Consider the following 55,367-nt stretch of genomic DNA (forward strand, 5'->3'; position numbering starts at 1 on the left):
GGCGAGGGCGGAGGGTCCGCCGCCGCCCCAGGGGGTGAAACCGGCGCGGCGGGCGGTGCCGCCGCTCAGGGTCAGCAATACGCTGTTCTTGGCGTCGGTGGCGGTGAGTTGAAAACTCATGCTTGTTCTCCTTGCTCCGGCTGCGGAGTGTCGTCGTTCGCCGCGTCGGCGGTTTTCGCGGCGGGAGGGTTGCTGTCGCTGATGCCCACCGACTGGTTGCCGATTTTAAGCATCCGCACCTTGCGATTCTGTGCCGGGACGAGTTCGTTGACCTGGATGCCGTCGCGGTAGTACAGCTCGTGGCTATCGTTGCCGACCTGTTGCATGGCCAGGGCGTCGAAAGCATCGTAGCGGTAGGTCCCCGTCGGTACGCTGCCGCCGCTGCTCGTACTGAGCCGACCCAGCGCATCGTAGGCGAGAGTGCGGCCGGTCTCGTCCGTGGTCATGCGTCCGTTCGCGTCATAGCCGAGGTTGATCGATTTCGGGTAGGCCGAGTGCGTGTGCGAAACCGAACTCAACTGGCAGGGGTCGGACGGGTTGCTGTAATTGAATGTCGCCGTATCGGTCGCCTTGCCGGTGCCGCTGTCGAACTCGGTCACCAGCGTCTTGATATTGCTCAGCGCATCGTAGGTATAGCTTTGGCTTTGCAAAGTCTTGCCGTAAGGGTCCTGCGGGCGTTCCGTGCCGGTGCAGACGTACTTGACCAGGCGATTGCGATTGTCGAAGGTGAATTCTTCGTCGCGCAGGGTAGCCGAGCCCTTGGATGTGGTTTTGTGGTGGAGCTGCCCATTGGGCCGATAGCTGCTGACGATGGATAGTTGCGGGGTGTTGCTGCCGTCTTTTACCGTGCGCGTGGATTCCTGATTAAACTCGTTCCAGGCGATGGAGATGATGAGCTTGCTGCCGTCGACGATGTTGGTCGTCGTCTGTGTTATCGGGCGTCCCAGGGCATCGCGTGCCAGCGTCACCGTCGCTTCGGGGTCGTTCAGGCCGCTCGGATAGCCATAGCTGTCGTAAAGCGTGGTCGTCGTTTTGCCGGTCACGTCTGCGTAGGTCAGGGCCCGCCCGCCCGGCGACCAGGTGCGGCTCGCGCTTTTGCTGCTGCCGCTGAGCGGGGTGAAGGTCTCGCCGGTCAGCATGCCCATCGTGTCCCAGCTCATGCTGTCGCCTATGCTGCTGCTGATCCTGCCATTGGATACCGTGCTATCGCTGGCGCTGCCCATCAGGCCGGTGACCGCGTTATAGCTGAAGTCCTGCTGCAAGGCGCCGGCGCTCACTTGCAGGATCGCGTTGTCGAGCTGCGGGATGTAGCTGAAGTTCTGCTGGGTGCCGCTTGGTGCGGTGACTTGATTGGGGAACGGGCCCGCGCCGGTGTAGCTCGCGGTCGTGGTCCGCCCGCCACTTGCCGTGGTCAAGGTGCGGCCGAAGCTGTCGAAGGTCTGCGTGCCGAGAGGGATGGCTTTGGCATTGAGCGGCGTGACGGCGATGCTGGCGACCAGCGCGCGTAGCGAAGACGAGGCGTAGCCGCGTGCGACGCTCGTGCCGTCGGGCAGGGTCTGCGTCGTTACGCGTCCGAGCGTGTCGTAGGCATAGGCAGTGACGTTGCCGATTTCGTCGGTTGCGGTGAGCAGCCGTCCGAGGCTGTCATAGCTCTGGCTGGAGGTGCTGGCCACGGTACCGACGGCGTGGTAGGTGGTGACCGTGAGCGGCAATTTCTGGATGTTGAAGTGCGTGATTTGCCAGCCCTGGATGGGAGGGTTGACGGTGCCCGCTGCGGCTTGCAACTGGGTTTTTGTCGTCTGCGCAACCGGGTCGCTGGCGCTCAACTCGACATGGCCGTCGCTGTAGCTGACGCTTTGCGCCTGCCCCCAGTTGTCATAGACGGTCGTCGCCTGCAAGGCGAGTGTGGTCGTGGTTTTGCCCGGCAGGTAGTCGTACGAGGTCGCGGTCAGCGGCCGTCCGAAGCTGTCGTAGGTCTGCGTGGCGAGGATGGACTCGGTGCTGCTGCCGGCGGGCTGTATCGTCTGCTTGAGCGTGCGCCCGAGTCCGTCCTGGTAGGCAGTGGCTTTGTTGCCGTTGGCATCGGTGGTGATGATGGCATGATCGCTGTCCCGATAGCTCCAGCTCGTGGTGTTCGCGTATTGCGTGCCGGGGTTGAGCACGCGGCTCAGCGTGCGCCCGAGAACGTCATAGGTGTACTGGGTGACATTGCCCTGCGGGTCGGTGCTCGATAGCGTCCTGCCGGTAAAGCGCGACAACTGTCGCTGGGCGGAGGCAGTCAGTGCGTCGTGGCCGGTGACGGTGAGACCTTGCGTCAAGCTGTCGCCCGTGATCGAGAAGGAAAAGGCGAGGCTGGTCTGCCAGGATTGCGTCTGGTTATAGTAGGTATGCGTGAGGCTGGCCATGCGACCGAAGTTACTGCCGGTGGTAGTGGTATACGTGCACTGCTCATTCGCGATCACGCTGCCGCCGCTGGACAGATCGAGGTAGTTTTTGACGACTGCGAATCCGCCTGGAGTGATGATTCGCTGCCAGCGATAGGTCTTGGAGCGGACGGGTTCGCCCTGGCTCGTCGACTTCGGCGTGACGGTGACGGTCTTTACATAGCGGGTGAAGCCATAGGGGTCGGGCGGGCAGAGCGTGATTTTGTTCGCGCCGGCCCCCGACGTTTCGCCGTTGCTGCTGTAGTAAGTCCAACTGGTCACGGTGCCGTCCGGGTCGGTCTGACTGATTTGGTTGCCATTGCCGTCGTAGGCGGTCAGCGTGATCTCGGAGCGGTCCTGCTGGCCTTTCGGTTTGGAGGTGTCGGTCCAGGTAAGCGTTTGTTTTTTGGGAAACTGGAATTGTGGCACCTGAGAGTCGAAAGTTTGCCCGGGGGTAACGTAGTATTCGATGTCGGTGCGCTGGCGGCAGCTGCTGGTGCCCTGGTGCACCGCTTCGCTGATTTGCAGGTGCAGGCTGTTATAAGTCCGCTCTATCGTCATGTTGTTGCCGGAACTTTCGCTGTAGACGCGGGTTTCCGTGGAGCCATAGGTATAGGTGTCGACCAGAACCTGATAGAGGTTGTCGCTGTAACTGTTCCAGTTACTGGTAAAGGCGGCACCATTGCCTAGGTAATTGGAGGTTGTATAGGAATAGGTGCTCAATATCTGTGGCTGATTCCCGGCGGGGATTTGCGTATACGATGTCACGGCTGGCAAATAGGATATCGGTGCGCCAGTTGGAAATTTCAGTATATTTTTGCTGTACACGATGTTTTCGACGAGGCCGGTGGGTGAGACCACTGAATTCAAAGCGGGTGCGTTGTTAGGAAAGCCGGGCGATGTGTAGGAAAAGCGCCAGATGTAGCTGGACGTGCCAACGGTGGCGGTGAGCGTACTGAGGCAGTCATTGGCGAGGTCGACCCGGACGCTGTAGCTTTCCGTTTTACCTGGCCAGAACGTCAGGGTCACGAAGCTATCATAGGTATATACCAACTGGCACAGTACATCGGTTGCATCCGCGATCGACATCAGGCGTACGGGGGTCCCCGCCCAGTTCAGGTTTAGTGTCCATCCTAGTGGGGTTGTGATCCTGGTGGGCAGAAACAGGTCATTACCGAAAGAGCTCAGGTACTCGATATTTCCGTTTTTATACGTAATCACATAGCCGCCGCCCGAGTAGCGGGCGAAGGTGAAATTGTTGAGTTTTTTCTGATTTACGGTGGGATTGCCCGAGCTCGGTCCATTGTCTGTCGTCTTGTATTGTTCGCCGGTACTGAGCGTCAAAAACCGGTCTGGGTAAGAGTAGGAGGAAAGGCCCAAGCTGACTCCCTTGCCGAGTCCATAACTGTTGCCGCCTGCCAGAGGAGAATAACTGAGTGTAATCGGTAGTTCCGGCCCCAGCTTATTGTTGCCAACCAGTTGTGCCAGCGGAAGACTCAGATTGTACGTCCCGGTACGAGGGTCGACACCGCCTTGGACCGCGCTATTGAAATTTGGGGCTTGGGAAAAAAAACCGTTACTCATGGTACGATTCCTTTATCGAGGGCCGTCTTTCCTCGTCGAGACGGGGAAAGACGGTGTCAGACATAAAAAGCCGCTGGCTAATTTGATTTCATTGCTTGGGGTACCAGTCCAGGTACTCACCATCTGGCTTGATAACGAAGGTCCCACTGTTTCCGTACTGATCGTAGAACCTCGCTTCGACCGGTCCTCCCCAGACATACCAGCTTGATGAGACTTCAACATTTCCTGCTATTACCGAGTAACAAAGTCCGGGGTATGAGCCGACGTTATACATATAGCAGTATGTGCCTGAGCATTTTGATATATTGAGATTTACATAGACAGTGTATGGCGGGTTTACTGCGCCGCTCGGGTTGAAGTAATAGCTGAGGTCATATATACGTGATACCCACATTCCATCATTTTTCCCATAAAACTCTGTCTCGTAATTAGGGTATTTGCTTTTTTCTGCGCTCTTTATTTTTCCAACACCGTCATTTATATTGAGGTAGTAGTTTCTTTGATAACTACCAGTCCAGAAACAATCTGAAGAGCAACCCCAATGAGGGTTTCCGCAGTAATATTGTACTGAGTCAAAACTAGTGTTGGCCTTTGTGTACAATTTTGCGGCTTGAGCTATGATTTGAATAGAACTGGGGTTTCCTGTGTAGTTGGCTGAATTTTCAGCTGTGGTGTATGTTGAAGCAGCCTGAGCTACGCCATTGCTTGTATGTGCTGGTATATTAATGCCGGCCGCTAATTCTGCCTGTGTCTGTGAATTAGCATAGACGTAAAGGTTGACATAGTACGTTGGTAGTCCTGATCTTGCGGAATCGTTGCTTGGTTCTGTGGCGCCTTCTGAATGGTCTGAAGTAATTTCAAAATTTGATTTACCAAATGCAGAGTATGACTGTGCGCCGTAATAATCACCAGGAGCGTTCTGGTACGATACGGTAACATTAGCGGAGTGCGAGTTTTTTGGGACTGTATTTCCAGCTGGTGCGAAACATAGAAAGACAGCATCTGCTACGTCCTGTTCATGTAAATTGGGCAAAGGTCCGCCATTTTCTGTCGTGGGGCAGAAAGACACAGTGATACCAATGGTATTGAGACCGTTGCCATAGATCGTTCCAGACAGGGCGCTTGAGTTGCCATTGAAATATATATTCAGGGTTTTAACCTTTGCAAAATCCTGCCAAGCGAAGGCGGAATTGGTATCTTTCAAGTCCGGGTTGGGACTGGTCGAAGGGCTGTTTATCATGGTCATCTCCTGGTGTAACATTGCATGGCAGTATGTTCACTTGGTTGAGGTACGGCGTGGCTTAAGGAGCGAATCGATGGTGGCGGATGATACGTTTTGGCCTGTGTAGAAGATCCCCGCTGTAGGGGGTTTGGCAACTGAGTTGTCCTGCCGGATGGTGCAGGACGCATCCCCTGTCTAGATACATGGCGATACGGGATGGATGGTTGGGATCGTCACCGGTCACAATGTGCCCTGCATCATGGTAAATGGCGATATGGGTCGGATTATTTAGATCGTCGCCGGTCAGGATGCAGTCCCATTGTTGCGGCGGCCCTGAAACTTCCTGGAAGCCTTCCGCGTGCATGTATTTCAGAAATGAATTTTCCTTTGTTACTGGAGTGCGTGGGTAGTCATGCAGTGTAATGCCGAGTTCTTGTCTATATATATCGCGGACTAGTGAATAGGCATCATATACTCCAGGGATCGGTGGGCGTCCGACATAGGGAAAACGAGTAGGGATGATAGTAATAATACGCATACCTGGAATAGTTATGATCATGGTCGGGGCAAGCTCTCGGTCGCAAATTTTCTGCTCTTCGATTAAATCAGGTGGAGAGCTTTCAGGGAATGTTTTTCCTGCGTAAAGGATAGTGGCCACCCTGCGCTTTTTTTCATATTCTTCGGGGTCGATTACGCATTGATGCTCTGGAAACGCCGCAATGTTTGAGGCTGCCACATTGCAGTATTGCGATTCATGGAATAAAATAAAACCACATGACATATTCGGTAGTTGATTTTCTATATAATCCTGTATGATTGGTGGTAATCCAGAACGACTTGAGTGTGAGCTTGAAATTTCTTTTACCAAAGTCGATGACGATTGTTGTTCACTTCTGTTTGAGCAGTCGCATCCCATGATTTTTCTCCTGCGCTAAGAAAATATTAGTGATAAATTTTGCCTGAGTTTCAAGATGGTGTCGCTTCGCTTTCTTGCACGTTTTGTGCTGTGGTTCATTAAACTTGGCTTGCCTCCGAAGTGTGTGTTTCGTGGTGTAGACTGTTATTTCTGGCCTTATATTTTTATTGGTTATTTGAATTTTTCATGTCTGACGACGGCCAGCGTTTTTTGTTTCCACTCGTCGCTGTACGGTTCGCACAGACTGAGTTTGTTGGAGGGTTGATGAGCGAAGAGTCCGTCGCCGCAATAGATGGCGACGTGGTTGGCGACTTCGGAGTTGATCGCGATGATCAGTACGTCCTGCCGTCGCGGCTCCCCGCTGATCGCGTGAAAGCCGGCTTGTTGAAAATTGTCCATGATCAGATTCTGGCCATTGCGCCACCAGAACTCATGGCGCTCGTAGTCGGGGATCTCGATGCCGCACTCCATGCGGTAGTAGTCGCGCACGAAGCCGTAGCAGTCGTACTTTTCCGAGATATAGGGGCGGCCGAACAAGGGGATGTCGACCCGAGGTACAACGGTGTGAACCTGTTCCGATGGCAGCGAGATGATCAGGCGGGCGACCAGGTCGCGGTCGCAGGCCTCCCTGTCCGCCTCGGTCGGGCAGGGTTGGCCGTCGTGGCGGGTGACGACCACGTACAGGATGGTTCCCGTGGCCCTGGCGCGTTCATACTCGTGCGCTGCGATCAGACAGTCGGCCATAGGGTCGGCGGCGCCGTTGCGGACCGGAAGGAAACTCGTCGTGCCATCCTCGGCGATATGCAGCAGCCCGCAGGACAGGCTCGGCAGCGATGCTTCGATGTGCTGCCGGATCGCGGGCGGGAGCCGCGAGCGTACATAGGGCACAAGGCGCGGACGGACCGGGATGGCGGTGTCGTGGCGGTCGGTGCAAAGCGTTGGCGCGGTCATGGGCTTCTCCCTGCTCTGGCGTGCCGGTCCTGCCACTGACATGGCCATGACCGGCACGCCGGCGGGCGGTTCGGTCGTGGCGCCGGCCTGTCCGCCTCGGGCGGGGCCTGCTCTGTGGCGCTTTGTCTTCCTTGATTCCAGCCCGGGCGCCGTGTGCAGTTCGACGAGCGTTCTGCGCATGACGTACTGCGTGCCTGTGATCTATCTGAAAGACATGCTGAAAATATAAATCGTTATTTGTTTAAAGCGATGATCGAAAAGGCAGTTGCAGAAATGTGGGATATGGGCTAAGCGGGAGGGGAGACGGGGGCGCCGAAAGGGCGGCCCCCATGCCGTGCGGGGCTATTCCTTGCTGGTCAGCGGGCTGAGAAAGCGGTAGACGCCGCCGATCAGCAGACCACCGCCGACGATGTTGCCGAGCGTGGAGAACAGCAGGTTGAAGGCGGCATCGGCCAGCGTGATTTGACTCTGGCCCAATAGCGAGATGGAGAACGTCCCCATGTTCGCGATCGAGTGCTCGAAGCTCAGGTAGAGAAAGATGAATACGACCAGGATGATGGATAGCAGCTTGCTGACGTCGTCTTTCACGCACATGCCGACCCAGACCGCCAGGCAGACGACCCAGTTGGCCAGTATGCCCTTGACGAAAATCACGCCCGCCGTCTGGTGCGCCTTGTGCGCCGCACCCGCGTACAGCGCGTGGTTGGCCGGCAACTCGGCGATCACCCCGGCCGCGTAGAGCAGGCCGGCCACGGCCAGGGCTCCGATCAGATTGCCTATCCAGCACACGCACCACAGCTTGAGCGTGCGCGCGATGCCTACCGTTTCGCCGGCGACCACCATATACATGGTGTTGCTGGTGAACAGTTCGGCGTTGGTGAAGATGATGACGGACAGGCCGACGCCGAAGAAGGCCGAGGCGATGACTTTACCGAACGGGTTGCCCCCGAGGTTGTGCATCAGGGACCAGAATACGAAGCCGACCAGCGTCAGATACATCCCCGCCAGAACCGAGCGCACGATGTAGCGCAGCGGGTCGTCTTCCAGAGTGCGCGATTTCTTGATGCCGCTGGCGGCGGCTTTTTCAACCACGGGACTTTCTATCATCGCCTTGCTCCTCTTCAGGTATGGGCGGGGCTAGCCTGTGAGCCGCCACGGCCCGTCATCGTATTGATTGTAGCGTTCAAATCCTTTCGAATTCGTCCATATCGCCGCCGCTCGCCATGCGTGCGTACAGCTGTGTCACCGCGTCTTTGACCGGGGCCAGCATCGGGCAGTAGAACGCGACGATGCCGGGCTGGATTCCGATGAAGGTCACCGCGCAGCCTTCAGCCTGCAAATGCTCGATCACGAAGCTCAAGGGCAGGCTGTGCGTGGTCATGAACAGCATGTCGGCGATGCTGGATTCTTCGACGATGCGGATTTCGCCGGGGGCGAGTTCCATCTCGGCGGCATCGACCAGGTAGACCCGCCGCGGCTGCAGCGCCACCACCCGGTGGACATGGTTTTCCGGCGTCATGCCGCCGTCGATCACGTCCCAACCCGCTATCGGGTCGCGGCGCATCATTTCGGCCAGCAGCGGCCCGGCGCCATCGTCGCCCATCATGCTGTTGCCGACGGCGAACACGACGTTGTCAGGCATCAGCGTGTCCTCACCAGCAGATACATCATCGGCTCGGCTTCGATTGCGCGCAGCAACGCATACAGCTGTGCATTCCAGTCGCGCGCCTCGCCTTCGAGCCCGCTCTGAGCGAGTTCGAGCGCCGGCGCAAGCAAGCGGATATGTGAAACATCGATGGCGATCTCGCCCCACTTGAGCACGCCGTCCAGCTTGCGGCGCGCTTCGCCCGGCGCGATCCGGGCGATCCATTGCTTGAAGCCGTCGAGCGGGCATTCGAGCACGCTCTTCAGGCAGTCGATCACTCCGACGTGGTGACCGATCGCCAGCGAGTAATACATCACTTGCTGCGCCTGCGGCGGGATGTCCTCTTCGGTCTCGAGAAACTTGCGGCTCAGGGAGTAGAACACGACCGTGTCCGGGGTCATGGCGCCTCCTGTCCTGCCGGGCGTGCGCTGACATCGACCAGGCGTGCGATGACTTCGGCCAGGCGCGGGTCGTCTTCTGTTTGCAAATAGCGATGGACGCGATCGGCCAGCGGCTGATTGGCCGGCGCGGCCAGGATCTCCAGAAAATCGTCGGCGATGCGGCGTCCGTCGCGGTAGCCGACCATGCGCCGCGCCTCGCGTTCGATGCGTACGCACAGGTCGAGCGGCAGGCCGGGGTGGGCGACGAGCGCGCGCTCGGCATCGCCTTGCCGGTGGTGGCCGGCCTTCAGCTTCTGGTCGAGCAGGCCCAGCGCGACGGCGAAACCGTATAGGGTCGCCGCCGGGGTCGGCGGGCACCCCGGAATGTAGACATCGACCGGCACCACCTTGTCGGTGCCGCCCCAGACGCAGTACAGATCGTGAAAGATCCCGCCGCCGCAGCCGCAGGCGCCGTAGGCGATACAGATCTTGGGGTTGGGCGCGGCTTCGTACGCGCGTTGCGCGGGCGTCAGCATCGCGCGGGTGACCGCGCCGGTAAACAACAGGATATCGGCGTGACGCGGCGAGGCCACGACCTTGATGCCGAAGCGCTCGGCGTCGAAGATCGGCGTGATGGCGGCGAAGATCTCGATCTCGCAGCCATTGCAGCCGCCGCAATCGACCCGGTAGACATAGGCGGAACGCTGGATGTCCTTGAGCAGGGTCGATTTCAGTTGTCGCGTCTGCTCCGATTCGGAAATCGGGGTCGGTGCGCCGCCCGCGGGCAGGAAGCTGCCTCTGTCGATGCCGTTCATAGCGCGCCTCCTTTCGTCGTGGTCTGGCCGAGCGTCAGTTTGTCGGAATCGGGAATGCTCTGATGGCGTTTGCATTCCGGACAGGTTTCAAAGTGCGCACGTTGTTCGGCGACCGCATCGGCTTCGAGTCCGGAATGCACGAGCAAGGCCATCGCATAGTCGATTTCCTTGCTCGGCGCGAACGGACGCTGGCACGAGCGGCAGGCGGTCAGCGTGAAGGTCGCGCGCTGGTACAAGTCCGCCTTGTTGCCGACCGCGAGTTCGAATTCGGGCGACAGGGCGATCGCGCGCGTCGGGCACACTTCTTCGCAGCGCGCGCAGAAAATGCAGCGCCCGAGAAACAGCTCCCAGGTGCGCGTGCCCTGCTCCACGTCGGTCGCCATCGACAGCGCATTGGCCGGACAGGCGATGGTGCACGCGCCGCAAGCGATGCATTGCGTCGGGTCGTACTCGGGCTTGCCGCGGAAGCCGGGGCTGACGGGCAGGGGGGCGAACGGGTAGCGGACCGTCGCCTCTCCGGTCTTGATTACGGTTTTTAGCAGCTTGAACATCTGGCGTCTCCCCTATTTCAGCGGCGAATGCTTGCGTTCGCGACCATAGCGCTCGAACTCCGTATACGCGATCGTGCTGCTCTTCCTTTTCTTGACATCGACGAGGGTGACCCGGTCGGTGCACGAGTAGCAGGGGTCGAGGCTGGCCACGATCAGCGGCGCATCGGAAACGGTATTGCCGCGCAGCATATAGCGCAGAGCCGGCCAGTTGGCATAGGTCGGGGCGCGGCAGCGCCAGCGGAACAGCTTCTGATTGTCGCCGGTCATGCTCCAGTGGATGTCTTCGCCGCGCGGCGCTTCGGCGAAGCCGAGCGCGAAACGGTGCGGGGTATAGTCGAAGCCCTCGAGCAGGATAGGGCCTTCCGGCATGAGTTCCAGCGCGCGCTCGATCAGGTCGAGCGAGTCGAAGAACTCCTTGACCCGCACCAGTACCCGCGATTGCACGTCGCCGCCGTCGAGCACCTTGACGTCGAAGGGCAGTTGGGCGTAGCCGGCGTAATGGTGATCGGCGCGGATGTCGCGCTTGAAGCCGCTGCCGCGGATCAGCGGGCCGACCGGGCTGAAGTCGCGCGCGACTTTGCGATCGAGAATGCCGATGCCCTGCGTGCGTTGCGCGAGATTCGGTGTCTCGATCAGCATCTCGACCAACTGTGCGACTTCGGTGCGCAACTCGCGTACCACTTTCAGCGTCGCGATGCGTTGATCCTTGAGAATGTCGCGCCGCACGCCGCCGATCAGGTTCATGCCGTAGGTCTTGCGCGCGCCGGTCAGCAATTCGGCCAGCGTCATCGATTTTTCGCGTACGCGGAAAAACTGCATGAAGCCGGTGTCGAAGCCGACGAAGTGGCTGGCAAGGCCGATATTCAGCAAATGGCTGTGCAGGCGTTCGACTTCCAGAAACAGGCTGCGAATCATCTGCGCGCGCGGCGGGGCCTTGATGCCGAGGGCGTTCTCGACCGAGGAGGTATAGGCGACGCTGTGGGTGAAACCGCAAATGCCGCACACGCGGTCCGACAAGAAGGTGACTTCGTCGTAGCCCATGCGGGTTTCTGCCAGCTTTTCCATGCCGCGATGCACGTAGAACAGCCGATAATCGGCATCGACGATGGTTTCGCCATCGACGAACAGGCGGAAGTGACCGGGTTCGTCCGAGGTGATGTGCAAGGGGCCGAGGCCGACATCGCGTGTCTCGCCCCTCGCATCGTTGACGAAGGGGTAGGTCTCGACCGCCGTGGTCGGCGCCGGGCGCTCGCGATAGTCCATCGCGTCCTTGCGCAAGGGGTAGAGGCCGTCCGGCCAGTCGTCGGGCAGGACCAGCCTTCTCTCGTCGGGCAGGCCGACCGGGATCAGGCCGTACATGTCGCGAATTTCGCGTTCGCCCCAGACCGCGGCCGGCACGCGCGGCGTGACCGAGGGAAACTCGAGCGTGCCGGCATCGACTTGCGCGCGCACGACGACCCAGCTCTTGACCGTTTCTTCCATCGACAGCACGTAGTAGACCGCGTAGTTGCCGTGCAACTGTCGTTCGTCGTTGCCGAACAGGACCGACAACCAGCCGCCCTGCTGGTAGTAGAGCCATTCGACGACCTCGGGCAGGGCGTTGACCTTGACCGTGACCGTGACCTGGTCGTCGGTCTGCCATTCTTCCTCCAGCACGGTCGACGGGAATCGCTCGCGCAGTGCTTCGACGTAATGCCGGCCGATCCGGGTTTCAGTGGATAGCGTCATTGTGTGTCTTCTCCTTCTCGGGCCGGGTGCTACAGACCGGCGGCAGGCGCCGCGGTCGGTACGGGTTTGGCGGTGGTTTTGATCCAGGGGGCGGCCGCGCCGGCTGCCAGCGGGGCGTCTCCCTGGTCGAGTACGATGCGGGCGGCGCTGTCCAGCGCGGCGGCGACCGGGCGTGGCATGGATACGCCGAGCGTCAGCATCATCGCCAGCAACAGCACCATCGGCAGCAGGGTCAGCACGCCGAGCTCGCCGCGGGCGACGGCGTCCGGGCTCGGGCCGAGCAGGGTGCGCGCGACCATGCGCACCAGACCGGCCAGTACCAGCGTCAGCAGCAGCAGCGTGACCAGCATCAGCCACGGGTGGCCGCTGTGGATGCCGGCGGTGACGACCATGAATTCGCTGATGAAGATATTGAAGGGCGGCATGCCGCCCAGCGCCAGCGCACCGGCACCCATCAACAGCGCCGTCAGCGGGGCGACGCGGGCCACGCCTTTGATCGCATCCATGTCCCGGGTACCGTACTTGAGCAGGATATTGCCCGAGCCGCAGAACAGCAGCGCCTTGGCCAGGCTGTGGTTGATCACGTGCAGCAGCGCAGCGAGCACGCCCAGCGGACCGCCGAGGCCGATGGACAGCGCGATCAGCCCCATGTTTTCCACGCTGGAATAAGCGAGCAGGCGCTTCATGTCGCGTTGAACGATGATGAACAGCGCGGCCACCGCGATCGACATGATGCCGAAGGCGAGCAGCAGCATGCGCGGGAAGGCCGGTCCGAGCGTTTTGCTGACGATGATGTAGTAGCGAATGATCACCAGCAACGCACAGTTGAGCAGGGCGGCCGACAGCAGGGCGCTGACGGGGCTCGGCGCTTCGCTGTGGGCATCGGGCAGCCAGGCGTGCATGGGAAACAGGCCGGCCTTGGTGCCGAAGCCGATCAGGACGAAGACGAAGGCGATGCGCATCAGCGCCGGATCGAGCTGGCCCGCATGACCGAGCAGCACGGTCCAGAACACGGCCCCGCTGGGGTCGGCCAGCACGCTGGTGGCGTTGGAATAGACGAGCACCGTGCCGAACAGGCCGAAGGCGACGCCGACGGTGCAGATGATCACGTATTTCCAGGCCGCTTCCAGCGACGAGCGCTGGCCGTAGATCCCGACCAGGAAGGTCGAGCCCAGGGTGGTGGCTTCGATGGCGACCCACATCATGATGATGTTGTTGGCGGTGACTGCCAGCAGCATGGTGCACAGGAACAGGTTGAAGAACCCGTAGTAGGTGCACAGCGTGGGTACCGAAATCTCGCCGTTGTCGACCTCATGCCGCATATAGCCGATCGAGTACAGGCCGGTAAGGAAGCCGACCACCCCGATCAGGGCCAGGAAGATCGCCGCCAGGCCGTCGATGTAGAACCAGCCGCCGGCGGCGCTGATCGGGCCGTCCGCGAGCACGGCGAACGCCGTGCCCAGGGACAGCACCAGCATGAGCGTGATGCCGAGCAGGTGGAAGAGTGTTGCAGCGCGTCTTGCCGCCGCTCCGAGACCGCGTGAGAAAAAGGCCAGGAGCGCAGTGGCAAATGGCGTGAGCAGCAATGCGTAAACCCATTCCATGTGACTCATTTTTCAGCCCTTCAGCGCCGTGAGTTGTTTGACATCGAGCGTCTGCAGCGTGCGGAAGATCTGGCGCGCGACCAGCGTCATGATGACGACGGCGAAAATCGCGTCGGTGGCGATGCCGATCTCGACCAGTTCCGGCGCCCGATTGGCCATCAGGGCGAGCGTCAGGTGCGCACCGTTTTCCATCAGGCAGTAACCGAAAATCTGCTTGAGGATGTTGCGCTGCGAGACGATGCACAGCAGGCCGAGGAAGAAGTGGCCGAGCGAAACCGCGAGCGCCGGCTTCAGTTCCGCCACCACCGCCAGTTTCACGGTCGATACCGCGAGATAGGACAATACCGCGATGACGGCGGCGGCCAGGCACAGCCCGGTCGGACCGATCAGCGGCCTGGAGGCGGCCGGGTCCTGCAGCTTGCCGAGCGCGCGATACATGATCACCGGCACCAGAACCACCTTGGTGACGAAGGCGCTGGCGGCCCACAGATACAGCTCGCCGGCGCCGAGGGTGGCGGCCAGCGTGACGAAGATCAGTACCAGCACCAGCGACTGCAGGCTGTAGAACACGGCCGAGGCCGTGGGGCGGCTCACGCCCATCACCAGCAGCGAGGTGACGAACAGCAGGCCGGCGAGGTTGTTGACGATCAGAGTGGCTGTCATGTCTGTCTCCCTTAACCGAGCCAAGAAGCGGCGATGAAGCTCGATCCCAGCGACATGATCACCAGAACCACGAGCACGAATTGCATGGCCAAGGGCACTTTGGACGACGCGGCCACGACCTCGGACGTCTCGCCCGGCACCGTGGCGCCGAACCAGTGCAAGAACCAGGCGAAACTGGCGACCGATTCGAGCATGGCCAGGATCACCAGCGGCAGCAGCATCCAGTGCGTGCGCGCGACCTCGAAACCGCCGGCGAAGATGGCGAATTTACTGAAGAAGCCATTGAACGGAGGAACACCGGTCACCGCGAGTGCCGCGACGCAGAAGCCGATGCCGAGCAGCGGCGATTGCTTGAGCAGGCCTTTCAGCGCCGGCAGCGAGCGCGTGCCGCAGGTGTAGCTGATGGCGCCGGCGACCAGGAAGAACAGGCTCTTGGCGAAGGCGTGGTTGAAGATGTGGGCGATGCCGCCCTTGAGCGCCAGATTGGAGCCGAAAATCGACAGCGACAGGGCGAAAAAGATGTAAGCGAGCTGGGTGATGGTCGAATACGCGAGCAGGCGTTTCATATCCTTCTGCGGCAGGTAGAGGATGAAGCCGTAGATCAGCGTGGCCACCGCCATGATGGAACCGACCACGCCTATGATTTCGGGCACATGCCCGGCCGACAGAATCGCGCGCGCGAAGATGTAGACGCCAACCTTGACCATGGACGCCGCGTGCAGGTAGGCACTGACCGGGGTCGGTGCCTCCATGGCGTCGGGCAGCCAGATATGCAGCGGCAACTGCGCCGACTTGCCCCAGGCGGCGAACAGCACGCCGAAGAAAATGAGCGTCTTGGCGCTGTCGTCGAGACCGGCCAGACCGGAGAGCGCGAAGCTGCCGGTGTGCGCGAACAGCAGGGCGGCGGCGAAGTAGAGGCCGATGGCGCCGACATGGGTGACCAGCAAGGCCTTGAGGGCGGACGCCAGCGATTTCGGTTTCTGGTAGTAGCCGATCAGGGCCCAGGAACAGCCGCCGGTGATTTCGAAAAACAGCAGTTGTCCGACCAGCGTCGATGACAGCACCAGACCGGCCATGGCCCCGATGAACACGAGCAGGAAGGCGTAGTAGCGCGGTGTGCCTTCGTGCGGGTGCTCGCGGTTGCCTTCGCTCATATAGGCGGAGGAGTAAACCGCGACCAGAAAGCCGAGCACGACGACGGCAAAGCCGATCAGCACGCTCACGCTATCGACGGTCAGGCCGAACAGGGTGGTGTCGCCGACGGCGGCGACGAGGTAGGTGTGCGCGACTTTGCCTGCCGCGGCATAGGTGTAGGCCAGCTCGGCCATGCAGATCGAGGCGATGGCTGCGAACAGTTGGCAGAGCCACTTGGCGGCCTTCTGACCGGCGAGCAGGGTGAGTGCGGCGCCGGCGAAGGGGACCAGGATGGCCGCGAGAGCGATGTTCTCCATGGTGCTAGTTTCCTCAGAGGCCGGTGAGATAGAAAACAAAGGCCAGCGATGCGACACCGAAGCCTATCCAGGTCACTTTTGGGGTCAGCATGAAGCGGCCGCGGGCCACGCTGTTTTCGACCAGGGCCGACAACAGAAAGACGACGAGCAGTTTCACTGCGGCGACGGCGGCGGCGAAGGCCAGAGCGGCCGCCGTCATCTCGCTGGCCTGACCGAAGGGAATGAAGACGCCGAGGAACATCTGCGCCACCACCAGCTTCTTCAGAGCGAGCCCCCATTTGAGCAGGGCCAGCGCGCTACCCGAGTACTCGGTCAGCGGGCCTTCCTGCAGTTCCTGTTCGGCCTCGGCCAGATCGAACGGCATCTTGCCCATTTCGATGAAGGCGGCGAAACCGAAAGCGGCGCCGGCCAGCGCGATCGCGGTCGGCGACACGTAGTGGCCGGTGGCGATGCCCAGTCCGATGCCGCCGAGGTTGGTCGTGCCTTCGATCAGGGCGGCGACGAACAGCGCGAGCATCATGATCGGCTCAACCAGCACGCCCAGCGTCAGTTCCCGGCTCGCCCCTATCGCGCCGAAGGTGCTGCCGGTGTCGAGGCCGGACAGGGAGAAGAAGAAGCGGGAGAGGGCGAACAGATAGACGACGGTGATCAGATCGCCGGCGGCGCCCAGTGGCGAACGGGTGGTGACCAGCGGCAATACCGTGGCGATGGCCAGCATGCTGCCGAACAACACATAGGGCATGACGCGGAAAATCGGTCCCGAATCCGCTGTCGCCACATCCTGCCTTTTCAGCAGCTTGACCAGGTCGCGGTAGTCCTGCAGCACGCCTGGGCCGCGGCGCGAGTGCATCTTCGCGCGCAGTACCCGCGACAGGCCGGAGAACAGCGGGGCGACGGCCAGCAGGACCAGGGCCTGGAGGATCGCAAGAAATATCATGGTTTGCATGGCAGGTCTCCTCAGGCGGCCGTCAACACGATAAGAATCACCAGTGCGGCGACGATGTAGAGGCAATAGATGCGGAAGTCGCCATGCTGAAGACGTTGCACCTGTCTGCCCAGCCAGTGGATGCCGCGCAGCATCGGCGCGACGATGTTGTCGTCGAAACGCGGTTCCATCCAACTGGCTGCGCCCGTCAGCCAGGACAGCGAGTGGCGCATCGCAGGCGACGGGTCGGCCTGCTGGCGTAGCCGGTAGAGCGGGGCAAACATCTCGCGCAGCGGTTTGGCGAAATTGCCGGCCGATACCACCATGCGTGGATCGTGGGCATAGCCGCAGGCCCAGGCATCGCCGCCGTGGCGGCGTTTCTGCCGTTGCTCGCGGTACAGTCCGCCGAGGACGACGGTGACCAGCAGGCCGCCGGCCAGCAGGATCGCGACCAGGGGGGTCGAGAGCGCGGTCCGGGTGGCGGAACCCGGGTACACGAGTGTCTGGCTGGCGACGTCGATGGCGCCGGTGGCGGCCAGCTGCGACGCGATATGAGCGATGACAGGGGCGACCAGGGCGGCGCCGAGTCCGAGTGCGATGCAGGCCAGGGCCAGCAGCGCCATGCCGGCGATCATCGGCGCCGGCACTTCGCGGGCTTCGGCCGCATGCGGGCTGCGCGGTGCGCCGGAGAAGCTGACGCCATACACCTTGACGAAGCACATCACGGCCAGCGCGCCGGTGATGGCCAGCATGACCACGACGATGGGGCCGGCCAGGCGGATCAGGAAGGAACCCTGCAGGCTCATCGTGAACAGCGACTGATAGGTAAACCATTCGCTGACGAAGCCGTTGAGCGGGGGCAGGGCCGAAATCGCCATCGCGCCGATCAGAAAGGTCAGCGCGGTCAGCGGCATGCGCCGACCGAGCCCGCCCATCTTTTCCATGTCCTTGGTATGCAGACGAAATACGACCGAGCCTGCTCCGAGGAATAACAGCCCCTTGAACACGGCGTGATTGAGCAGATGGTAGAGACCGGCGAGCAGGCCGAGCACCGCCAGCAGCGGCTGATGCGTGGCCATGCCGACCATGCCGGCGCCGACCCCCATCAGAATGATGCCGATGTTTTCCACGCTATGGTAGGCGAGCAGACGCTTGATATCGTGCTCGGCCAGCGCATAGAGCACGCCGAGCACGGCCGAAATGCCGCCTATGGCCAACACCAGCAGCCCCCACCAGGTCGTGGTGGCGCCCAGGATGTCGACGCCGACGCGGATGATGCCGAAGATGCCGATCTTGACCATGACGCCCGACATCATCGCCGAAGCGTGCGAGGGGGCGGCCGGGTGGGCGCGCGGCAGCCAGCCGTGCAGCGGGACCATGCCGGCCTTGGCGCCGAAACCGAAGAAGGCGAGCAAGAATACGGCGGAGGCTAGCGGCGTGCTCAGATGCAGATGGCGGAAGCTGGCGAAGTCCAGACTGCCGCTGTGCTGGTAGAGCAGGAAGAAGGCCAGCATGATCAGCACCGAACCGGCGTGGGCGATCAGGAAGTAGAGGAAGCCGGCCTTGACCGCTTCATTGCTCTGCTCGGAAATCACCAGGAAGTAGGAGGCCAGCGACATCATCTCGAAGAAGATGAGGAAGTAGAAGGCATTGTCGACCACGACCAGGGCAAGCATGGACGCGATGAACAGATTCATGAAAAAGCCCATCGCCCAGGCTCCGCGTCCCTCGTACTCGCGCACATAGGAAAGCGAGTAGACCGAAGCGGCCAGTGCGAGCAGCGAGATCACGAATACCATCAGCGCGGCGAGCAGGTCGAAGTGGACCACAAAGCGGGCGAAGGGGAAGGGCCCGCTGCTGGCGAAGTCCAGTGTTTGTCCGCTCAGCAGGGCCGGAGCGGATGCGGCGAGTCCGGCCAGCGCGGCCGCGCTGCCGGCAAGCCCGGCACAGCGGATACCGAGCCGTTCGTTCGAGGCAAGCAGCAGCGAGGCAAAGGCTCCGGCCACGTAGAGCAGAACCGAAACCAGCACAAGTGGCAGAGTGTTCATGATTTCTCCGGGGGAAGGAGGGGCGGCAGGTTCGGACCGATTCCGGCAGCGGCGGCGCGGCGCTTGGCGGCGGCGCCATCGGCCAGCGAGGCATTGTCGACCACGAACATGGCCCGGGTCGGGCAGACGCGGACGCACTCGGGACCGTTCGCGCTGAATGCGCACAAGTCGCATTTGACCGCCACGCTGCGTACGCCGGGCGTCCAGGCAAGCAAGGGGCTCAGCGCGGCGCTCTGGGTCGCCGGTGCGGCGGCCGGCAGATGCGAGATGGCTTTGGCGACCGGCTTGCTGCCGTCGGGCGTGATGGCGCCGAACGGACAGACGATCGCGCACAGCTTGCAGCCGATGCACTGATTTTCGTTGAGAACGATGGCGTCGTTCTCGTGTTTGATGGCGTTGACCGGACAGACTCTCGCGCACGGCGCGTCTTCGCACTGGCGACACAGAATCGGCGCGGTTCCACGGGCCTGACGGGTGACCGTCAGGCGCGGATGATCCTGTAATCCTGCCGCGCGGTGCACCATGGCGCAGGCCGCCATACAGGTATTGCATCCGATACAACGTTTTGGCTCCGCAATGACGAAGCGGTTCATAACCGTCCCCCCTGGTTTGGCCGAATCGTCCGGCCGCCCCCCTTTGAGCATTTTTCATGCCAGAAGGACTGCGAGGGTCTTGTGCGTATTTAATTCATTAAAAACAAATTGTTACCGTGTATTTTGGCGTGTGGATTGCGGTGTCGACACTGTCGAAATGGCGGCTGTCGACATAAGTGACGACGCTGTCGACGCCACGGGCGTCGACAGCGTCCAGGGGTCAGCAGATGCGCGGCAGTTGCTCGCCGGTCAGCCAGTCGACCATGCGTACGCCGCCGAAGCGGGTGCTCATCTGGACGAAATGGTTGGGGTCGGCGGTGACTTCGCCGATGATGGCGGCGTCGCGTCCCTGCGGGTGGGCGCGCATGCAGGCGAGCAGGCGTTCGGCATCTTCGGGCGGACAAATCGCCACCAGCTTGCCTTCGTTGGCGACATAGAGCGGGTCGAGGCCGAGGATTTCGCAGGCGGCGGCGACTTGGGGCTTGACCGGGATCGCTTCTTCGCGCAGATGCATGCCGCACTCCGACTGGTCGGCGAATTCGTTGAGCACGCTGGCGAGCCCCCCGCGGGTCGGATCGCGCAGGCAGCGCAGGCCGGGTGCGCATTCCAGCATGGCTGCGGTCAGGCGGTGCAGGGCGGCGGTGTCGGAGACAAGGTCGGAGTCGAGCGCGAGGTTTTCCCGCGCCGACATGATGGCGACGCCGTGGTCGCCCAGGCTGCCGGACAGCAGGATCGCGTCGCCCGGGCGGGCGCGGTCTCCCGACAACTCGATACCTGGCGCGGCCACACCGATGCCGGTGGTGGTAATGAAGACGCCATCGCCCTTGCCCTGTTCCACGACCTTGGTGTCGCCGGTCACGATGGGGACGCCGGCTTCGCGCGCGGCGCGTGCCATCGAGACGACGATGCGCTCCAGATCGGCCAGCGGAAAGCCTTCTTCTATGATGAAGGCGGCGGCCAGATACAAGGGCTGGCCGCCGGCCATCGCCACGTCGTTGACCGTGCCGTGCACCGACAGGCAGCCGATATCGCCGCCGGGAAAGAACAGCGGCGAGACGACGTGGCTGTCGGTGGCCATCACCATGCGCCCGGTGCCTGGCGGCAGGGCGAAGGCGGCGCCGTCGTTCTGTTCGCGCAGCAGCGCATTGTCGAAATGCTTGACGAACAGGGCTTCGATCAAATGCGCCATGGCCCGCCCGCCGCCCCCGTGCGTCATGTCGACGCGGCCATGACGGAAATCGATTGCCTGGGTGAATTCGCGGCGGCTCATGATTTGCTTTCGGTCGCCGGAGCGGCCGCCGGCTGGCGGAAGCGTCCGTAGGTATAGTGGGCGGCGCAGGCTCCCTCGGAGGACACCATGCACGCGCCGATCGGGTGTTCGGGCGTGCAGCCGGTGCCGAAGGCCTTGCATTGCGCCGGATGTTTTTCGCCGCGCAGGATCGCGCCGCATTCGCAGGCGCGGGCATCGGCGACGACCCGCATCGGAATGTCGAAGCGGCGTTCGGCATCGTAGGCGGCGTAGGCGTCGCGGATGGCGAGCGCGCTATGCGCGACTTCGCCCAGACCGCGCCACGCGAAACGGTCGCGCAGCTCGAAGACCTCGTCCACGCAGGCCTGGGCCTTGACGTTGCCGTCGGGAGTGACCGCGCGCGTGAATTCGTTCTCGACCCGGGCCTGCCCGCGGTTGATCTGGCGGACCAGCAGCAGGATGGACTGCATCACGTCCAGCGGCTCGAAGCCGGCGATCACGACCGGGCGCCGGTAGCGTTCGGCAAAAGCCTCGTAGGGGCGGCTGCCGATGATGGTGCTGACGTGGGCCGGCCCGATGAAGCCGTCGAGCGAGACCGATGCCGCCGATTCCATGATGTGCGCCATGGCCGCCGGGGTGAGGACATGGTTGCTGAACACGCTGAAGTTCTTCAGACCGAGCGCGGCCGCCTGCTTGATCACGACGGCGGTCGGCGGCGTGGTCGTCTCGAAGCCGATGGCGAAAAACACCACCTCGCGTTCGGGTTCCTGTTGCGCGATGGTCAGCGCCTCGGCGCAGGAGTAGACCATGCGCACGTCGGCGCCCTGCGCGCGCGCCTTGATCAGCGACAGGCGGCCGGAAGCCGGTACGCGCAGGGTATCGCCATAGCTGCAGAGGATCAGCCCGGGCCGGTTCGCGAGTTCGATCGCGCTGTCGATGCGACCGATCGGCAATACGCAGACCGGACAGCCGGGGCCGTGGATCAGTTCGATCGCCGCGGGCAGTAGGTCATTCAGTCCGTAGCGCGAAATCGCGTGAGTATGTCCACCGCAAAACTCCATCAGCCGATAGCGGCGCGCGGGATCGACCTCGCGTGCGATGGTGGCGGCCAGTCCGCGCGCGAGATCGCCGTCGCGGAATTCGTCGATGTATTTCATGCGCTCAAGTCCATGGCCGTGTCCGGGGCGCCCATCTCATTGATCAGTGCCAGGGTGCGCAGGGCTTCCGCCTCGTCGAGTTTGCCGATGGCGAAGCCGACATGCACGATGACGTAGTCGCCGACCGCGACCTGATCCAGAAGGGCGATCGACACCTCCTTCTGTACGCCGCCCAGTTCGATACGGGCCTGATTGTCGCCGCACAGGGCGGTGACGCGTGCCGGGATCGCTAAACACATGGTGATTCTCCAGATTGAAGCCGCGCCCGGGCGACCCAGGCCTGTCCGAGCGACAGGCCCCCATCGCCGGGCGGAACCGCGGCGGCCATCAGCACTTTCAGGCCGCGCGCGGCAAAAGCGCGTTCGAGCCCGTCGGCGAGGACGGCATTGAGAAAACAGCCGCCGCCACAGGCGACGGTATCGAGCTGTTGCTCGCGGGCCGCGTGCGCGACCCACTCCGCCAGCGCTTCGATCAGCGTGGCGTGAAAAACGGCGGCACCCTGCACCGGATCGGTTTCGTCGGCCAGGCGCGCGGCCAGTGGGGCGAGATCGAGCAGCAGTCCGCCTGCGCTGGCCGCGAGACGGTAGTCGGCGGACGCGACCGGCGGCAGCGGCTCTCCCGGCGCGAGCAGACCTTCCAGCCGCATCGCCGCCTGGCCTTCGTAGGCGCAGCGCCGGCTCACGCCGAGCAGGCCCGCCGCCGCGTCGAACCAGCGTCCCATGCTCGACGTCGGCGGCGATTGCGTGCCCTTGGCCAGCATGCGCGCGAGCAGTGGCGCACCGGGCTCGTCGGCGAAACGGAAGCCGATCTCGTTGCCGCGTCCGAGCAGGAACAGCGCGGCGGCGGCCATGCGCCAGGGCTCGCGCGCGGCGCGGTCGCCGCCGGGCAGCGCCAGCTCGCTCAAATGGCCGAGACGACACCAGTCGGCCCCATCGACGCGCAGCAATTCGCCGCCCCAGGCGCGCCCGTCGCTGCCGAGCCCGACGCCATCCAGCGCGAGACCGAGTACCGGTCCGGTGGTGGCGGGATGCTCGGCCAGCACGGCGCCGATATGCGCGTGATGATGCTGCACGGCCAGCGCGGGGACGCCCCATTGCTGCGCGAGACGTCGTGCGAGGCGGGTGCTGAAGAAGTCGGGGTTGGCGTCGTGGGCGACCGCCGCCGGTGTCACGCGCAATATCGAGCACAGATGCGCGGTTGCGGCTTCCAGTGCCAGGCAATTGGCGACGCGGTCGAGGTCGCCGATATGCTGCGACAGAAAGGCCTGGTCGTGCCGAGTCAGGCAGAGCGTCGTTTTCAGCGCGGCGCCGAGCGCGAGCACCGGCGGGCCGTCGCGCCCGAGCGCGACCGGACGCGGGGTGTAGCCGCGCGCCCGGCGGATGAACCGCAGCTGCGTGCCGTGCAGGCGCGCGACCGAATCGTCGCAGCGGGTGACGATGGCGCGGTCGTGCATGAGCCAGGCATCGGCCAGTCCGGCCAGGCGCGTGAAGGCTTCGTCATTGTCGATGACCAGCGGTTCGCCGCCGGGGTTGGCGCTGGTCATGACCAGCGCCAAGGGCTGGGCCTGCGCGAGCCAGCCGGTTCCGGCCGGACGTCCGGCCGCTTCGTGGAACAGCAGATAGTGCAGCGGGGTGTAGGGCAGCATCACGCCCAGCCAGGACAGTCCCGGCGCGACGCCGGGAAGCAGGGCATCGGTGTCGGCGCGTTTGGGCAGCAGCAGGATAGGCCGTTCGCTGCGCGCGAGCGCTGCGAGCGCGCCGGCGTCGGCGCGAGCATAGGCGCTCACCGACGCCGGCGCCGCCAGCATGATGGCAAGCGGTTTTTCCTCGCGTCCCTTGCGCAGGCGCAGGCGGGCCACCGCGGACGGGTTGCCCGCGTCGCAGACCAGATGAAAGCCGCCGAGGCCCTTGATGGCGACGATGTCGCCGCGTCGCAGCCGCGCGAGAGTTCCGGCGAGCGCATCGCCGGCGACCGGCTCGCCGGCCGCGTCGTAGAGCGTCAGCTGCGGGCCGCATTCCGGGCACGCGTTCGGTTCGGCGTGAAAGCGACGATGCGCGGGCTCGCGGTACTCGGCGAGACAGGGCGGGCACTGCGCGAAGGGCGCCATGCTGGTGGCCGCGCGATCGTAGGGCAGCGCACGTGCGATGGTGTAGCGAGGCCCGCAGTCGGTGCAATTGATGAAAGCGTAGCGATGGCGCCGGTTGGCGGGGTCGAACAGCTCGGCCAGGCAGGCGGGGCAGGTCGCGCTGTCGGGGCCGATCGCGGCGTCGGTTCTGCCGCCCGCGGCCCCCGTCGCGGCGATGACGAAGCCCTTGCCTGCGGCGGCGGCGACCGGTTCGGCCGTGACCGCGTCGACGCGGGCCAGCGGCGGGGCGTCCGTCTGCAAGCGCCGTTCGAAGTCGGCGAGCGCGGCGGCGTCGCCCTGGACCTCGATGGTGACGCCGTTGTCATCGTTGCGGACCCAGCCGTCCAGGGCCAACGCATGCGCGAGCCGGTAGACGAACGGACGGAAGCCGACGCCCTGCACCAGGCCTCTCGCCGTCAGGCGCCGGCGCAGAATGCCGCTGGGGGCGTTCATGTCCGCATCAACCTGCGTGCGCGGCGGCGGCCTGCTGCCCGCGCGAGAGCCAGGCCAGCCATTCGGCCATGCCGGCGCCGCTCTTGACCGACAGGGCGATGACGGGCAGCTCGGGGCGAACCTGGCGCGCGTAAGCGATCGCCTGCTCGACATCGAAATCGACATGCGGCAGCAGATCGGTCTTGCTCAGCAGCAGCAAGTCGGCGGCGCGAAACATATCGGGGTATTTGAGCGGCTTGTCCTCGCCTTCGGTGACGGACAGGATGACGACTTTGTGCGCCTCGCCGAGATCGAAGGCGGCAGGGCACACCAGATTGCCGACGTTCTCGATCAATAACAGACTGTTGTCGGTCAGCGCCGCCTGCCGCTCGAGTTGCGCGAGCGCGTGACCGACCATGTGTGCGTCGAGATGGCAGCCACGGCCGGTGTTGATCTGCACCGCCGTCGCACCGGTCGCGCGGATGCGGGCCGCATCGTTCGATGTCTGCTGATCGCCCTCGATGACGGCGATCGGTCCGTGCTGCCAGCGGGTGATGGTGTCCACCAGCAAGCTGGTCTTGCCGGAACCGGGGCTGGAGACGAAATTGAGCGCGAAAATGCCGGCGCGCGCGAGGCGTGCGCGGTTTTTCGCCGCCAGTGCGTCGTTGGCGGCGAGCAGGTCCTGTTCGATCTTCAGTGTGCGTCCGGCATCGAGTCCTGGCGCGTGTGCCGCGTCGAGCGGGCGGTAGGCGCCGGTGGGCGCCGCGGCGCCACTACGCGCGCTGCGGCGATGCAGTCCGTGATCGTGTGGGTGAGGGTGGTCGAGCGGTTTTCCATCCAGGCTGACCGCGTCATGGCCGCAACCGCAGCTGCTACACATGGAGTTCTCCCTGCCGGCGTGGCCGGCACTGTCAAGGGTCAGGCGATGTCGATGTCGAGTACGCGCATCTGATCGCCATCGGTAATGGAGAGGTCGAAGCCCTGGCATTGCGGGCAGGGCATGCCCCAGCGCTCGAGGCCGACCTCGGCAGCGCATGCCGCGCACCAGGCCCGGCCCGGCGGCCGTTCGATGCTGAAGCGCGCGTCTGCCGCTATCGTGTCACGGCTTGCCACCTCGCAACAATACTGCAGCGTATCGGACTCGACATGCGCGAGTGCGCCGATGGCCAGCCGTACGCCGGTCACCCGGCTGGCCCCCGCGCGTCGGGCGGCGGCCCCCACAATTTCCAATACGCTCTCGGCAAGCGTCAATTCATGCATGTCGGTCTCCACGACGCACGGCTCATGATGCGCATGCTAGCACTGTGCGGCACGCCATGACGCTGCGGTGGATCAAACCGGACCGTGTACGCCCCCAGTGCGAGTCTGCCGCGCAGGGCGGCTGACGGGCGTCGACAAAAGTGACGATGACAGGGATGTCGACAGTGGCATCGACACCTGACACGGGCGCCTGTCCGGATGCAAAGCCCCGTCTTTGCTGGCTTTCGGGTCGTCGGGCGCGCCTGGAAACCATTGGCACGGCAAATGCTTTATCGGGGGGGATCCTGGCTTCGCGAGCGTTGCTGTCGCGCTATGCCGAGTGCCACCACAACCCAGATCAGGAGCCACTAAGGAGGCGTAATGATGAACCGGTTCGTTATCGCAGAACCTGATAAATGCATAGGGTGCCGCACCTGTGAAATCGCCTGTGCCCTGGCTCACCCGGTCGGCGCAATCGCCGCCCCCCTGACGCCGGCGACGTTTGCGCCACGTTTGACCGTGGTAAAAGGCATGAAGATCAGCACGCCCGTGCTGTGCCGCCACTGTGAAGATGCACCGTGCGTCAATGTCTGCCCGAATGGCGCCATTGTCTATCGTCAGAACAGCGTTCAGGTGCTGCAGGACCGTTGCGTCGGTTGCAAGACATGCATGGTCGCCTGTCCTTATGGCGCGATGAATGTGGTGGCGCGGCCGGCGGCCCAGCCTGCGGCCGGCTATGCGACGACGCATGCGATCAAGGCCGAGGTGCAGAAATGCGATCTGTGCGTCGATCATGCCGGTGGACCGGCCTGCATCCCCTCCTGTCCGACCAAGGCCCTGCATCTGGTCGACCGCAATACGATGGATGCGGCCCGCAAGTCGCGGCAGGAGCGCGCGGCACTGGACATGACGAACGGCAGGCTGTTCTGAGCGAGAATTGAATCCTCCGCAAAGGGAGTTGGAAAATGGAGAAAGTAATATCCGTATGCCCGTACTGTGGCTCTGGCTGCAAGCTCAACCTGCTGGTCGAGAACGGGACGGTAGTCGGGGCGGAACCGGCCAACGGCGTGACCAATGAAGGCGAGCTGTGCCTGAAGGGCTATTTCGGCTGGGATTTCATCAACGATACCAAGCTGCTGACTCCTCGCCTGAAGCAGCCGATGATCCGGCGTCAGCGTGGCGGCGAATTCGAAGCCGTCTCCTGGGACGAAGCGATCAGCTATGCGAGCTCGCGGCTGCAGGAGATCAAGGCCAAGCACGGTTCGGACGCCATCATGTGCACCGGCTCGTCGCGCGGTCCCGGCAATGAATCCAACTACGTGATGCAGAAGTTCGCGCGCGCCGTGATCGGCACCAACAACATCGACTGCTGTGCCCGCGTGTGCCACGGCCCGTCGGTGGCCGGCCTGCAAGTGACGCTCGGCAACGGCGCGATGAGCAACTCGATCTGCGAAATCGAAGACAGCAAATGCATTCTGGTGTTCGGCTACAACCCTGCCGATTCGCACCCCATCGTGGCCCGCCGCATTCTCAAGGCCAAGGAAAAGGGCGCCAAGGTCATCGTCTGCGACCCGCGATTCATCGAAACCGCCCGGCTGGCCGATATGTGGCTGCCGCTGCACAACGGCAGCAATATGGCGCTGGTCAACGCTTTCGCCAATGTACTGATCGAAGAAAATCTGTACAAGCAGGACTATGTGGCGCGCTATACCGAGGGTTTCGAAGACTATCGCGCCCTGGTGTCCAAATACACGCCGGAATACGTGGAAACGATCACCGGCCTGCCGGCACAGCAGATCCGCGAAGCCATGCGCGTCTATGCCGCAGCGCCGTCGGCGACGATTCTGTGGGGCATGGGCGTTACGCAATGGGGGCAGGCGGTCGATGTGGTCAAGGGACTGTCCGGTCTGGCCCTGCTGACCGGAAACCTCGGACGCCCGAACGTCGGCGTCGGCCCGGTGCGCGGACAGAACAATGTGCAAGGCGCGTGCGACGTCGGCATGTTGCCCAACCAGTTTCCCGGCTATCAGCATGTCTCCGACGAAGCCGCCAGTGCCAAATTCGCCAAGGCGTGGGGTGTGCCGGAGTTGTCCAAGCGCGTCGGCTTCTCGCTGACCGATGTTCCGCATGTGGTACAGGAAGGCAAGCTCAAGGCCTATTACATCTTCGGCGAAGATCCTGCCCAGACCGAGCCCGATCTGGAAACGATGCGCCAGGCGTTCGAGAAACTCGAATTCATCATCGTGCAGGATATCTTCATGACGAAGACGGCAATGTTTGCCGACGTGATCCTGCCTGCCACCTCCTGGGGCGAGCATGACGGCGTGTATTCGAGTGCCGACCGCGGCTTCCAGCGCTTCTACAAGGCGGCCGAACCCAAGGGCAACGTCAAGCCGGACTGGGAAATCTTCAGCCTCATGGCCACTGCCATGGGCTATCCGATGAAGTATCGGGACACGCGCGAAATCTGGGACGAGATGATCGCGCTGTGCCCGCTGTACACCGGTGCCACCTACGACAAGCTTGCCGGGCTCGGCTACGTGCAATGGCCCTGTCCGACTGAAGACCATCCCGGTACGCCGTGGTTGTACAAGGACAACAAGTTCGATACCGCGAGCGGCAAGGGGCTGTTGTTTGCCGCCGAATGGCGGGCGCCGCTCGAGCAGGTCGATGCGGAATACCCGCTCGGTCTGTGCACGGTTCGCGAAGTCGGACACTACTCCTGCCGTTCCATGACCGGCAATTGCAGTGCGCTGCAGACGCTGGCCGACGAACCGGGCTATGTGCAGATTCATCCGGACAACGCCGCCAAGCTGGGCTTGCAGGATCAGCAACTGGCCTGGATCGCATCGCGCCGCGGCAAGGTGATCGCCCGCGTCGCCGTCAACGAGCGCGTCAATGCCGGGACCGTGTACATGACTTACCAGTGGTGGATCGGCGCCTGTAACGAGTTGACCATCGAGCATCTGGACCCGATCTCGAAAACGCCCGAGTACAAGCATTGTGCCGTGCGCGTCGAAGCGATTGACGACCAGCTGTGGGCGGAAAACTACGTGCAGCAGGAATACAGCCAGCTCAAGGCGCGGTTGCGGCACGCGGCGACGGTCTGATTGCCGTCGTCACGAGCGCGTGAATACAGCCGGCCGGGGCGCTTTCGCCCGGCCGGTTTTTTCGTGTGCTCGGGAGTCGATCTCGATTGCTTCTGCCCGCAGCGGCAGGGCCGTGTCGCCGGTGCCGGCCTCCGCTTAGACGTGCCCGCCGTAGCGCGAGGCTTTGCCGTTGGCGCCGGCCGAGCTGCGATCGCTGCCGACCTTGGGCTCGACGCGGTCGGGGATGTCGAGGCGGGCGACCGCTTTCGAGTCGTGGAGGATGACCAGGGTCCGGGCTTCGACGCGGGTGGCCAACAGCAAGCCCTTCGATGGCAGACCGCACGGCAGGGGCAAGGGGGACATTGGATGCTCCTCTACAAAGGGGGCGACAGGACGGAAGAAGACGCTCCGTCCGCGGCATGGGAAGACCGCGTCGAAGTGCGCGGGTTCCCGCAACGCGCTTGCCGCTGCCGGGGTATGATGTCAAAATATTTTTTTGTCATGAGAAAAGTCATGAAAATAAGGAAGGCTGTGAGCGCCGATGTTGCCGCGGTGATGGCGCTGCGCAAGGCCGCCATCCTGGCCCAGTGCGCAGGCTACTACTCTACCGCCAGCCTGCAGATCTGGACCGATGGGGGACCGGGTCCGGACTTTGTCGCCGCGCTGGACAGGCATGGCTATGTGGCCGAGATCGACGGCGTGCTGGCGGCGAGCGGGATGATAGACCTGCGGGACGGCAAGATCGATGCGATTTTTGTCGATCCTGTCCGCATGGGCAGCGGGATCGGACGGCGCATGCTGACCCACCTCGAGCGGCTCGCGCGCCAGGCCGGGCTCGTGCGCGTGCATCTCGATGCCACGCTGAATGCTGCCGACTTCTACCGCACCTGCGGCTTCACTGGCAGCGGACAGGCGCTGTATCGTTCGCCGCGCGGTATCGTGCTCGAATGCGTGCCGATGAGCAAAGACCTGTGACCGGGCGTCCTGTGCGGACCGGACGACTTCAGGATGTCGTGCTGATGACGTTGCCGATCCCGGTGTTGGAGGAGGGGTCTTCCAGCCTGCGGTAAAGGCTGCGCAAGAATTCCTGCAGCGAAGGGGCCAAGGTGCTGCTCTGGTTGGCCGAAGCGTCCGAGCTTTGCTGGACGTCGGTCATCAGCTTCTGAAACGACGCTTGCAGGCTGGACAGATTGCTGTTGTTCGAGCTGGCGCTTGCGCCGCTGGACATCTCCTGGATCAGATTCTGCAGGCCGGTACTGAAATTAGAGTAGCCGCCGTTGAGCGAAGACGCGGTCGTGTCCACGCTGGAGCGGTTCGGGCTTTGCAGGCTGATCGATGAATACAGATCGCGTACCAGCGTATGCAGATCCTGATCTATCATCGGGTTGCCGGTGGAGTAGTCACTGGCGCCGCTCTCTCCGGATGCCGAATTGCCGACCGGGTTGAGGCCGTACTGGGCCAGTGTCTGTTGTAGTGCCTGCTGAAATTCCTGGCCGCCGCCGCCGTTGTGGTAGTGGTGCCGGACCGTAGCGGCGGTGGGCCCCCCGTCCGATTGCGTGCTGCTCCCCGCTGCGGCAGCGCCACCGGCGGGCTGCAGGGCGCTCGTATACAGTGAACCATCGATAGAAGAAATCGTCATTGCCAGGCTCCTCAGACTTCCTGGCTGCAAACGCCCGTGTCGGGCTGGAGCCGGGAATCAGGTCAGGTCCGTCGACCCACGGCACTGCATAATCCGTGATCATCCATTATTCATATCGGCAGCAAGCTGGAAAAGTTGTGTCTTTTTATGGGGTTGTGGCGAATTTTTAGTCGCTATTGTGGTTTTTACGGCCAATTTGGTACTTTAGTCTGAAAAAAAGGGGGCTTGCAGCGGTCTGTTCCTGTCATACGAAAGCCGCTGCGGCCGGGCCGGTTCAAGGCTGAACTTTCCAGGAGACGAGTTCGCTGCTGAAACGCGACACCCGTTCGCCATTGTCATCGAAGTACTCTTCGATGGACCGGATCCAGCGCTTGACTTCGGGCGCATACCAGAACGCCTTGTAGGTCCGCCCGCCCACGCGCTGGCGCTCAGCCATCCCGGCTGTCGGCGCGGAAGCGGCGGCCGGCTCCAGTTCGGCTACCCAGCCCCCTTCGGCTTCGACCTTGAATGCATGAAAAGTACCGGCGGGGACGGTGACATCTTCCGTGCCGACGACGGTATAACGGCTGCGCCACAGTTCGAAGGCATGATCGGGGGTCGGGTGTATCTTGCGGTATTCGATATCCCAGCTTTTTCCCGGCGTCAACGGAAACGAAAAGGGACGATTGACCACGATGTCGGTGCCGTTTACCGACAATGTCCGGCTCCAGTCGGTCCCCGCAAACTGGTCGACGGCCGTCTCCGCCGCTCCGCTTACGGTCTGGGAGTAGTAAACGCTGCCGGCCGTGACACGGGTGACGGTGAAGTCGTTGCTGACACGGCTCAGGACCGTGCGGCCCTTTTCTGTCGTGATGTGGTAGGTCCAGGTGTCGCCGACGTGCAACTGCGGTCGCTCGGGGGCTTGTGCCAGAACGGCGAACGAAATGGCGGCCAGACTCGATCCACATGCAATCCGGTTCATGCTGCAACTCTTTAATTTACTGGTAGGGTAGATAATACTGTCAAGGTAATTGAATGTCATTCGTCCTGCGCTCTTGCGCGAACTCCACTCGCCATGAGGAGAGAGTAAGGTGTCGATATCACTTGCTGTCCGTCCGTTGCAATCGTCTGATTTCTCGGTGTGGTCCGTCTTGTGGGATGGCTACAACCAATTTTATGGACGCTCGGGCGCGGACGCGCTGGCGCCGGAGATTACGCGTACATGCTGGGCGCGGTTCTTTGATCCCGACGAGCCGGTGTGGGCGCTGGTCGCCGAATGCGACGGTTTTCTGATCGGTTTCGCGCATTACCTGTTTCACCGCAGCACGACACTGATCGGTCCGACCTGTTACTTGCAAGACTTGTATACGGTGGAGGCGGCGCGTGGTCAGGGGGTCGGCCGCTTGCTGGTCGAAGCCGTCTACGCGCGTGCGCGCGAAGCCGGCGCCGGTCGCGTGTATTGGCAGACGCATGAGACCAATTTGACGGCAATGCGGCTGTACGACTCGGTGGCCGAGCGCTCGGGATTTCTGGTTTATCGCAAAATCCTGTGAGGCGTTGGCCGCCGCCCTGCCGGGGTGGCGATGCGCCGGCCCGGACTCTCGCATTTTTGATGGGGGCGTAGCGATGCGTAATGTATGGATTGTCCTGCTGGTGGTGCTGAGCGTGTCCGGTTGCGGTTATAACACCTTGCAGAGCAAGGATGAGCAGCTCAAGTCGAGCTGGTCGGAAGTGCTTAACCAGTATCAGCGCAGAGCCGACCTGGTGCCAAACCTGGTCGATACCGTCAAGGCGTACGCGGCGCATGAAAAAGGCGTGCTGGTCGACGTCACGCGCGCCCGCGCCCGGGTGGGCGGCCTGCAGGCCCGTCCGGAGATGCTGAACGATCCCGCGGCCTTCGCCAAATTTCAGGCGGCCCAGTCGCAGTTGTCGGGGGCGCTCTCGCGTTTGCTGGTGGTGACGGAGAACTATCCGCAGTTGAAGGCGGACACAGGATTCCGCGATCTGCAGGCCCAGCTCGAGGGCACGGAAAACCGCATTGCCGTCGCGCGCAACCGCTATATCAAGGCGGTTCAGGACTACAACATCACGGTGCGCAGCTTCCCCTCGAACCTGACGGCGCTGGCGCTCGGCTATAAAGTGAAGCCCAACTTCGCACTCGAGAACGAAAAGGCGCTGTCGACGGCGCCGCGCGTCGACTTCGGAGCGTCGGGCACGCCGGCGGCCGCGCAGGGCAGTAGTCAATGACGAGGGTCGCGGCGGCGCTGCGCGGCGTGTTGCTGCTTGCCGCCTTCGGCTGGAGCTTGCTGGCCGCGGCCGAACCGTTGCCGGTGCCGCCACTGAGTGCGCATGTCACCGATCAGACCGGTGCTTTCACGCGCGAGCAGTCCGCAGCGCTGGAGCGGAAGCTGCAGGCCTTCGAAGCCCGCAAGGGCAGCCAGCTGGCGGTGCTCGTCGTCGGCACGACCGGGGGCGAGCCGATAGAGCAATACTCTCTGCGTGTTGTCGAACAGTGGAAACTCGGGCGTGCGAAGGTGGACGATGGCGCCTTGCTCATCGTTGCCAGGAATGATCGCACCCTGCGCATCGAGGTCGGCTACGGCCTCGAGGGGGCGCTGAACGATGCGACGAGCAAGCGCATCATCAGTGAAATCATCGTGCCGCGCCTGCGCCGGGGGGATTTCTACAGCGGCATCGCGGACGGCGTGGATCGTATGATGAGCGTGATCGATGGCGAGCCCTTGCCCGCGCCCGATCGCCGCGACGCGCGGGGCCGGAGCGAGTCCGTGCTGCCGCTGCTGTTTCTGCTGGTGTTTGTGGCGGGGGGCATTCTCCCGCCGTTGCTCGGACGGATTCCCGCCGCCGTCGTGGCGGGCAGCGGGGCGGCGGTTCTGGTCTGGGTGCTGGTCGATGGCGTGCTCGCCGCCTTGGGCGCGGGAGCGCTCGCCTTTGTCCTGGTGCTGGCGCAGGGTGTATTCGGCGGCCGCGGCGGTCCGGGTGGCGGCTGGCCGGGGGGAGTAAGCGGTGGCGGTTTTGGCGGTGGCGGAGGCTTTGGCGGCGGTGGTGGCGGTTTTGGCGGCGGCGGTGCCTCGGGGAGATGGTGATGGCTGGTCTCGGACGATGGGTGCGACATTTTTTCATGCCGCAGTGGCAGGTCCGGCGGGTATTCCCGGCGGCGGCGCTGCGTAGCGTCGAGGACGCGATCAGGCTTGGCGAGCAGGCGCATGCAGGGCAGGTTCGCTTTGCGATCGAGGGCGCCTTGCCGGGCCGGGCCCTGTATCGCGGACAAACGGCCAGAGACAGGGCGGTCGACGTTTTTTCGCGTTTGCGGGTCTGGGACACCGAACATAACAACGGTGTGCTCGTTTATGTGTTGCTGGCCGACCGCGCGGTCGAGATCGTCGCCGACCGGGGGATTCACGCGCGGGTAGGAGAACGCGAGTGGGCGGCCATCTGCCGACGCATGGAAGACGCATTTCGGCAAGGCCGCTTTCGGGAGGGGGCCGAGGAGGGCGTGCGCGAACTCGGTCGCTGTCTGGCCGAACATTTCCCTGCGGCATCGGGCCAGGCGAACGAGTTGCCGGATGGGCCCGTGCTGCTATAGGCCGTGCGGCTGGCGCCCGTCCTCAGCCCGCAACGCCGGCGCGGCCTCGCCAGCGCCGCAGCAGCAGCGAGTTGCTGACGACCGATACCGAACTCATGGCCATGGCGGCGCCGGCGACGACGGGGTTGAGCATGCCGAGCGCGGCAAGCGGAATGCCGAAAATATTGTAGATGAAGGCAAAGAACAGGTTCTGGCGGATCTTGGACAGCGTTGCGCGCGATAGGGCGATCGCATCGCACACGGCCAGCAGATCGCTATGCATGATGGTGACGTCGGCGGTCTCTATCGCGACGTGGCTGCCGGCGCCCATCGCAAAGCCGACATCGGCGGCGGCGAGCGCCGGCGCATCGTTCACGCCGTCGCCGACCATGGCCACATGGCGTCCTTCCTGTTTCAATTCCCGTACAAAGGCGGCCTTGTCCTGCGGCAATACCTGGGCACGGTAGCGCTCGATGCCGGCCAGTCCCGCGATGACGGAGGCGGTGGCCGGATTGTCTCCGGTCATCATCACGACCTCGACCCCGCTCTGGCGCAGGCGTTCGACCGCGAGGCGGGAGCTCGGCCGGATGGCATCGGCAATCGCGATCAATCCGACCTGCCTGTCGTCGACCGACACGGCCGCCAGCGTGCGGCCCAGCATGGCCTGCTCGCCGATTCGCGCTTCGTCGGCCGCGCCCACTGGTCCCGCCCAGGACGGAGAGCCGACGCGGACACGACTGTCCCCGATGCGACCGCTGATGCCCCGTCCCGGTTCCGTGCCGAAATCCTCCACCGCTAGCAGCGTCTCGCCGGCCTCCTGGCATGCGCGCAGGATGGCGCGCGCCAACGGGTGCTCCGAACCTTGCTCCAGGCTGGCTGCCAGTTGCAGGATCCGGCCGACCGGCAAGTCGGCGCACGGGACGATCTGCTGGACGGCAGGCTGGCCCAGGGTCAGGGTGCCGGTCTTGTCGACGACCAGTACATCGATTTTTTCGGCGTGCTCCAGGGCCGCGGCATTGCGAAAAAGAATGCCGTGCTGCGCGCCGCGGCCGATGCCGACCATGACCGCCGTCGGTGTGGCGAGCCCGAGCGCGCACGGGCAGGCGATGACCAACACGGCGATCGCATTGATCAGACTGCTGGCGACGCCCGTGCCCAGCGCGACGCTCAACGCGAAGGTCAGTACGGCGATGGAGACCACGGCCGGAACGAAAACGCCGGCTATCCGGTCTGCCAGACGCTGGATAGGCGCTTTGGAACCCTGCGCTGCCGAGACCAGCCGGACGATCTCCGCCAGCTGGGTCTGGCCGCCGACGCTGGTCGCACGACACTTGAGCGTCCCGTCCTGCACGTTGGTCGCGGCGTAGACGCGATCGCCCTCGGCTTTTTCCACTGGCAGGCTTTCCCCGGTCAACATGCTTTCATCGACCGCCGCCCGTCCGGCGATGACCTCGCCATCGACCGGAATCGCCTCGCCATGCGGAACGATGACGATGTCGCCGGTTTTCAGCTCGGTGATCGGCACTTCTCGCAGCTCGCCCTCCACTTCGACACGCGCGCTGCGCGGTTGCAGCTTGAGCAGCTCGGCGATCGCACTTGAGGTCTTGCCCTTCGCGCGCGACTCCAGCCACTTGCCGAGGATGACCAGGGTGATGATGGCGGCGCTGGCTTCGAAGTAAACGTGGCGTTCGCTCCAGCCGAACATCGTGACCACGCTGCTCAGGCCGTAGGCCGTCGTGGTGCCCAGTGCCACCAGTACGTCCATATTGGCGGCTCCGCCGCGCAGGCTGTGCCAGGCGCCCTTGTAAAAGCGGCGGCCGAACCAGAATTGCACCGGCGTAGCCAATAGCCATTGCAGAGCGCGCGGCAAGAATTCGCCATGCCCGCCACTCATCATCGCGACCATCTCGGCCAGCAGCGGCAGGGTCAGCAAGGCCGACAGCACGAACTGGGTACGGTCGCTGTGCATTTGGGCGGCTCTTTCCTCGCCCCGGTCGATGGCATCGGTCTGAAGCCGCGCGCCATAGCCTGCTTTCTCCACGGCGGCGATCAGCGTGTCGGCGTCTAGCATTCCGGCCGGAAAACGGATCTCTGCTACCTCCGTCGCAACGTTCACGCTAGCTGTGGCGCCGGGCTGCCGGTTCAGGACTTTCTCGATGCGCGCCGCGCAAGCTGCGCAGCTCATGCCTGACAGCGACAGGCGTATCGTGCTCTCCGGCACGGTGAAGCCGGTTTTGCGAACGGTAGCGAGCAGTTCGGTCAGCGATGTCTGCTCCAGATCCACATGGATCAGCGCGCTCTCACTGGCAAAGTTGACGCTCGCACTGACGCCTGCCCTTTTGTTCAGCTGTTTCTCGATGCGGCTGGCGCAGGCGGCGCAGGTCATGCCTCCGATGGGGAGGCTGAGGTCGATGTGCTTGTCCATGACGGGGTCCGCGAAGAAAACGATCTGGCGTTATCTTATACCCTATGGGGGTATGTGAGAAGTGATTTCTTCGGGAGAGAGGGAGCGGTGCGATGTGTCGCGTACAAGGCGGATGGTCGGGGGGCTGTGCTTTTGAGTGCGCATCGGAAGGCTGACGGGGGAGGAGAGTCGCCGCTATAGATCAATTTGTGATTATAAAATCAATATTAATAACTTTGTCTAATATCAATACAGGCGTAATTTGCAGGGATCAGCCAGCAGGAGCATCTGTCGTGCCTTTACCCACAAGCCCGTCGATCAAGCACGATCGTTTCCGCGCAGCGGTGCTGGAAATCGATCGCGTCAGCAAGCGGTTCGGCGCGACGCAAGCACTCGCCGATGTCAGTCTGCGCGTCGATGCCGGCGAGGTCGTGGCCCTGATGGGAGCAAACGGCGCGGGCAAGTCCACCTTGGTGAAAATCATCGCCGGCGTGCAAGCCCCCGACAGTGGCGGGGTCCGGCTCGATGGCCGGCCTTCGCCCTCGTCCTCGCCGCGCGCGGCTCTGTCCCGCGGCATAGTCACCGTGCATCAGGCGACCGAGCTGCTCGGCGTGCCGGAAATGACCGTTGCGGAAAACCTTCTGCTCGGGTGGCTGTGCCGCGGTGCGCTGCCGCTGGTGCCCGGACGGCGGCGTCTGTTGGCGGCTGCCCGTGATGTTGCGGCGCTGATCGGACTCGACTTGCCGCTGCACGCCCTGTTTGCCGATCTCTCGCCTGCGCAGCGGCAGCTGCTGGCGGTGGCACGGGCGCTGGCGGATGACGCCCGCGTGATCATTCTCGACGAGCCGACCGCCAGCGTGTCGGCGCGCGAAGCGGAACAGTTGTTCGAGGTCATTGCCCGGCTGAAGGCGCGCGGCGTGGGGGTGCTTTATATCTCGCACCGGCTGGGCGATTTGCGGCGTATCGCCGATCGGGCCGTGGTGCTGCGCAATGGCCGCGTGGTCGGGGACTATGCCTCCCCGCTCGATCTGGATGCGGCGGTGCGCGCGATGATAGGCCATGCGCCGGCAGCCCCGGCGCTGTCAGAGCGGCATGCCGATGCGCGGCGGGTACTCGAGATCCGGCAACTGACGCTGCGCGCAGGAGCGCAACCGATTTCTCTTGATCTGTGCGCGGGAGAGGTCGTGGCGATCACCGGTCCGCTCGGCGCCGGCAAAAGTCGGCTGTTGCGCACGCTGTTCGGAGCCGAGCCGCTGCGCGGCGGTTCGTTTGCGCTCGACGGCCGCGCCTGGCAACCGCGGTCTGTGGCCGCTGCCATCGCCAGCGGCGTGTTCATGGCCGGAGAGGATCGCTGGCGCAGCAGTTTTCTGCCCGCCGACACGCTAGGCGCGCGCATCGCGGATGTGATCGCACTGCCGCATCTGCGCCGCCTGTTTCCTCGTGGCAGCTACTCCCGCTCCGGGATCGATGCCATTGCCGCCGCCGAGATCGAAAGGCTGGGCATCCGCTGCCAGGGGCCGGATGCGACCCCCGATCAGCTCTCGGGTGGCAATCAGCAGAAGGTGGTTCTTGCCCGCTGGCAGAGCCAGCCCTGCCGCGTACTGCTGCTGGATGAACCGTTTCAGGGGGTGGACGTCGGCGCGCGCGCCGACCTCATCGCCGCCATCCGTTCCCGTCGCGATACGGCTACCCTGGTCGCGGTCAGCGATCGCGAGGAGGCGCTGGAAGTCGCCGATCGCCTGTTTGTGATGCGGGAACATCGATTGACCGAACTGAGGGTGCGGCGCGAAGGCGAAAGCGTGCTGGCTGCCCTGCACGCTCTGGAATCCAGCGAGGACTTCGTATGAACACCAGTCTGACCCTTTCCCCTATCCCGCGCTGGCGCGCGACCGCGCAGGCACTGCGCCGCTATGCGCTCTTCTTCCTGCTGGCGCTGATGCTGATGGTCTTCGGCGTGGCCGAGCCCGCGTTTCTGCGGCTGAACAATCTGCTGAGCATCTTGCAGTCGACGGCGGTCGACGCGCTGCTGGGGCTGGCGGTAACCATTGCCCTGATCGGCGGCGGCTTCGATCTGTCCATCGGAGCGGTGGCCGCGCTTTCGTTGATGATCAGCAGCTACGCGATGGTGGTGCTCGGGCTCGGAGCCGCCGCCAGCGTGGCGCTGGCGCTGCTGGCGGGGGCGCTGGTCGGCGCTTTCAACGGGCTGCTGGTGTTCCGTCTGCGGATACCGGACATGCTGGCGACGTTGGGCACCCTGTTTCTGCTCGGCGGTCTGCAACTGCTGCCCAGTGCGGGCCGTTCGATCACGCCCGGCTTGATTCTTCCCGACGGCAGTTCGGCCAACGGCAGCTTTGCCCCGGCTTTTCTCGCCATCGGCCGCAGCGAGTGGCAGGGGGTTCCGCTGCCGGTACTGATCGTGGGTTTGCTCGCCTGGCTCGCCTGGTTTGTTACCGAGCGTACGCGCTGGGGGCGCGTGCTGTGCGCCACCGGCGGCAATGAAGCCGCCGCCCGCCTGGCCGGTGCGCCCACCGTGCGCTATCGCCTGATCGCCTATATCGCATCCGGGCTGCTGGCGGCACTCGGGGGGGTGATCATCGCCGCCCGTGTCGGTCGCGGCGACGTCTCGGGCGGAAACGGTTTGCTGCTCGACAGCGTGGCGGCGGCGCTGATCGGATTTGCCGTGCTTGAAGCGCGCCGGCCCAATGTCGTCGGAACCGTCGTCGGCGCCGTGTTCGTCGGAGTGCTGCTCAACGGCCTGACCATGCTGAATGTCTCGTTTTATAGCCAGGACCTGATCAAGGGACTGGTACTCGTCGTCGCGCTGGGCCTGACTTTCGGCCCGGGCCGCGCACATCGTCTCTGAAAAGCCGGATCGAGGAGTTCTCATGCTTACATCTGCTTTATCGCCTGCCTGGCGCCGCATTGCGGTCGGCGTCGGCCTGTTCGCGGCCTTCGCGTCGGCGGCGGCCGCCTCCGGGATCAAGGGCGCGCCGCCGCCGTTCGACAAGGGCGGGGTCAAGATCGCCTTGATCAACTATCTGTCGGCCGGCGATTTTTTTCAGGCGTATGAAGGCGGTGCGCAACGACAGGCGCGCGCCCTCGGCATCGACTTGCGTGTCTTTCCCGGCAAGCAGGACGCGGCACTGCAGCGCGATCAAATCGAACAGGCGATCAATCTGGGTGTGAAAGGCATCATCGTCAATCACGGTTTGCCCGAGTCGTTGAAAGATGTGGTGCAGAAGGCCGTCAATGCCGGCATCAAAGTCGTGGCCTTCGACGTCGATCTCGATCAGGCGCAGATCCCCCAGATCGAGCAAAGCGACAAGGATCTTGCATCGTCGTTGCTGAATCTGGCGATCAAGCAGAACGGGCGCGCGTTCAAGGCCGCTTATGTCTATGTGCCCGGTTTTGCGCCGCTGGACCGGCGCGACGCGGTCTGGCAGAGCGTGAAGAAGTCCACGCCCGGCATCGTCGAAAAAGCGCGCTGGGGCACCGTCGACAATCCGATCGCCACTTCGGTGGCGGCGCAGGCGCTTGCCGCCTTGCGCGCCCATCCCGATATCAGCGTGGTATTCGCTCCCTACGACGAATTTGCCCGCGGTACCAAACTCGCTGCCAGCGAATTGGGCATCGGGCGCAAGCTGAAGATTTATAGCGCCGACATCTCGACATCGGATATTCGCGAAATCCGGGAGGCGGGCAGTCCCTGGGTCGCTACCGCCGCCACCAACCCCGCCGTGGTGGGGGCCGTGTCGGTGCGCGCACTGGCGCTCTCTATAGCCGGTATCAATCCTGGTCGTCATATCGCGGTCAAACCGACCCTGATTACGCGTGCCGATCTGGATCGCCTCGATATCAAGACGGTTGAGGAGCTATCGGCCAGACTGCCGGCCTTCGGCACCAGCGACGCCGCGCGTGCGGCGTGGATTCCTGTCACGCATTGAGGGGAAAGACATGGGCATCGAGATCCCTGCGGGCTATCGTCCGCTGGACGATGATAGTCTGCGCCGCTGGTTGAGCGGGGTCGCCGTACTGGCAGAGCGCCTGGGCGGACCGAGCGCAGACTGGACGGTGGAGGAGGTCGGCGACGGCAATCTGAACCTGGTGTTTCTGGTTCGCGGTGCGACCGGCGGGGTCTGCGTGAAGCAATCGCTGCCCTATGTCCGCGTTGTCGGCGAGAGCTGGCCGATGCCGCTGGAGAGGACGTTTTTCGAAGCGTGCCATCTGTCCGAGACGGCCGCCCATGTCGGCCGTCTCGCGCCGGCGCTGCTGCACTACGATGCGACCTTGTTCGTGCTGGTCGAGGAGCTGCTTGAGCCGCATCGGGTGCTGCGCGGCGCATTGATCGCCGGGGTGCGCTACCCCGATGCCGCGCGTGCGGTGGCGGAATATGTCGCGAAGAACGGTGTGCTGAGTTCGGTGCTGGCGCAACCGTTCGAAAAGGTATTCGACCGCGCGGCCGTGTTTGCTGCCAATCAGGCGCTGACTCGTGTCACCACCGAGCTGGTGTTCGCCGACCCCTATCGCGAGCAGGCCCGCAATCGCTGGTCCAGTCCGCAACTGGACGATGCGGCGGCCTCCATCCGGCACGACGCACGGCTCAAGCTGGCGGTGGCGCGACTCGGACAGGCGTTTCTGACCCGGCATGATGCCTTGCTGCACGGTGATCTGCATACCGGCTCGGTCATGGTCTCTGCGAGCGATACCCGGGTCATCGATCCCGAGTTCGCCCGTTACGGGCCGCTTGGCTTCGATCTCGGCAACTTCGTCGCCAATCTGCTGACCGCCTATTTTTCCCAGCCCGGACACGAGACCCGCGCTGGCGAACGCACGGATTACGGGGAATGGATATTGGCGCAAATCGATTTGTTCTGGCGTCATTTCGTGCTGCGCTACCAGCAGTTGTGGCGAGAGCAGACGGAGGGGGACGCGTATCCGGTGACGCTGTTCGAAGAGGCGGACGGACAGCGGGCCTTGCAAGACGAACGGCAGCGCGCCGTCGCCGCCTTGCTGGACGATACGCTGGGCTTCGCCGGCGCGGAAATCATCCGCCGCATCCTGGGCTTTGCGCATAACCGCGAATTCGAGGCCATCCCCGATCCGGATGTGCGTGCACGGCTGGAGCGGCGCGCTCTGCAACTCGCGCGGCGCCTTCTGCTGGAAAAGGAGCGCTTCGGCTCGATCGAGGCCGTTCTTGCCGCGGCGCGGGCGGTGTCCGAGTACGAAGCGGAGGTGGCATGACGGTTCAGAGCGATAGCGGGCCCGAGGTGGAGCAGCTGATCGCTGCCGCGGGCGACGCGGCGCGGCGCGGATGGATTCCTGCGACATCGGGCAATTTTTCAGTCCGTATCGGCGAGCGCATCGCGATCACGCGCTCGGGCTGCGACAAGAGTGCGTTGCGCGTTCAGGATATGGCGCAGCTCGCACTTGACGACGCCCTGCCCGCCGGTGTGTCGGCCGAAGCCCCTTTGCACCTGGCACGTTACCGTGCCGATGCGGCGATCGGTGCGATCCTGCATGTGCATGCCGGCAGTGCGGCGCTGGTCTCGCGCCTGAGCGTGGCGCGCGGGCATCTGTTGCTGCACGGATGGGAGTTGCTGAAGGCTTTCAGCGGCATCGGCAGTCACGATGTGACCCTGCGCGTTCCGGTGTTCGCCAATGCGCAGGATACCGCCGCCCTAGCCCGGCAGATAGAGACCGAACTCGCGAGCGCGCATGCGACCCGCCTCGCGCCCGGCTATCTGCTGGCCGGCCACGGGCTGTATGCCTGGGGCCGGGATGTGGCCGAGGCGCGGCGCCATCTCGAGGCGTTCGATGCCTTGCTGACCCTGCAGTGGCAGTTCGATCACCAGACCCTGAATTCAGTAAGTGGAGATTATGTCGCATGACTACACTCATTCGTTACCGTGACGATGCCCCGCAGCAGGCATTGGAAAGCAGCACCGATGGAGCTGTCATCATCGAACGCCTGGCTGCGCTGGGCGTCGGCTTCGAGCGTTGGTCGACCTCGCGCAGCCCCCTGCCGGCCGCGGCCAGTGCCGACGCCATTCTGGCGGCCTATGCCGCCGAGATCGCACGGCTGCGCGAGCAGGGCGGCTATACCACCGCCGACGTGGTCCGGCTGACCCCCGACCACCCCGAGCGCGAAGCGCTGCGCGGCAAATTCATAGAAGAACACACCCATAGCGAAGATGAAGTGCGCTTCTTCGTCGAAGGCGGCGGCGCGTTTTATCTGCATATCGGCGATTCGGTCTATCAGTTGCTGTGCGAGCGCGGCGATCTGCTGCGCGTGCCTGCCAATGCCCGGCACTGGTTCGATATGGGGCCGCGGCCGCGGTTTACCGCGATTAGGCTGTTCACCGACCCCGCCGGCTGGGTCGGCCATTTTACCGGCGACGGTCTGTCCGCCCGCTTTCCGCGCTATGGCGAACCGTATGCCGGGGCTTGAGGCAACGGAGGGGCTGGCAGGGATCGTGCTGGATGTCGAGGGCACTGTCTGCGGCGTCGAGTTTGTACGCGAGATCCTGTTTCCGTATGCACGCCGTCATCTGGCCGCCTATCTCGATGATCATGCCGGCGAAACGCAACTGGAGGGAATCCTGGCCGAGACCCGTCAGCGGGCGGGGAGGCCGCTGACGCGGGATCAGACCCGAGACCAACTGCTGCAGTGGATGGCGGACGATCGCAAGCTTGCCCCGCTCAAATCGCTGCAGGGGTTGATCTGGGAAGCCGGCTACCGTTCGGGCCAGTTGCTCGCGCCGCTCTATCCCGATGTGGCGCCGCTCTTGCGCGAATGGCGCTCGCGCGGACTGCGCCTCTATGTCTACTCCTCGGGGTCGGTCCATGCACAGCGCCTGTTTTTCGCGCATAGCACGCACGGCGATCTGAGCGCCATGTTCGACGGCTATTTCGACACCGGCGTCGGTGGCAAGCTCGACCCCGCTTCTTATGCCGCGATCGCCGAGCGGACCGGATTGGCGCCCGGGAGCCTGCTGTTCTTGTCCGACCATGCGGGCGAGGTAGCGGCGGCGGCCGCGGCCGGTTGGCGTGCACTGCGGGTGGATCGTGGCGCGGCGTCCGTGGAGACGGACGCTGCGGCGATCCGCAGCTTCGACGAACTCAGCGTGTAGCCGCCTGCCGCAGCGGCGCCAGACCGGCTTCGCTGGCGGGAAAGACGCCATGCTCGGTAATCAGCGCGCTGATCAGCCGCGCCGGAGTGATGTCGAAGGCGGGATTCAGCGCGCGGGTGCCCTCCGGCGCCAGCCGTACCCGCTCGAGCGTTCCCCGATCGCTCAACCCGCTGATATGCGTGACTTCCTCGCTGCCGCGATCCTCGACCGGAATTTCGCTCTGACCATCGCGCGTCTGCCAGTCGAGGGTGCTGAGCGGCATGGCGACATAGAAGGGTATGCCGTTGTCGGCAGCGGCAAGCGCTTTCAGGTAGGTTCCCACTTTGTTGCAGACATCGCCCAGCGCACTGACGCGATCGGCGCCGACGATGCAGGCGTCGACTTTGCGCGCGCGCATCAGGTAGCCGCCGGCGTTGTCCGTAATCAGCGTGGCATCTATGCCGTGACTGGCCAATTCCCAGGTGGTGAGACTTGCGCCCTGATTGCGCGGGCGGGTCTCGTCTATCCAGACATGCAGCGGAACTCCCTGATCGTGCGCCCGGTACAGGGCCGCCAGGGCGGTCCCCCAGTCGACGCAACCCAGCCAGCCGGCATTGCAGTGGGTGAGCACATTCAGGCGGGGTGGACGTCCGAGCGCTTCCCAGCGCGTTCGCAGCAGGCCGGCGCCATGCGCGCCGATCGCGGCATTGGTGGCGACGTCCGCCTCGGCCAGTGCATCCGCCCGTTCCAGCGCCGCGGCGGCGCGCCCGGATGGCGGGAGCGCCGTCACATGCTCGACGACCTGCTGTAGCGCCCAGCGCAGATTGATCGCAGTAGGGCGGGTGGCTGCCAACAGCCCGCAGGCATGTTGCAGGGCATCGTCGCCGGGATCGCGCGCAAGCGCGAGCGCCAGGCCGTAAGCGGCGGTCACGCCGATCAGCGGCGCGCCGCGGACCACCATGTTGCGGATTGCGGCGGCGACATCGTCGACGCTGTCCAGCGCAATGCGTTCGAAACGGTGCGGCAGCCGTGTCTGGTCGATGACCAGCAAGCGCAGCCCGTCGCGCTCGATGCTGCGATAAGGATGACCGTTGACTTTCATCGTCTGATCCCGGGCGTGGCCGCCATGGTTGGAGGGGGCGGGAATACCTGGCCCCGTCAGATTAAAAAGAAATATGAAATTATTTTTAATATCAAACCGCGATCGGCGTCGATGCGGCGGCGATCACGCCTGCACGCCCCTGGCGGGGATCGCGGCACGATGCCCCGGCTAGATCGTGAAGTCCTCGCCATGCCAGCTGCCGTCGGCATCCTGCAAGGGCGGATGAGGAGCGGCGTCGCCGTTCGCACGTTCCAGTTGCTCCACCCTGGCGATCAGCATGCGCAGAGCCGTGCCCAGCGTGTCGGGCAGGCCCGTGTCATGCAGGTCGGGAGCGCTTCCTGGCGCGACTGACCGTGCGCGTATCACGATCTGACCGGGAATGCCGACCACGACCGAGTTGGGGGGCACCGATTTGACCACGACCGAGTTGGCTCCGACCCGGCTGTCGTCGCCGATAACGATCGCACCGAGCAGCTTGGCCCCGGCTCCGACGACGACGCGGTCGCCCAGCGTCGGATGACGCTTGCCGTGGGCGAGGCTGGTTCCACCCAATGTGACCCCGTGATAGATCGTGACATCGTTGCCGATTTCCGTCGTTTCGCCGATGACCACACCCATGCCGTGATCGATGAAGAAGCCGTCGCCTATGCGCGCTCCAGGGTGGATTTCGATTCCTGTCAGTCCTCGTGCGAGTTGCGACAAGAAGCGCGCGCTCAGCCGCCAGCCACGGCGCCATAGCCAGTGCGTGAGGCGGTAGCTCCATACCGCGTGCTGGCCGGAGTAGCACAGGATGACTTCGAGTGCCCCCCTGGCCGCCGGGTCGCGGGCGAGGATCATGCGGATGTCGCGACGGACGGTCTTGAACGGTCCGCGCAGCACGTGCGGCCTGTGCGGCACAGAGACCGGGGCGGCTGGCGCGAGCGGCGAGGTGTCCTTGATATGGGTCTGGTTCATGCCGGACTCCCGTGGATATGAGGGTCGCAAGCCGAGCCTCCGCGCCGGCAATGCCTGGCAGCCGCCAGAAAGACGGGGGAGGGCGTCGTCCTCGATAGTCGAGCTTATCGGTTCCGTCCGTCAGCTCGGAACGAAGAAAAAATTATAACGACATGACCACGGACGGCCATGCGGTGCCGCAGGCCGGGCTGTGCTGCATATATGAATTATTTATGTGTATTTATTTTTTCATTCCTTATTGATCTTAGTGCGGGCAGGTAGAGTGAGCCTGATTGTGTCCGCCGGTTTTCTGCTGCGGATGGTCGGGACCTTTTCTGTAATCGTGGTTGAAAAATGAAAACGCAAAACCATATCTACCTTTTCATGCTCGCCATCCTCGCGAGCAGTGTGGCGCAGGCCGATGCCACCCTCGACAAAATCAGGTCGCGCGGGGTCGTCGCGGCCGGCGTGATCGTAGATTCTCCTCCTTTCGGTTTCATCGACCCCAAGAGCGGGCAAGCTGGCGGTTTCAACATCGATCTGGCCCGCAGCATCGCTCAGCGGCTCGGAGCCAGGCTCGAACTGGTGACCGTGACACCACCGAATCGAGTGCAATTCTTGCAGCAGGGCAAGGTGGATCTGTTGCTCGCCAATATGCAGCTCAACGCGGAGCGCAGCGCGATCCTAGGTTATGTGCCAACCGCCTATGGCGAGGCGGGGGGCGGGCTGATCGCGCGCAAGGGCAGCGGGATAAAGCGGTGGGAAGACGTCAAGGGCAAGGTGATCTGCGTGTCGCAGGGTAGTAACTACGCTAAACCCCTGCTCGAGCAATATGGCGCGAACGTGCGCGGGCTGACCGGCATGCCCGAATCCTTGCTGGCCCTCAAGAGCGGGAGTTGTGCCGCCTCGGTGCATGACAGCGCTCCCCTGCATCTATTGGTTTCGGAGAATCCGGAGTGGAAAGAGTACGAGATGCCTGTCTCCAAGGACTTGATCCCGTTGCCGTCCGTGATCTGGGTGCGCAAAGGCGAACATGACACTGAAAAAGCGCTGGACCAGATTGCCCAGGATTGGTACCGCAGCGGTTGGTTGCTCCAGGAAACACGCAAATTCCGTATTCCCGTAACGCCGGAATTGCTGAAATGGCAAGCGCGTTACCCGGTGGCTATTCACTGAACAAGCATGACGAAGAGAGGCAGGGCGATGGCGACAGTAAACGAAGCCGTAGCGGGGGCGGTGTTGGCGCTGGCGATGGTCGCAGCGCATGCGGATGCAACGCTGGATAAAATCCGCTCGCGCGGAAGCGTGAGCGTCGGAGTGGTGCTGGGCGGGGCTCCGTATGGCGACGTGGATGGACATAGCGGTCAGCCGCAAGGGTTCAACGTCGACCTGGCCAGAAGCGTGGCCCAGCACCTGGGCGTCAAGCTGGATCTGGTCGTGGTGACGCCGGCCAATCGGGTCCAGTTCTTGCAGACCGGCAAAGTCGATCTGTTGCTTGCCAATATGCAATGGACGCAGGACCGGGCCGAGATCCTGAGCTTCGTCCCGACTCAGTATGACGAAAGCGGTGGGGCGGCCATGGTCCGCAAGGGGAGTGGCATCAAGCGCTGGGAAGACTTGCGCGGGAAACCGGTCTGCCTGTCGCAGGGGAGCAATTTCGCCAAGCCCTTGCTGGAAAAATATGGTGCCCAGCTGAAGGCTCTGCCGAGCATGCCGGAAGCCCTGCTCGCACTGAAGGGAGGGGCGTGCGTAGCCTCGGTGCACATCAGCAGTGGAATACACCGCCTCCTCGAAACCGAAGCCGACTGGAAGGACTACGAATCCCCGATTGCCAGCGATCTGATTCCTTCTCCGGGCGTCATTTGGGTGCGCCGGGGCGAGAAGGACACGGTCTCTGCACTCGACCGTATCGTCAAGCAGTGGCATGGCTCGGGATGGCTGATCCAGACTGCGCGCAAAGAGCATCTGACCGTCCCGCCCGTGATCTATGCCTTGCACGACAAATTCGCGACGACGGCCAGATAAGGAGCATGCGAATGGCCTTGATCGGGGCTCTGCGGGCGATAGTCGGCAACAATCATGTTGCGACCGGGATAGACGGGCATGCCGCCCTTGGCGATATCAGAGGCGTATACCGGGGACGGGCGCTGGCACTCGTCACTCCCGGCTCTGTCGCCGAAGTGGCGGCAGTGGTGCGCGAGTGTGTGAAGACACGCACACCCATCGTCGTTCAAGGGGGAAACACCGGCTTGATGGGGGCGGCAACGCCCGATGACAGTGGTCGTGCCATCGTGCTGCAACTGGGGCGCTTGAACGCGGTCAGGAATGTCGATACCGATAACGATACCATTACCGTCGAGGCAGGCTGCGTGTTGCAGCAGGTTCAGGATGCGGCGCGCGCTTGCGGGAGACTGTTTCCGCTCAGCCTTGGCGCGGAGGGAAGCTGCACACTTGGCGGAAACCTCGGTACCAATGCGGGTGGAACCCAGGTGCTGCGCTATGGTAATACGCGCGATCTGACGCTGGGGCTGGAAGTGGTGACGGCGGAAGGCGACATCTGGCATGGCCTGCGCGGTTTGCGCAAGGACAACACCGGCTACGATCTGCGTGATTTGTATATCGGCAGCGAGGGAACGCTGGGCATCATCACCGCCGCTACCCTGAAGCTCTACCCCCTGCCTGTGGGCTACCACACCGGTTTGCTCACGTTTGTCGATCTGGAACAGGCCGTGGCCTTCCTCTCCGTCGCCCGGCAAGGCTGGGGGGCGGCCTTGACCGCTTTCGAAGTCATGTCAGGCCGTGCGTTGCAGCTTGTTGCCGCCGATGCCGGGCTGCGCCCGCCTTTTCTGCCTCACGTCGAAGACGACGCCTGGTATGCCTTGCTCGAATTATCAGAGGGCGGCGAGGGCGGCGGCGGAGAACGTTTCGAGCAGGTGCTTGGACTTGCACTGGAGCAGGGGCGGCTCGTCGATGCCCTGATCGCGCAGAACGAGTCGCAGCGGCTGGCCATGTGGCAGTTGCGTGAGCACGGCATCAGCGAGGCTCAGGCGCGGGAGGGACGCAACATCAAGCATGACATTTCTTTGCCTATCTCTCGTCTCGCCCCTTTTGTCGCGGATTGCGCCAGTGCCCTGGAGCGCCATTATCCTGGTGTGCGCGTGATAGCCTTTGGCCACCTCGGCGACGGTAATTTACACTACAACGTGTCTGCGCCGGCAGGATGCGGTCATGCCGGGTTTCTGGCGCAAGAAGAGGGCATACACCGCGTGGTTTACGACTGCGTGCAGTCGCATGACGGCTCGATCAGTGCCGAACACGGGATAGGCCAGGTCAAGCGCGATGTGCTGCCGTACTACAAGACTTGTCTCGAGCTGCAGTTGATGCAAAGGATCAAGGCCGCGCTCGACCCGCTGAATTTACTCAATCCCGGCAAAGTCCTGGCCACGGGCACCGAAAGGAGGCCTTTGCAGCCGCTCCTGGATTTCGAGGTGAACTCATGACTGCATTTTATCTGTCGCAGCGTGTACTGCAATCCGAGTTGTCTCCCAATGCCGCCGCCAGCCAACGCGCAAAGGCGCTGAAAGGCGCAGGTGCCGATATTCTCGATCTGACGATAGGCGAGCCCGACTTCGAAACTCCCGCCGCCGTCAAAGCTGCCGCGGCGGCGGCCATGGCGCGCGGGGAGACACGCTATACCCCCGCACTTGGGACGGCGCAACTGCGGGCGGCGATCAGCGCCAAGTTCGAACGCGAGAACGGCTTCAGCGTGCCCCCCGAACGGATCGCGGTCGCCAATGGAGCCAAACAGGTCATCAACAACGCGTTCGCCGCCACGCTGGAAGGCGATAGCGAAGTCATTGTACCGTCTCCCTACTACCCTTCATTTCCCGAGATGGTGCGTCTTAACGGTGGCCGGGCGGTTATTGTTCCCACCCGCGCCGAGGACGGATTCCGCTTGGGCCGCGAGGCGCTCGAGGCTGCGATCGGCGAGCATGCCCGCTGGCTGGTGATCAATACGCCGTCCAATCCAAGCGGCGCCGACTACCGGCAAGAGGACTTGCTGATGCTGGCCGGAGTGCTGCGGCGCCATCCACACCTGTTATTGCTGCTGGACGAGGTTTACGAGCATATCCGGTTCGTCGAGCCGGCTCCGCATTTTCTGACTCTGGCTCCCGATCTTGCCGATCGCGTTCTGGTGGTCAATGCGGTATCCAAGACCTATGCCATGACCGGTTGGCGCATTGGCTTTGGCGCGGGTCCGCTGCCGTTGATCCGGGCCATGGGGGTGATCCAGTCGCAGACAACATCGGGGGCGTCGTCGATCGGGCAGGCGGCGGCGCTGGCAGCGCTGAACGGCGACCAGTCGCTGGTGGCCGAACGCGCCGCCATCTATCGCGAGCGTCGCGACATCCTGGTGGCGGGTTTGTCCGCCATCGACGGGATTCATCTGCAGGCGCCCGATGGCGGTCTGTTCGTTTTCGCTTCGTGCCGTCACTGGCTGGGGGCCATTGCCGACGACGGCACGGTGATCGCCACCGACAGCGACTTTGTCGACTATTTGCTCACCCGGGTCGGGGTCGCGGCCGTTCCCGGCAGTGCCTTCGGTGCCCCCGGGCATTTCCGGCTGTCGATCGCGGTGGAGACGGCCGCCGTCGCACAGGCGCCATCGCGGATCGCGGCGGCCGTCGCCGCACTGCGTGCACAAGGAGGCCGGCATGACTGATTGGCTGCCGTCGCTGGTGTCCGGGGCGAAACACCTCGGTCTGAACTATGGCTTTGTTCTCAATCCCTTCGAGCGCACGGCCTGGCTGTCTGGCATTGGCGTGACGCTTGAACTGGTGGCGCTGGCACTCGCCGCAAGCCTGCTTGCCGGGGTGGGGATGGCCGTCCTGCTGACGTCAAACCGGCCCTGGCTGCAGCATCCGGTGCGGGTACTGATCGAACTGACCCGCAATACCCCGGTATTGGTGCAGCTGTACTGCGCTTTCTTTGTGGTGAACATGCTGCTCAACCGCGTGCTGGATGGAGCGCAGCATAATCCGTTGACCGCGTTTGCATGGGTGATCATCGTGCTCTCCATTCACTACGGGGCGTTCCATGCGGAGGCCCTGCGTGCCGGCATCGAATCGGTGCCGGCAGGCATGCGCGAATCGGCAGCGTCCCTGGGTTTCAGCCGCCGTCAACTGCTATGGCATGTCGAGTTGCCGCTGGCAATCCGCTTTGCCTTGCCTTCGCTGATCAATAACCTGATCAATCTCGTGAAAACAACGGCGCTGGGGTCGGCCATCGCGGTCGGCGAGGTGACCTATACCTCGCTGATGATCTGGACCCAGCACGATAATGTGCTGGAGCTGATGCTGTTTATATTCCTGGTGTACGGCCTGCTTACCCTGCTGGTCGCCCGCCTGGGACGTCGACTGGAACATCGTTTGAGGATGCCGGGCTATGGCCATTGAACAGACGCTGGCGGCGAAGCCGCAGCCGGAAACGCAAGCACAGCCCGTCGCTGTGGCTTTTGCCCCGAACGCATTGCTATTGGCCGGTCTGTTGTTGCTGTGGGGGCTGGCGGGGACCTGCCTCGGCGACACGCTGAGCGTTCTGTGGCAGTGGACCCCCTTGCTGGCGCAGGGACTCAAAATGAACATACTGATCAGCCTGCTGGCTATCGGGGGCGGGACCGTGCTTGGCGTGCTGATCGGAGCGCTGGAGCTATCCGGGTCTGTCTGGGTCGCGGCGCCCGCGCGCGCCTTTGTGGCGCTGTTTCGCAATGCACCTTTGCTGGTTCTGATTTTCTTCACCACCTATGTGTTTCCTTTCGAGATCCACATCGGCTCGGTTTATCTGCCGTTTCCCGACTGGATCAAGGCGACTGTCGGGCTGGCTCTGCCTGCGGCGGCGCAAGTGGCCGAGATTGTCCGCGGCGCCATCGGTTCCATCCCGTCGGCGCAGTGGGAAGCGTCGGCTTCGCTGGCATTCAGCCGTGCGCAGACCCTGCGCTGGATCATCTTGCCGCAATGCTTCAGACGCGTGCTGCCGCCGTGGATGAATCTGTACGCCATGATCACCATGAGTACAACGCTGGCGTCTCTGGTCGGCGTCACCGATCTGCTCGAGTCGGCCAAAAACGCTAGCAACACGGTTAACCGGACCGATTTTACGATTCTGGTTTACCTGGCGGTCTTGACGTTGTTTTTCTTTTACTGCTATCCGATCGCTTTGCTTACGCGACGGCTGGAACATAAATTCGCCATTCACTGACCTCGGTTCGGACGGGAGATTTCATGCCACTTTCACCATCATCGCCAGAGCCGCTGGTCCGGCTCAAGGATGTCCATCTTTCGTTTGGTCGCAACAACGTTCTCAAAGGTGTCGACCTGACGGTGAAGCGTGGCGAAGCGGTGTCCATCATCGGCCCTTCGGGCTCGGGAAAATCGACGATCCTGCGTTGCATCAACGGGCTTCTGGCCCCCGATCGTGGCCAGATCCTGGTCGGCGATACGGCCGTGCATGCCTTGCGCAGCGAAAGCGCTCGCATTGCCTTGCGCAAGCGCATCGGTTTTGTATTTCAGCAGTACAACCTGTTTCCCCACCTCAGCGTGCTGGAAAACATCGTGATCGCCCCTGTGCGCATCCTGGGCGTTGATCGGGCTACTGCAGAACGCGAGGCGGGCGAGCTTCTGGCGCGCGTGCGGCTTGCCGACAAGGCCGGGGCCTATCCCGGCGAGTTGTCGGGCGGGCAGCAGCAGAGGGTGGCGATCGCCCGCGCTCTGGCGATGCATCCGGAGCTGGTGCTGTTCGACGAGGTGACTTCCGCACTCGATCCCGAGACCGTCGGCGAAGTTCTGGCGGTGATCCGCGACCTGGTGCACGACGGTCTGACGTGCATTCTGGTTACGCATGAGATGCGTTTTGCCGAAGAGGTGAGCCATGAGGTCGTCTTTACCGAAGGCGGCGAAATCGTGGAACACGGTGCGCCTGCGGCTCTTTTCCATGCCCCGCGGAATGCGAGAACGCATGCTTTCATCAATGCAGTGAGCCACTGAAAACGGTGGCATGGCGCGGGCAAATCTGTTCATGATCGATCTCTATTTCTGGCCAACCGCCAACGGTATCAAGATCCCCATCCTGCTGGAAGAATTGGCCCTGCCATATCGGCCATTTCCACTCAATATCCGCTTGAACGAGCATAAGACCGAGGCATTTCGTCAGCTCAATGCGCACCAGAAAATCCCGTTGCTGGTTGATCATGAGCCCTCAGGGGGAGGAGGCCCTCTTCCAGTGTTCGAATCGTCGGCCATCCTGCTCTATCTGGCCGAGAAGCAGCGGGCATTCTTGCCGCAGCCTGTGGCAGGGCGCTACGCGGCGCTGGAGTGGCTGTTCTGGCACGCGGCGCATCTGGTTCCGGTTCTAGGCCAGTACCAGCGCCTGCATGAGCAGGGCTCCGGCGCGGTGCCGACAGAACCGGCGCGGCAGGCCGGCATCGATGTCAGCCGTCTGTACCGGCTGCTGGATACCCGGCTCGCGGGCCGGGATTACCTGGCCGACGACTATTCGATTGCCGATATCGCCATCTTTCCGTGGATTCAGCCGCGCCGGCAGGGACAGATCGTGGGCGAGTATCCGCATCTTGACGATTGGCTGCGGCGAATTCGTTCGCGTCCGGCAGTCGAGCGTGCCTATGCCTACGGCCGTCGCCTCGGGCCGGAAGAAAAATCCCTGGCCGACTGGCTGTGAAGCGGTGGTGGCTTTCATTCATTATAAAAACCGACAGGAGAACCCATGAGCTATGCCAGCGAGCGTCAGCAAGCGGTGACAGCGGCTTTGGCCGATATCCGCGAGATTGCAGGGGCGGCGTCACCGACGCGCGAACGCGTCGAACATATTCTCACTCGACTGCTTGAACTGGCACGCACAGAAGCGTGGTGGGCAGACCGTGAATTCCCCGCACCGCTTGCGGAGGAAAGGCAGGCGCGCTATCTGATCAGCGAGCAGCCGGATCAGAGTTTTGCCCTGTACTTGAATGTGATGCTGCCGGGCAAGACGATTACGCCACACAATCACACCACCTGGGCTGCCATCGCGGCGGTCGAGGGGGTCGAGTTCAATCATCTCTATCGCCGCATCGACGATGGCAGCCAGTCGGGGGTGGCGGTCCTCGAGCATGCCCGGACACTGGAAGTGGGGCCCGGTCAGGGCGTGGCGCTGCTGCCGGACGATATTCACGCGGTTGAAATCCGGGGCGAGACGCCTATCCGGCATTTGCACCTCTACGGACGCTCGCTGGAAACCCTGACCGGGCGCCTGGCATTCGATCTGGAACATGGGCGTTGCGCGCCGATGGCCATCGGCGTGGCTACGCGCCGCTGAGGGGAGGGAATCATGCCCGGACTGATCACGCCTGCCGATTTGCAGACGGCCTTGCATGACGGCAAGGAGATTGCCCTGTTCGATATTCGGGAGCAGGGGGAATTCGGCGAGTCGCATCTGTTTTTTGCCGTCGCGCTGCCGTACAGCCGGATGGAGCTCGACGTGACGCGGCTGGCACCGCGACGGGATGTGCGGGTGGTGCTGTATGGCCGGGAAGGCGAGCTGGCCTTGCGGGCGGCGCGCCGGCTGGAGCAACTCGGCTACGAACGCGTCAGCGTGCTCGATGGGGGAGTGGCTGCCTGGAGCGCTGCCGGCCATCCCTTGTTTGCCGGTGTCAATGTGCCATCCAAAGCGTTCGGCGAGCTGGCCGAACATGCCTGCGAAACGCCGAGCGTGGACGCCGCCACCCTGGCCGGATGGCTGGCAGGCAGCAGACCCCCGCTGCTGCTCGATGGGCGCCCGCTCGACGAATTCGCCAGAATGAGCATCCCCGGCGCGCGCTGCTGCCCGAACGGCGAACTCGCCTATCGGATCCGCGACCTGGTGACGGATGACATGACTCCGGTTGTCATCAATTGCGCGGGACGGACACGCAGCATCATCGGTGCGCAGACCTTGATCAACCTGGGATTGAAGAACCCCGTGTATGCGCTGGAGAACGGGACGCAGGGTTGGATGCTGGCCGATTTCGACCTCGACCACGGTGCGGATGCGCGCTATCCGGAGGTGCTGTCGCAAGCGGCCCGCGACTGGGCGATCGAGGCGGCCGACCGGGTTGCGCACCGCTTTTCTGTTTCCCGGATCGACGCGAAAACGGCCCGCCTCTGGCTGAACGAGACCGTAAGAACGACATATTTGCTCGATGTGCGCACGCCTGAGGAATTTGCGGCTTCGACACTGTCCGGCGCGCAGCATGCGCCGGGCGGGCAGTTGATCCAGGCCACCGATCAGTTCGTCGGCGTGCGCGGTGCGCGCTTGTTGCTGTTCGATAATGGCGATGTACGCGCCGTGGTGGCAGCGAGCTGGCTGCGCCAGCTCGGCTACGAGGCTCATGTGCTGGTCGATGGAGTGGCGTCGGACGTGTCCGCACCGCCGACTGCGCAAGTCGCGTTGCCGGCCGTTCCCTCGCTGACGGTTGCCGCGTTGCGCCAGGGCCGGGAGCAGGGGACGCTGGACGTGGTTGATATCCGCAGCAGCGCAGCCTACCGGCGTTCGCATATTCCGGGGGCCGTATGGTCGATTCGTCCTCGTCTGGCCGAACTATCCTCCATCGGCGGGGCAGTGGTTCTGGTCGCCGACTCCGCTCAGCAGGCCTGCCTGGCGGCAGGCGAGCTGGCCGGACGCCAGGTTTACCGGCTCGATGGGGGCTTCGCGGCATGGCTTGAGTCCGGGCTGCCGCTGGAGTCCAGCCCGCAGGTCCCGCCCGATAGCGAGCGTATCGATTTCCTGTTCTTTACCCAC

Annotated in this window: 53 protein-coding genes (1 of these 53 running past the window's edge); 25 read left to right on the top strand and 28 right to left on the bottom strand. The window is 63.4% G+C overall.

From position 1 onward, the window contains the following. Positions 1 to 116: 116 nt before the first annotated feature. The 4 genes from G520_RS0115110 to G520_RS24095 all read right to left on the bottom strand — a co-directional run bounded on the left by G520_RS0115110 (position 117) and on the right by G520_RS24095 (position 7,096). Positions 117 to 4,007 carry a DUF6443 domain-containing protein gene (locus G520_RS0115110; RefSeq protein WP_028536376.1) on the bottom strand — a complete coding sequence of 1,297 codons (3,891 nt, stop codon included), beginning with the start codon at positions 4,005 to 4,007 and terminating at the stop codon, positions 117 to 119. An 88-nt stretch (positions 4,008 to 4,095) separates the two neighbouring features. Beyond that, entirely contained in the window at positions 4,096 to 5,247 is a 1,152-nt protein-coding gene (locus G520_RS25065) for a hypothetical protein (protein ID WP_156876979.1), read from the bottom strand. Between the two features lie 61 nt (positions 5,248 to 5,308). Further along, complete coding sequence (locus G520_RS25070) at positions 5,309 to 6,145, bottom strand: C40 family peptidase (protein WP_156876980.1); 837 nt, start codon at positions 6,143 to 6,145, stop codon at positions 5,309 to 5,311. Positions 6,146 to 6,316: 171 nt separating this feature from the next. After that, positions 6,317 to 7,096, bottom strand: a complete 780-nt coding sequence (locus G520_RS24095; protein ID WP_028536379.1) for an NlpC/P60 family protein — start codon at positions 7,094 to 7,096, stop codon at positions 6,317 to 6,319. Here G520_RS24095 and G520_RS25245 point away from each other — a divergent pair. Continuing rightward, positions 7,095 to 7,325, top strand: coding sequence for a hypothetical protein (locus G520_RS25245; RefSeq protein WP_028536380.1), 231 nt, complete (start codon positions 7,095 to 7,097; stop codon positions 7,323 to 7,325). The two genes, G520_RS24095 and G520_RS25245, sit on opposite strands and share 2 nt — an antisense overlap. 113 nt (positions 7,326 to 7,438) lie before the next feature. Here the strand turns inward: G520_RS25245 and G520_RS23045 are convergent, their stop codons facing one another. The 18 genes from G520_RS23045 to hypA all read right to left on the bottom strand — a co-directional run bounded on the left by G520_RS23045 (position 7,439) and on the right by hypA (position 25,722). Then, positions 7,439 to 8,203 (bottom strand): formate/nitrite transporter family protein, encoded by a 765-nt coding sequence (locus G520_RS23045; RefSeq protein ID WP_051229440.1) that lies wholly within the window; start codon positions 8,201 to 8,203, stop codon positions 7,439 to 7,441. Between the two features lie 76 nt (positions 8,204 to 8,279). Next, positions 8,280 to 8,738 carry a hydrogenase maturation peptidase HycI gene (hycI, locus tag G520_RS0115140; RefSeq protein ID WP_028536381.1) on the bottom strand — a complete coding sequence of 153 codons (459 nt, stop codon included), beginning with the start codon at positions 8,736 to 8,738 and terminating at the stop codon, positions 8,280 to 8,282. Beyond that, positions 8,738 to 9,142, bottom strand: a complete 405-nt coding sequence (locus G520_RS0115145; protein ID WP_028536382.1) for a formate hydrogenlyase maturation HycH family protein — start codon at positions 9,140 to 9,142, stop codon at positions 8,738 to 8,740. Before G520_RS0115145 ends, hycI begins: the two co-directional genes overlap by 1 nt. Continuing rightward, positions 9,139 to 9,936 (bottom strand): NADH-quinone oxidoreductase subunit B family protein, encoded by a 798-nt coding sequence (locus G520_RS0115150; protein WP_036666382.1) that lies wholly within the window; start codon positions 9,934 to 9,936, stop codon positions 9,139 to 9,141. Before G520_RS0115150 ends, G520_RS0115145 begins: the two co-directional genes overlap by 4 nt. After that, positions 9,933 to 10,487 (bottom strand): hydrogenase 4 subunit H, encoded by a 555-nt coding sequence (gene hyfH / locus G520_RS0115155; RefSeq protein WP_028536384.1) that lies wholly within the window; start codon positions 10,485 to 10,487, stop codon positions 9,933 to 9,935. Before hyfH ends, G520_RS0115150 begins: the two co-directional genes overlap by 4 nt. A gap of 12 nt (positions 10,488 to 10,499) precedes the next feature. Further along, entirely contained in the window at positions 10,500 to 12,215 is a 1,716-nt protein-coding gene (locus G520_RS0115160; RefSeq protein ID WP_028536385.1) for a hydrogenase large subunit, read from the bottom strand. 29 nt (positions 12,216 to 12,244) lie between these two features. Beyond that, a complete protein-coding gene (locus G520_RS0115165) occupies positions 12,245 to 13,819 on the bottom strand; it encodes a hydrogenase 4 subunit F (RefSeq protein WP_211222843.1) in 1,575 nt (524 codons plus the stop codon). Positions 13,820 to 13,831: 12 nt separating this feature from the next. Then, on the bottom strand, positions 13,832 to 14,482 hold the full coding sequence (gene hyfE / locus G520_RS0115170; protein ID WP_028536387.1) for a hydrogenase 4 membrane subunit: 651 nt from the start codon (positions 14,480 to 14,482) through the stop codon (positions 13,832 to 13,834). Between the two features lie 11 nt (positions 14,483 to 14,493). After that, a complete protein-coding gene (locus G520_RS0115175) occupies positions 14,494 to 15,933 on the bottom strand; it encodes a hydrogenase 4 subunit D (protein ID WP_028536388.1) in 1,440 nt (479 codons plus the stop codon). A 13-nt stretch (positions 15,934 to 15,946) separates the two neighbouring features. Next, positions 15,947 to 16,879 (bottom strand): respiratory chain complex I subunit 1 family protein, encoded by a 933-nt coding sequence (locus G520_RS0115180; protein ID WP_281424741.1) that lies wholly within the window; start codon positions 16,877 to 16,879, stop codon positions 15,947 to 15,949. Positions 16,880 to 16,890: 11 nt separating this feature from the next. Continuing rightward, positions 16,891 to 18,906, bottom strand: coding sequence for a hydrogenase 4 subunit B (gene hyfB, locus G520_RS0115185; RefSeq protein ID WP_036666383.1), 2,016 nt, complete (start codon positions 18,904 to 18,906; stop codon positions 16,891 to 16,893). Next, complete coding sequence (locus tag G520_RS25715) at positions 18,903 to 19,445, bottom strand: 4Fe-4S dicluster domain-containing protein (protein WP_281424742.1); 543 nt, start codon at positions 19,443 to 19,445, stop codon at positions 18,903 to 18,905. The genes hyfB and G520_RS25715 overlap by 4 nt, the downstream gene beginning before the upstream one ends. A 274-nt stretch (positions 19,446 to 19,719) precedes the next feature. Then, positions 19,720 to 20,769: a hydrogenase expression/formation protein HypE gene (gene hypE, locus G520_RS0115195; protein WP_028536391.1), complete on the bottom strand. Its 1,050-nt coding sequence runs from the start codon at positions 20,767 to 20,769 to the stop codon at positions 19,720 to 19,722. Beyond that, positions 20,766 to 21,905, bottom strand: coding sequence for a hydrogenase formation protein HypD (gene hypD / locus G520_RS0115200; RefSeq protein ID WP_028536392.1), 1,140 nt, complete (start codon positions 21,903 to 21,905; stop codon positions 20,766 to 20,768). The genes hypE and hypD overlap by 4 nt, the downstream gene beginning before the upstream one ends. Further along, positions 21,902 to 22,144 (bottom strand): HypC/HybG/HupF family hydrogenase formation chaperone, encoded by a 243-nt coding sequence (locus G520_RS0115205; RefSeq protein WP_028536393.1) that lies wholly within the window; start codon positions 22,142 to 22,144, stop codon positions 21,902 to 21,904. The genes hypD and G520_RS0115205 overlap by 4 nt, the downstream gene beginning before the upstream one ends. Next, positions 22,135 to 24,483 carry a carbamoyltransferase HypF gene (hypF, locus tag G520_RS0115210; protein ID WP_028536394.1) on the bottom strand — a complete coding sequence of 783 codons (2,349 nt, stop codon included), beginning with the start codon at positions 24,481 to 24,483 and terminating at the stop codon, positions 22,135 to 22,137. Before hypF ends, G520_RS0115205 begins: the two co-directional genes overlap by 10 nt. 7 nt (positions 24,484 to 24,490) lie before the next feature. Next, positions 24,491 to 25,342 (bottom strand): hydrogenase nickel incorporation protein HypB, encoded by an 852-nt coding sequence (gene hypB / locus G520_RS0115215; RefSeq protein ID WP_028536395.1) that lies wholly within the window; start codon positions 25,340 to 25,342, stop codon positions 24,491 to 24,493. A gap of 38 nt (positions 25,343 to 25,380) precedes the next feature. Then, complete coding sequence (hypA, locus tag G520_RS0115220; protein ID WP_028536396.1) at positions 25,381 to 25,722, bottom strand: hydrogenase maturation nickel metallochaperone HypA; 342 nt, start codon at positions 25,720 to 25,722, stop codon at positions 25,381 to 25,383. Between the two features lie 360 nt (positions 25,723 to 26,082). Between hypA and G520_RS0115225 the strand changes: the two genes are divergently transcribed. Both G520_RS0115225 and fdhF read left to right on the top strand, forming a co-directional pair. Next, the gene (locus tag G520_RS0115225; protein ID WP_246542756.1) at positions 26,083 to 26,631 is read left to right on the top strand and encodes a 4Fe-4S dicluster domain-containing protein; all 549 of its coding nucleotides are present in this window, start codon (positions 26,083 to 26,085) and stop codon (positions 26,629 to 26,631) included. 35 nt (positions 26,632 to 26,666) lie between these two features. Then, on the top strand, positions 26,667 to 28,811 hold the full coding sequence (fdhF, locus tag G520_RS0115230) for a formate dehydrogenase subunit alpha (RefSeq protein WP_028536398.1): 2,145 nt from the start codon (positions 26,667 to 26,669) through the stop codon (positions 28,809 to 28,811). A 135-nt stretch (positions 28,812 to 28,946) separates the two neighbouring features. Here fdhF and G520_RS0115235 read toward each other — a convergent pair whose 3' ends face one another. Next, positions 28,947 to 29,153, bottom strand: coding sequence for a hypothetical protein (locus tag G520_RS0115235; RefSeq protein WP_028536399.1), 207 nt, complete (start codon positions 29,151 to 29,153; stop codon positions 28,947 to 28,949). Positions 29,154 to 29,303: 150 nt separating this feature from the next. Here G520_RS0115235 and G520_RS0115240 point away from each other — a divergent pair, with 150 nt between their 5' ends. Further along, positions 29,304 to 29,765, top strand: a complete 462-nt coding sequence (locus tag G520_RS0115240) for a GNAT family N-acetyltransferase (RefSeq protein WP_028536400.1) — start codon at positions 29,304 to 29,306, stop codon at positions 29,763 to 29,765. 28 nt (positions 29,766 to 29,793) lie between these two features. On the opposite strand, the gene G520_RS0115245 is transcribed toward G520_RS0115240, so the two are convergent. Then, positions 29,794 to 30,429 (bottom strand): hypothetical protein, encoded by a 636-nt coding sequence (locus G520_RS0115245; RefSeq protein WP_028536401.1) that lies wholly within the window; start codon positions 30,427 to 30,429, stop codon positions 29,794 to 29,796. A 274-nt stretch (positions 30,430 to 30,703) separates the two neighbouring features. Continuing rightward, positions 30,704 to 31,390: a hypothetical protein gene (locus tag G520_RS0115250; RefSeq protein WP_036666385.1), complete on the bottom strand. Its 687-nt coding sequence runs from the start codon at positions 31,388 to 31,390 to the stop codon at positions 30,704 to 30,706. 109 nt (positions 31,391 to 31,499) lie between these two features. Here G520_RS0115250 and G520_RS0115255 point away from each other — a divergent pair, with 109 nt between their 5' ends. The 4 genes from G520_RS0115255 to G520_RS0115270 all read left to right on the top strand — a co-directional run bounded on the left by G520_RS0115255 (position 31,500) and on the right by G520_RS0115270 (position 34,012). Further along, positions 31,500 to 31,961, top strand: a complete 462-nt coding sequence (locus tag G520_RS0115255) for a GNAT family N-acetyltransferase (protein WP_028536403.1) — start codon at positions 31,500 to 31,502, stop codon at positions 31,959 to 31,961. Between the two features lie 73 nt (positions 31,962 to 32,034). Then, entirely contained in the window at positions 32,035 to 32,655 is a 621-nt protein-coding gene (locus tag G520_RS0115260) for a LemA family protein (RefSeq protein WP_028536404.1), read from the top strand. Further along, positions 32,652 to 33,512, top strand: a complete 861-nt coding sequence (locus tag G520_RS0115265; protein WP_028536405.1) for a TPM domain-containing protein — start codon at positions 32,652 to 32,654, stop codon at positions 33,510 to 33,512. Before G520_RS0115260 ends, G520_RS0115265 begins: the two co-directional genes overlap by 4 nt. After that, positions 33,512 to 34,012, top strand: coding sequence for a TPM domain-containing protein (locus G520_RS0115270; RefSeq protein WP_211222845.1), 501 nt, complete (start codon positions 33,512 to 33,514; stop codon positions 34,010 to 34,012). Before G520_RS0115265 ends, G520_RS0115270 begins: the two co-directional genes overlap by 1 nt. A gap of 22 nt (positions 34,013 to 34,034) precedes the next feature. Here G520_RS0115270 and G520_RS0115275 read toward each other — a convergent pair whose 3' ends face one another. Beyond that, positions 34,035 to 36,416 (bottom strand): heavy metal translocating P-type ATPase, encoded by a 2,382-nt coding sequence (locus tag G520_RS0115275; protein ID WP_028536407.1) that lies wholly within the window; start codon positions 36,414 to 36,416, stop codon positions 34,035 to 34,037. A 272-nt stretch (positions 36,417 to 36,688) separates the two neighbouring features. On the opposite strand from G520_RS0115275, the gene G520_RS23055 reads away from it, so the two are divergent. From G520_RS23055 to mtnC, 7 genes are read left to right on the top strand one after another with little or no spacing between them, the layout of a single operon-like run. Next, positions 36,689 to 38,242 carry a sugar ABC transporter ATP-binding protein gene (locus G520_RS23055; RefSeq protein WP_211222846.1) on the top strand — a complete coding sequence of 518 codons (1,554 nt, stop codon included), beginning with the start codon at positions 36,689 to 36,691 and terminating at the stop codon, positions 38,240 to 38,242. After that, positions 38,239 to 39,258, top strand: coding sequence for an ABC transporter permease (locus G520_RS0115285; protein ID WP_036666387.1), 1,020 nt, complete (start codon positions 38,239 to 38,241; stop codon positions 39,256 to 39,258). The genes G520_RS23055 and G520_RS0115285 overlap by 4 nt, the downstream gene beginning before the upstream one ends. A gap of 22 nt (positions 39,259 to 39,280) precedes the next feature. Further along, entirely contained in the window at positions 39,281 to 40,339 is a 1,059-nt protein-coding gene (locus tag G520_RS0115290; RefSeq protein ID WP_028536409.1) for a substrate-binding domain-containing protein, read from the top strand. 10 nt (positions 40,340 to 40,349) lie between these two features. Continuing rightward, positions 40,350 to 41,636 (top strand): S-methyl-5-thioribose kinase, encoded by a 1,287-nt coding sequence (gene mtnK, locus G520_RS0115295; RefSeq protein WP_028536410.1) that lies wholly within the window; start codon positions 40,350 to 40,352, stop codon positions 41,634 to 41,636. Then, entirely contained in the window at positions 41,633 to 42,283 is a 651-nt protein-coding gene (gene mtnB, locus G520_RS23060; protein WP_036666388.1) for a methylthioribulose 1-phosphate dehydratase, read from the top strand. The genes mtnK and mtnB overlap by 4 nt, the downstream gene beginning before the upstream one ends. Then, on the top strand, positions 42,280 to 42,843 hold the full coding sequence (locus tag G520_RS0115305; protein WP_028536411.1) for a 1,2-dihydroxy-3-keto-5-methylthiopentene dioxygenase: 564 nt from the start codon (positions 42,280 to 42,282) through the stop codon (positions 42,841 to 42,843). The genes mtnB and G520_RS0115305 overlap by 4 nt, the downstream gene beginning before the upstream one ends. Then, a complete protein-coding gene (gene mtnC / locus G520_RS23065) occupies positions 42,830 to 43,525 on the top strand; it encodes an acireductone synthase (protein WP_051229442.1) in 696 nt (231 codons plus the stop codon). Before G520_RS0115305 ends, mtnC begins: the two co-directional genes overlap by 14 nt. On the opposite strand, the gene mtnA is transcribed toward mtnC, so the two are convergent. Together mtnA and cysE are read right to left on the bottom strand one after the other, a co-directional pair. Continuing rightward, positions 43,515 to 44,606, bottom strand: a complete 1,092-nt coding sequence (gene mtnA, locus G520_RS0115315; protein WP_028536412.1) for an S-methyl-5-thioribose-1-phosphate isomerase — start codon at positions 44,604 to 44,606, stop codon at positions 43,515 to 43,517. The two genes, mtnC and mtnA, sit on opposite strands and share 11 nt — an antisense overlap. A 168-nt stretch (positions 44,607 to 44,774) precedes the next feature. Continuing rightward, positions 44,775 to 45,560, bottom strand: a complete 786-nt coding sequence (gene cysE, locus G520_RS0115320) for a serine O-acetyltransferase (RefSeq protein WP_084637664.1) — start codon at positions 45,558 to 45,560, stop codon at positions 44,775 to 44,777. A 333-nt stretch (positions 45,561 to 45,893) separates the two neighbouring features. Here cysE and G520_RS0115325 point away from each other — a divergent pair, with 333 nt between their 5' ends. The 10 genes in view from G520_RS0115325 to G520_RS0115370 are tightly spaced (at most 45 nt apart) and all read left to right on the top strand, a layout consistent with a single transcriptional unit that may run on beyond the window. Then, positions 45,894 to 46,715 carry a transporter substrate-binding domain-containing protein gene (locus G520_RS0115325; protein ID WP_028536414.1) on the top strand — a complete coding sequence of 274 codons (822 nt, stop codon included), beginning with the start codon at positions 45,894 to 45,896 and terminating at the stop codon, positions 46,713 to 46,715. 27 nt (positions 46,716 to 46,742) lie between these two features. Continuing rightward, positions 46,743 to 47,564: a transporter substrate-binding domain-containing protein gene (locus G520_RS0115330; RefSeq protein ID WP_028536415.1), complete on the top strand. Its 822-nt coding sequence runs from the start codon at positions 46,743 to 46,745 to the stop codon at positions 47,562 to 47,564. Positions 47,565 to 47,575: 11 nt separating this feature from the next. Beyond that, positions 47,576 to 49,039: an FAD-binding oxidoreductase gene (locus G520_RS23070; protein WP_156876981.1), complete on the top strand. Its 1,464-nt coding sequence runs from the start codon at positions 47,576 to 47,578 to the stop codon at positions 49,037 to 49,039. Beyond that, positions 49,036 to 50,262 carry an aminotransferase class I/II-fold pyridoxal phosphate-dependent enzyme gene (locus G520_RS0115340; protein WP_028536416.1) on the top strand — a complete coding sequence of 409 codons (1,227 nt, stop codon included), beginning with the start codon at positions 49,036 to 49,038 and terminating at the stop codon, positions 50,260 to 50,262. Before G520_RS23070 ends, G520_RS0115340 begins: the two co-directional genes overlap by 4 nt. Next, positions 50,255 to 50,995, top strand: coding sequence for an amino acid ABC transporter permease (locus tag G520_RS0115345; RefSeq protein WP_028536417.1), 741 nt, complete (start codon positions 50,255 to 50,257; stop codon positions 50,993 to 50,995). The genes G520_RS0115340 and G520_RS0115345 overlap by 8 nt, the downstream gene beginning before the upstream one ends. Then, positions 50,985 to 51,797 (top strand): amino acid ABC transporter permease, encoded by an 813-nt coding sequence (locus G520_RS0115350; protein ID WP_028536418.1) that lies wholly within the window; start codon positions 50,985 to 50,987, stop codon positions 51,795 to 51,797. The genes G520_RS0115345 and G520_RS0115350 overlap by 11 nt, the downstream gene beginning before the upstream one ends. A 23-nt stretch (positions 51,798 to 51,820) precedes the next feature. Then, the gene (locus G520_RS0115355; RefSeq protein ID WP_028536419.1) at positions 51,821 to 52,582 is read left to right on the top strand and encodes an amino acid ABC transporter ATP-binding protein; all 762 of its coding nucleotides are present in this window, start codon (positions 51,821 to 51,823) and stop codon (positions 52,580 to 52,582) included. A gap of 10 nt (positions 52,583 to 52,592) precedes the next feature. Then, positions 52,593 to 53,273, top strand: a complete 681-nt coding sequence (locus tag G520_RS0115360) for a glutathione S-transferase family protein (protein WP_211222847.1) — start codon at positions 52,593 to 52,595, stop codon at positions 53,271 to 53,273. A gap of 45 nt (positions 53,274 to 53,318) precedes the next feature. Continuing rightward, positions 53,319 to 53,906, top strand: coding sequence for a cysteine dioxygenase family protein (locus tag G520_RS0115365; RefSeq protein ID WP_028536421.1), 588 nt, complete (start codon positions 53,319 to 53,321; stop codon positions 53,904 to 53,906). A 12-nt stretch (positions 53,907 to 53,918) separates the two neighbouring features. After that, on the top strand, positions 53,919 to 55,367 hold the 5' portion of the coding sequence (locus G520_RS0115370; protein WP_028536422.1) for a rhodanese-like domain-containing protein. The gene runs 117 nt beyond the window's last position; only the first 1,449 of its 1,566 coding nucleotides appear in the window; its start codon is at positions 53,919 to 53,921; the stop codon falls past the right edge of the window.

It is taken from the genome of Paludibacterium yongneupense DSM 18731 (assembly GCF_000422925.1).
Classification (GTDB): domain Bacteria; phylum Pseudomonadota; class Gammaproteobacteria; order Burkholderiales; family Chromobacteriaceae; genus Paludibacterium; species Paludibacterium yongneupense.

What these genes read in the sequence shown, in the direction of transcription:
- G520_RS0115110 (WP_028536376.1), bottom strand. Translation starts at nt 4,007, where the DNA reads ATGAGTAACGGTTTTTTTTCCCAAGCCCCAAATTTCAATAGCGCGGTC.
- G520_RS25065 (WP_156876979.1), bottom strand. Translation starts at nt 5,247, where the DNA reads ATGATAAACAGCCCTTCGACCAGTCCCAACCCGGACTTGAAAGATACC.
- G520_RS25070 (WP_156876980.1), bottom strand. Translation starts at nt 6,145, where the DNA reads ATGGGATGCGACTGCTCAAACAGAAGTGAACAACAATCGTCATCGACT.
- G520_RS25245 (WP_028536380.1), top strand. Translation starts at nt 7,095, where the DNA reads ATGGGCTTCTCCCTGCTCTGGCGTGCCGGTCCTGCCACTGACATGGCC.
- G520_RS24095 (WP_028536379.1), bottom strand. Translation starts at nt 7,096, where the DNA reads ATGACCGCGCCAACGCTTTGCACCGACCGCCACGACACCGCCATCCCG.
- G520_RS23045 (WP_051229440.1), bottom strand. Translation starts at nt 8,203, where the DNA reads ATGATAGAAAGTCCCGTGGTTGAAAAAGCCGCCGCCAGCGGCATCAAG.
- hycI (WP_028536381.1), bottom strand. Translation starts at nt 8,738, where the DNA reads ATGCCTGACAACGTCGTGTTCGCCGTCGGCAACAGCATGATGGGCGAC.
- G520_RS0115145 (WP_028536382.1), bottom strand. Translation starts at nt 9,142, where the DNA reads ATGACCCCGGACACGGTCGTGTTCTACTCCCTGAGCCGCAAGTTTCTC.
- G520_RS0115150 (WP_036666382.1), bottom strand. Translation starts at nt 9,936, where the DNA reads ATGAACGGCATCGACAGAGGCAGCTTCCTGCCCGCGGGCGGCGCACCG.
- hyfH (WP_028536384.1), bottom strand. Translation starts at nt 10,487, where the DNA reads ATGTTCAAGCTGCTAAAAACCGTAATCAAGACCGGAGAGGCGACGGTC.
- G520_RS0115160 (WP_028536385.1), bottom strand. Translation starts at nt 12,215, where the DNA reads ATGACGCTATCCACTGAAACCCGGATCGGCCGGCATTACGTCGAAGCA.
- G520_RS0115165 (WP_211222843.1), bottom strand. Translation starts at nt 13,819, where the DNA reads ATGGAATGGGTTTACGCATTGCTGCTCACGCCATTTGCCACTGCGCTC.
- hyfE (WP_028536387.1), bottom strand. Translation starts at nt 14,482, where the DNA reads ATGACAGCCACTCTGATCGTCAACAACCTCGCCGGCCTGCTGTTCGTC.
- G520_RS0115175 (WP_028536388.1), bottom strand. Translation starts at nt 15,933, where the DNA reads ATGGAGAACATCGCTCTCGCGGCCATCCTGGTCCCCTTCGCCGGCGCC.
- G520_RS0115180 (WP_281424741.1), bottom strand. Translation starts at nt 16,879, where the DNA reads ATGCAAACCATGATATTTCTTGCGATCCTCCAGGCCCTGGTCCTGCTG.
- hyfB (WP_036666383.1), bottom strand. Translation starts at nt 18,906, where the DNA reads ATGAACACTCTGCCACTTGTGCTGGTTTCGGTTCTGCTCTACGTGGCC.
- G520_RS25715 (WP_281424742.1), bottom strand. Translation starts at nt 19,445, where the DNA reads ATGGCGGCCTGCGCCATGGTGCACCGCGCGGCAGGATTACAGGATCAT.
- hypE (WP_028536391.1), bottom strand. Translation starts at nt 20,769, where the DNA reads ATGAGCCGCCGCGAATTCACCCAGGCAATCGATTTCCGTCATGGCCGC.
- hypD (WP_028536392.1), bottom strand. Translation starts at nt 21,905, where the DNA reads ATGAAATACATCGACGAATTCCGCGACGGCGATCTCGCGCGCGGACTG.
- G520_RS0115205 (WP_028536393.1), bottom strand. Translation starts at nt 22,144, where the DNA reads ATGTGTTTAGCGATCCCGGCACGCGTCACCGCCCTGTGCGGCGACAAT.
- hypF (WP_028536394.1), bottom strand. Translation starts at nt 24,483, where the DNA reads ATGAACGCCCCCAGCGGCATTCTGCGCCGGCGCCTGACGGCGAGAGGC.
- hypB (WP_028536395.1), bottom strand. Translation starts at nt 25,342, where the DNA reads ATGTGTAGCAGCTGCGGTTGCGGCCATGACGCGGTCAGCCTGGATGGA.
- hypA (WP_028536396.1), bottom strand. Translation starts at nt 25,722, where the DNA reads ATGCATGAATTGACGCTTGCCGAGAGCGTATTGGAAATTGTGGGGGCC.
- G520_RS0115225 (WP_246542756.1), top strand. Translation starts at nt 26,083, where the DNA reads ATGATGAACCGGTTCGTTATCGCAGAACCTGATAAATGCATAGGGTGC.
- fdhF (WP_028536398.1), top strand. Translation starts at nt 26,667, where the DNA reads ATGGAGAAAGTAATATCCGTATGCCCGTACTGTGGCTCTGGCTGCAAG.
- G520_RS0115235 (WP_028536399.1), bottom strand. Translation starts at nt 29,153, where the DNA reads ATGTCCCCCTTGCCCCTGCCGTGCGGTCTGCCATCGAAGGGCTTGCTG.
- G520_RS0115240 (WP_028536400.1), top strand. Translation starts at nt 29,304, where the DNA reads ATGAAAATAAGGAAGGCTGTGAGCGCCGATGTTGCCGCGGTGATGGCG.
- G520_RS0115245 (WP_028536401.1), bottom strand. Translation starts at nt 30,429, where the DNA reads ATGACGATTTCTTCTATCGATGGTTCACTGTATACGAGCGCCCTGCAG.
- G520_RS0115250 (WP_036666385.1), bottom strand. Translation starts at nt 31,390, where the DNA reads ATGAACCGGATTGCATGTGGATCGAGTCTGGCCGCCATTTCGTTCGCC.
- G520_RS0115260 (WP_028536404.1), top strand. Translation starts at nt 32,035, where the DNA reads ATGCGTAATGTATGGATTGTCCTGCTGGTGGTGCTGAGCGTGTCCGGT.
- G520_RS0115265 (WP_028536405.1), top strand. Translation starts at nt 32,652, where the DNA reads ATGACGAGGGTCGCGGCGGCGCTGCGCGGCGTGTTGCTGCTTGCCGCC.
- G520_RS0115270 (WP_211222845.1), top strand. Translation starts at nt 33,512, where the DNA reads ATGGCTGGTCTCGGACGATGGGTGCGACATTTTTTCATGCCGCAGTGG.
- G520_RS0115275 (WP_028536407.1), bottom strand. Translation starts at nt 36,416, where the DNA reads ATGGACAAGCACATCGACCTCAGCCTCCCCATCGGAGGCATGACCTGC.
- G520_RS0115285 (WP_036666387.1), top strand. Translation starts at nt 38,239, where the DNA reads ATGAACACCAGTCTGACCCTTTCCCCTATCCCGCGCTGGCGCGCGACC.
- G520_RS0115290 (WP_028536409.1), top strand. Translation starts at nt 39,281, where the DNA reads ATGCTTACATCTGCTTTATCGCCTGCCTGGCGCCGCATTGCGGTCGGC.
- mtnK (WP_028536410.1), top strand. Translation starts at nt 40,350, where the DNA reads ATGGGCATCGAGATCCCTGCGGGCTATCGTCCGCTGGACGATGATAGT.
- mtnB (WP_036666388.1), top strand. Translation starts at nt 41,633, where the DNA reads ATGACGGTTCAGAGCGATAGCGGGCCCGAGGTGGAGCAGCTGATCGCT.
- G520_RS0115305 (WP_028536411.1), top strand. Translation starts at nt 42,280, where the DNA reads ATGACTACACTCATTCGTTACCGTGACGATGCCCCGCAGCAGGCATTG.
- mtnC (WP_051229442.1), top strand. Translation starts at nt 42,830, where the DNA reads ATGCCGGGGCTTGAGGCAACGGAGGGGCTGGCAGGGATCGTGCTGGAT.
- mtnA (WP_028536412.1), bottom strand. Translation starts at nt 44,606, where the DNA reads ATGAAAGTCAACGGTCATCCTTATCGCAGCATCGAGCGCGACGGGCTG.
- cysE (WP_084637664.1), bottom strand. Translation starts at nt 45,560, where the DNA reads ATGAACCAGACCCATATCAAGGACACCTCGCCGCTCGCGCCAGCCGCC.
- G520_RS0115325 (WP_028536414.1), top strand. Translation starts at nt 45,894, where the DNA reads ATGAAAACGCAAAACCATATCTACCTTTTCATGCTCGCCATCCTCGCG.
- G520_RS0115330 (WP_028536415.1), top strand. Translation starts at nt 46,743, where the DNA reads ATGGCGACAGTAAACGAAGCCGTAGCGGGGGCGGTGTTGGCGCTGGCG.
- G520_RS23070 (WP_156876981.1), top strand. Translation starts at nt 47,576, where the DNA reads ATGGCCTTGATCGGGGCTCTGCGGGCGATAGTCGGCAACAATCATGTT.
- G520_RS0115340 (WP_028536416.1), top strand. Translation starts at nt 49,036, where the DNA reads ATGACTGCATTTTATCTGTCGCAGCGTGTACTGCAATCCGAGTTGTCT.
- G520_RS0115345 (WP_028536417.1), top strand. Translation starts at nt 50,255, where the DNA reads ATGACTGATTGGCTGCCGTCGCTGGTGTCCGGGGCGAAACACCTCGGT.
- G520_RS0115350 (WP_028536418.1), top strand. Translation starts at nt 50,985, where the DNA reads ATGGCCATTGAACAGACGCTGGCGGCGAAGCCGCAGCCGGAAACGCAA.
- G520_RS0115355 (WP_028536419.1), top strand. Translation starts at nt 51,821, where the DNA reads ATGCCACTTTCACCATCATCGCCAGAGCCGCTGGTCCGGCTCAAGGAT.
- G520_RS0115360 (WP_211222847.1), top strand. Translation starts at nt 52,593, where the DNA reads ATGGCGCGGGCAAATCTGTTCATGATCGATCTCTATTTCTGGCCAACC.
- G520_RS0115365 (WP_028536421.1), top strand. Translation starts at nt 53,319, where the DNA reads ATGAGCTATGCCAGCGAGCGTCAGCAAGCGGTGACAGCGGCTTTGGCC.